45 protein-coding genes (1 of these 45 running past the window's edge) are annotated in these 57,671 nt (G+C 32.0%); 10 read left to right on the top strand and 35 right to left on the bottom strand.

Features of this window, described 5'->3' with window-relative positions; translation table 11 throughout:
* A partial coding sequence (locus PQF96_RS26315) for a glycoside hydrolase family 9 protein (protein ID WP_271769905.1) occupies positions 1-1,985 on the bottom strand: 1,985 nt, incomplete at its 3' end.
* A gap of 480 nt (positions 1,986-2,465) precedes the next feature.
* Entirely contained in the window at positions 2,466-5,858 is a 3,393-nt protein-coding gene (locus PQF96_RS26320) for a glycoside hydrolase family 9 protein (RefSeq protein ID WP_271769907.1), read from the bottom strand.
* Between the two features lie 1,773 nt (positions 5,859-7,631).
* On the opposite strand from PQF96_RS26320, the gene PQF96_RS26325 reads away from it, so the two are divergent.
* Positions 7,632-9,329, top strand: a complete 1,698-nt coding sequence (locus PQF96_RS26325) for a tetratricopeptide repeat protein (RefSeq protein WP_271769909.1) — start codon at positions 7,632-7,634, stop codon at positions 9,327-9,329.
* A 272-nt stretch (positions 9,330-9,601) separates the two neighbouring features.
* On the opposite strand, the gene PQF96_RS26330 is transcribed toward PQF96_RS26325, so the two are convergent.
* From PQF96_RS26330 to PQF96_RS26345, 4 genes are all read right to left on the bottom strand, one after another.
* Positions 9,602-10,162 (bottom strand): hypothetical protein, encoded by a 561-nt coding sequence (locus tag PQF96_RS26330; protein ID WP_271769910.1) that lies wholly within the window; start codon positions 10,160-10,162, stop codon positions 9,602-9,604.
* A gap of 272 nt (positions 10,163-10,434) precedes the next feature.
* Complete coding sequence (locus PQF96_RS26335) at positions 10,435-12,147, bottom strand: family 16 glycoside hydrolase (RefSeq protein WP_271769912.1); 1,713 nt, start codon at positions 12,145-12,147, stop codon at positions 10,435-10,437.
* 365 nt (positions 12,148-12,512) lie between these two features.
* Positions 12,513-12,986: a DUF6252 family protein gene (locus PQF96_RS26340; RefSeq protein ID WP_109436353.1), complete on the bottom strand. Its 474-nt coding sequence runs from the start codon at positions 12,984-12,986 to the stop codon at positions 12,513-12,515.
* Between the two features lie 438 nt (positions 12,987-13,424).
* Positions 13,425-14,588, bottom strand: a complete 1,164-nt coding sequence (locus tag PQF96_RS26345; RefSeq protein ID WP_271769914.1) for a hypothetical protein — start codon at positions 14,586-14,588, stop codon at positions 13,425-13,427.
* 488 nt (positions 14,589-15,076) lie between these two features.
* Here PQF96_RS26345 and PQF96_RS26350 point away from each other — a divergent pair, with 488 nt between their 5' ends.
* Positions 15,077-18,289, top strand: a complete 3,213-nt coding sequence (locus PQF96_RS26350; RefSeq protein WP_271769916.1) for a ligand-binding sensor domain-containing protein — start codon at positions 15,077-15,079, stop codon at positions 18,287-18,289.
* A gap of 197 nt (positions 18,290-18,486) precedes the next feature.
* Positions 18,487-19,215, top strand: a complete 729-nt coding sequence (locus tag PQF96_RS26355; RefSeq protein WP_271769918.1) for a LytR/AlgR family response regulator transcription factor — start codon at positions 18,487-18,489, stop codon at positions 19,213-19,215.
* A gap of 1,229 nt (positions 19,216-20,444) precedes the next feature.
* Here PQF96_RS26355 and PQF96_RS26360 read toward each other — a convergent pair.
* The 7 genes from PQF96_RS26360 to PQF96_RS26390 all read right to left on the bottom strand — a co-directional run bounded on the left by PQF96_RS26360 (position 20,445) and on the right by PQF96_RS26390 (position 32,466).
* Positions 20,445-21,044, bottom strand: coding sequence for a type 1 periplasmic binding fold superfamily protein (locus PQF96_RS26360; RefSeq protein ID WP_143916224.1), 600 nt, complete (start codon positions 21,042-21,044; stop codon positions 20,445-20,447).
* Between the two features lie 18 nt (positions 21,045-21,062).
* Positions 21,063-23,462, bottom strand: a complete 2,400-nt coding sequence (locus PQF96_RS26365; RefSeq protein ID WP_271769920.1) for a TonB-dependent receptor — start codon at positions 23,460-23,462, stop codon at positions 21,063-21,065.
* A 77-nt stretch (positions 23,463-23,539) separates the two neighbouring features.
* The gene (locus tag PQF96_RS26370; protein WP_143916222.1) at positions 23,540-23,824 is read right to left on the bottom strand and encodes a hypothetical protein; all 285 of its coding nucleotides are present in this window, start codon (positions 23,822-23,824) and stop codon (positions 23,540-23,542) included.
* A 58-nt stretch (positions 23,825-23,882) separates the two neighbouring features.
* Positions 23,883-24,731 (bottom strand): alpha/beta hydrolase family protein, encoded by an 849-nt coding sequence (locus PQF96_RS26375; RefSeq protein WP_271769922.1) that lies wholly within the window; start codon positions 24,729-24,731, stop codon positions 23,883-23,885.
* A 2-nt stretch (positions 24,732-24,733) separates the two neighbouring features.
* Positions 24,734-27,472 carry a PD-(D/E)XK nuclease family protein gene (locus tag PQF96_RS26380; protein ID WP_271769924.1) on the bottom strand — a complete coding sequence of 913 codons (2,739 nt, stop codon included), beginning with the start codon at positions 27,470-27,472 and terminating at the stop codon, positions 24,734-24,736.
* A gap of 161 nt (positions 27,473-27,633) precedes the next feature.
* Positions 27,634-29,028: an OmpA family protein gene (locus tag PQF96_RS26385; RefSeq protein ID WP_271769926.1), complete on the bottom strand. Its 1,395-nt coding sequence runs from the start codon at positions 29,026-29,028 to the stop codon at positions 27,634-27,636.
* Positions 29,029-29,313: 285 nt separating this feature from the next.
* Positions 29,314-32,466, bottom strand: coding sequence for a UvrD-helicase domain-containing protein (locus PQF96_RS26390; protein WP_271769928.1), 3,153 nt, complete (start codon positions 32,464-32,466; stop codon positions 29,314-29,316).
* Positions 32,467-32,659: 193 nt separating this feature from the next.
* Here PQF96_RS26390 and PQF96_RS26395 point away from each other — a divergent pair, with 193 nt between their 5' ends.
* Positions 32,660-33,268 (top strand): superoxide dismutase, encoded by a 609-nt coding sequence (locus PQF96_RS26395; protein WP_109436342.1) that lies wholly within the window; start codon positions 32,660-32,662, stop codon positions 33,266-33,268.
* Positions 33,269-33,532: 264 nt separating this feature from the next.
* On the opposite strand, the gene PQF96_RS26400 is transcribed toward PQF96_RS26395, so the two are convergent.
* The 3 genes from PQF96_RS26400 to PQF96_RS26410 form a co-directional block, all read right to left on the bottom strand.
* Complete coding sequence (locus PQF96_RS26400; protein WP_109436341.1) at positions 33,533-35,431, bottom strand: amidophosphoribosyltransferase; 1,899 nt, start codon at positions 35,429-35,431, stop codon at positions 33,533-33,535.
* 96 nt (positions 35,432-35,527) lie between these two features.
* Positions 35,528-36,457, bottom strand: coding sequence for a PfkB family carbohydrate kinase (locus PQF96_RS26405; RefSeq protein ID WP_271769930.1), 930 nt, complete (start codon positions 36,455-36,457; stop codon positions 35,528-35,530).
* An 82-nt stretch (positions 36,458-36,539) separates the two neighbouring features.
* The gene (locus PQF96_RS26410; protein WP_160114169.1) at positions 36,540-37,136 is read right to left on the bottom strand and encodes an START domain-containing protein; all 597 of its coding nucleotides are present in this window, start codon (positions 37,134-37,136) and stop codon (positions 36,540-36,542) included.
* Between the two features lie 459 nt (positions 37,137-37,595).
* Here PQF96_RS26410 and PQF96_RS26415 point away from each other — a divergent pair, with 459 nt between their 5' ends.
* Positions 37,596-38,720 carry a carbohydrate-binding protein gene (locus PQF96_RS26415; protein WP_143916217.1) on the top strand — a complete coding sequence of 375 codons (1,125 nt, stop codon included), beginning with the start codon at positions 37,596-37,598 and terminating at the stop codon, positions 38,718-38,720.
* A gap of 179 nt (positions 38,721-38,899) precedes the next feature.
* Here the strand turns inward: PQF96_RS26415 and gwsS are convergent, their stop codons facing one another.
* The 7 genes from gwsS to purN form a co-directional block, all read right to left on the bottom strand.
* On the bottom strand, positions 38,900-39,976 hold the full coding sequence (gene gwsS, locus PQF96_RS26420) for a grasp-with-spasm system SPASM domain peptide maturase (RefSeq protein ID WP_271769934.1): 1,077 nt from the start codon (positions 39,974-39,976) through the stop codon (positions 38,900-38,902).
* Positions 39,957-40,178, bottom strand: a complete 222-nt coding sequence (locus tag PQF96_RS26425; RefSeq protein WP_271769936.1) for a hypothetical protein — start codon at positions 40,176-40,178, stop codon at positions 39,957-39,959. The genes gwsS and PQF96_RS26425 overlap by 20 nt, the downstream gene beginning before the upstream one ends.
* Positions 40,168-41,148: a grasp-with-spasm system ATP-grasp peptide maturase gene (gene gwsG / locus PQF96_RS26430; protein ID WP_271769939.1), complete on the bottom strand. Its 981-nt coding sequence runs from the start codon at positions 41,146-41,148 to the stop codon at positions 40,168-40,170. Before gwsG ends, PQF96_RS26425 begins: the two co-directional genes overlap by 11 nt.
* Positions 41,149-41,196: 48 nt before the next feature.
* Positions 41,197-41,700: a hypothetical protein gene (locus PQF96_RS26435; protein ID WP_271769941.1), complete on the bottom strand. Its 504-nt coding sequence runs from the start codon at positions 41,698-41,700 to the stop codon at positions 41,197-41,199.
* Positions 41,701-41,846: 146 nt separating this feature from the next.
* Positions 41,847-42,005: a hypothetical protein gene (locus PQF96_RS26440; protein WP_160114168.1), complete on the bottom strand. Its 159-nt coding sequence runs from the start codon at positions 42,003-42,005 to the stop codon at positions 41,847-41,849.
* Positions 42,006-42,310: 305 nt separating this feature from the next.
* Positions 42,311-42,946 carry a ribonuclease H family protein gene (locus PQF96_RS26445; RefSeq protein WP_271769943.1) on the bottom strand — a complete coding sequence of 212 codons (636 nt, stop codon included), beginning with the start codon at positions 42,944-42,946 and terminating at the stop codon, positions 42,311-42,313.
* A gap of 206 nt (positions 42,947-43,152) precedes the next feature.
* The gene (gene purN, locus PQF96_RS26450) at positions 43,153-43,737 is read right to left on the bottom strand and encodes a phosphoribosylglycinamide formyltransferase (RefSeq protein ID WP_143916215.1); all 585 of its coding nucleotides are present in this window, start codon (positions 43,735-43,737) and stop codon (positions 43,153-43,155) included.
* Positions 43,738-43,918: 181 nt separating this feature from the next.
* On the opposite strand from purN, the gene PQF96_RS26455 reads away from it, so the two are divergent.
* From PQF96_RS26455 to pyk, 5 genes are all read left to right on the top strand, one after another.
* Positions 43,919-44,152, top strand: a complete 234-nt coding sequence (locus tag PQF96_RS26455; protein ID WP_024768509.1) for an acyl carrier protein — start codon at positions 43,919-43,921, stop codon at positions 44,150-44,152.
* Positions 44,153-44,169: 17 nt separating this feature from the next.
* Complete coding sequence (gene fabF, locus PQF96_RS26460) at positions 44,170-45,423, top strand: beta-ketoacyl-ACP synthase II (RefSeq protein ID WP_143916214.1); 1,254 nt, start codon at positions 44,170-44,172, stop codon at positions 45,421-45,423.
* The gene (gene rnc, locus PQF96_RS26465) at positions 45,423-46,157 is read left to right on the top strand and encodes a ribonuclease III (protein ID WP_109436330.1); all 735 of its coding nucleotides are present in this window, start codon (positions 45,423-45,425) and stop codon (positions 46,155-46,157) included. Before fabF ends, rnc begins: the two co-directional genes overlap by 1 nt.
* A 248-nt stretch (positions 46,158-46,405) precedes the next feature.
* A complete protein-coding gene (locus PQF96_RS26470) occupies positions 46,406-46,897 on the top strand; it encodes an IPExxxVDY family protein (protein WP_160114167.1) in 492 nt (163 codons plus the stop codon).
* Positions 46,897-48,324 (top strand): pyruvate kinase, encoded by a 1,428-nt coding sequence (pyk, locus tag PQF96_RS26475; protein WP_109436328.1) that lies wholly within the window; start codon positions 46,897-46,899, stop codon positions 48,322-48,324. The genes PQF96_RS26470 and pyk overlap by 1 nt, the downstream gene beginning before the upstream one ends.
* A 56-nt stretch (positions 48,325-48,380) precedes the next feature.
* Here pyk and PQF96_RS26480 read toward each other — a convergent pair whose 3' ends face one another.
* The 12 genes from PQF96_RS26480 to PQF96_RS26535 all read right to left on the bottom strand — a co-directional run.
* Complete coding sequence (locus tag PQF96_RS26480) at positions 48,381-48,794, bottom strand: response regulator (protein WP_143916213.1); 414 nt, start codon at positions 48,792-48,794, stop codon at positions 48,381-48,383.
* A gap of 24 nt (positions 48,795-48,818) precedes the next feature.
* Positions 48,819-50,270, bottom strand: coding sequence for a sensor histidine kinase (locus PQF96_RS26485; RefSeq protein ID WP_109436326.1), 1,452 nt, complete (start codon positions 50,268-50,270; stop codon positions 48,819-48,821).
* A gap of 33 nt (positions 50,271-50,303) precedes the next feature.
* The gene (locus tag PQF96_RS26490) at positions 50,304-50,699 is read right to left on the bottom strand and encodes a DUF2721 domain-containing protein (protein WP_143916211.1); all 396 of its coding nucleotides are present in this window, start codon (positions 50,697-50,699) and stop codon (positions 50,304-50,306) included.
* A 188-nt stretch (positions 50,700-50,887) separates the two neighbouring features.
* The gene (locus PQF96_RS26495; protein ID WP_143916210.1) at positions 50,888-51,601 is read right to left on the bottom strand and encodes a hypothetical protein; all 714 of its coding nucleotides are present in this window, start codon (positions 51,599-51,601) and stop codon (positions 50,888-50,890) included.
* 81 nt (positions 51,602-51,682) lie between these two features.
* Positions 51,683-52,297: a collagen-like protein gene (locus PQF96_RS26500; protein WP_109436323.1), complete on the bottom strand. Its 615-nt coding sequence runs from the start codon at positions 52,295-52,297 to the stop codon at positions 51,683-51,685.
* A gap of 195 nt (positions 52,298-52,492) precedes the next feature.
* Complete coding sequence (locus tag PQF96_RS26505) at positions 52,493-53,086, bottom strand: hypothetical protein (RefSeq protein WP_271769945.1); 594 nt, start codon at positions 53,084-53,086, stop codon at positions 52,493-52,495.
* A 46-nt stretch (positions 53,087-53,132) separates the two neighbouring features.
* The gene (locus PQF96_RS26510) at positions 53,133-53,603 is read right to left on the bottom strand and encodes a hypothetical protein (RefSeq protein ID WP_271769947.1); all 471 of its coding nucleotides are present in this window, start codon (positions 53,601-53,603) and stop codon (positions 53,133-53,135) included.
* Between the two features lie 5 nt (positions 53,604-53,608).
* The gene (locus tag PQF96_RS26515) at positions 53,609-54,091 is read right to left on the bottom strand and encodes a hypothetical protein (RefSeq protein ID WP_271769949.1); all 483 of its coding nucleotides are present in this window, start codon (positions 54,089-54,091) and stop codon (positions 53,609-53,611) included.
* 175 nt (positions 54,092-54,266) lie between these two features.
* Positions 54,267-55,085, bottom strand: a complete 819-nt coding sequence (locus tag PQF96_RS26520; protein ID WP_271769951.1) for a hypothetical protein — start codon at positions 55,083-55,085, stop codon at positions 54,267-54,269.
* Between the two features lie 234 nt (positions 55,086-55,319).
* The gene (locus tag PQF96_RS26525; protein ID WP_271769953.1) at positions 55,320-55,928 is read right to left on the bottom strand and encodes an SIMPL domain-containing protein; all 609 of its coding nucleotides are present in this window, start codon (positions 55,926-55,928) and stop codon (positions 55,320-55,322) included.
* Positions 55,929-56,019: 91 nt separating this feature from the next.
* Complete coding sequence (locus PQF96_RS26530; RefSeq protein ID WP_271769955.1) at positions 56,020-57,027, bottom strand: Kelch repeat-containing protein; 1,008 nt, start codon at positions 57,025-57,027, stop codon at positions 56,020-56,022.
* A 115-nt stretch (positions 57,028-57,142) separates the two neighbouring features.
* Positions 57,143-57,671, bottom strand: partial view of a collagen-like triple helix repeat-containing protein gene (locus tag PQF96_RS26535; RefSeq protein ID WP_271769958.1) — the 3' portion only. 83 nt of this gene lie beyond the right edge of the window; the window shows 529 of its 612 coding nt (coding positions 84-612); the start codon falls outside the window, past its right edge; the stop codon is at positions 57,143-57,145.

Consider the following 57,671-nt stretch of genomic DNA (forward strand, 5'->3'; position numbering starts at 1 on the left):
TCTGAAGATGCACTAGCATCAAAACTAACCTCTAATGGTGAAACTCCTGTCTCTGGAGTAGCTGTAAATGATGCCGTGGGTGTTTCTCCACCGTTTGGTTCTTTACCTCCAGTAAGTACTCCATCCACATAGATAGGAATATTCTCAGAAATTTTAAGATTATTGTTTAATCCTGTATATGAAAAATCATTTGACGCATCCCACGCTGATACTGGCGCATCATTAGGCAAAGAAACTCTTAATTGAATTTCACTTCTATATTCTCCCTGACCTCCTGGGAAAGGCATTTTGTCTTTGTCAACTTCTATTTCAGCAAAATAGATATTACTACCAGCATCCCAAACTTGTAAACCTGTTGTTGTAGTTGAACCTGCTCCACGTGCCGTAAGCGTATAATCACTAGCTGTAAAACCAGCAGCTACTCCTTCAGAAATATCTACAAAATATCTTGCTGTTAATTTATTTGCAACTCTTGCTGGCCAGGCAGAACGGTTATTCAACCAAATTGCAACCTCAGTAAAACGAGCTTGATCATTATTAATTTTTGCCTCATTAATGAATTCTACACCTGCTTTTTCTGGTTGTGGAAAGTTTGGTAATGGTGTACCTCCAAATTCCATAACCATTCTTGCCAACACTCCTTGATAGCAAGCATTATAATCGGTAGCAACTTCATTCGCCTGGAAATCATCTCTATCTTCTACAAATACATCATTTGCAGCCATAGGTCCTCCCATTAAAGCTCCCCACATTGTATGTCTAGATTCTACTGGATTGGCAGAACTTCTTGACCAACTTGCATGTTGACCTCTATGATGTGGTTTTGTTGGTGGATTTACACCAAAACCTGTAACTAAACTTCTATTGTTAGGGTTATCACCTAATGCATATTTTACCTGAGCTACTGCAAAATCGTGATATTGTTTTTTCTTAGGTGTAGCTACATTGTCACTATATATTAATGCCGTTAAGGAAGCATTCATTGCATGACGTAAAGATCCCCATTGCGTCAAGTGTGCCTGACCACCTGGAGAATAACTAACTCCGCCACCTTTTTGCCACCAGTCTAAATGACGTTCTGCATCTGCTTTGTATTTTTCTTTTCCGGTGATAATTGATAATAAGACCATATTACCATAAGATTTATCTTCCCAAACAAGACTCCATAAAAAATCTGGCTGTGCATATTCTGCTTCTGCCTTATCTAAATATTTTTGTTCTCCTGTAGCTTTATAAAGCCAAAGTGCACCCCAAGCTAATTCATCTTTAAAATTACCTGAAGAATATGTTCCTGTAGCTGGAATTCCTCCATCTTCATTATATAATCCTCTATAGGTATCACCAAACTCATATAATTCTTTTGCATGTCTAAGCAATGTTGCACTATATGCAGGATCGCTATCTTTAAAAATGATACTAGCTGAAGCCAATGCTGCTGCTGTTTCACAAGCAACTTCTGTACCTGGTTTGGTAGTTGTTAACGCATAAGATTTACGTTGACCATACATTGGATGTACATCAACCATTTCTGCTGGCATCCAAAAGTTATGATCTTGTGATTTACTATCGGCTACCTGAGCATAAAAAACATTAGGTGATGGGTGGCATTTTATAAAGTAATCTGTTACCCATTTAACATTTCTTTTAAAATGTTCTGTCTGTTTTGCGGCATCATAACCATCTTTATATTCTAAAAACCCCCAATTAAGTGCGGTCACAGAAAATGCCATTGGAAATCCAAATTTAACATGATCTCCTGCATCATTCCATCCTCCAGTAAGGTCAAGACCTACATCTTTACCATCATTGATTCCAGAATCTGATCGCCAACTAATTCTGTTCCAATCAGGTAAAATACCCGATTGTTGTGTTTCGTAAAATAGGAGAGACTTTTGCAAGGCTTCCCCATAATTAAATTGTGCAGTCATTGTACTACATACTAAGCAGAACAATAACATTACACCCGATCTCATAAAGTTTTTCATAATGTTTAGGGTTTTAATTTTAGTGTTTTTTGTTGGTTTTTTTCTAACAGCTGATTTGTGTAACAAACGGCATTTCCAGAAGGAATAGTTATTGACTTGCTATTTGCTATAAGGTTTTTTTTACTCATAAGTATCAATTGGGTTTTAAGGTTTTTTTTATTTAGTTTTCTATAAATTCTAGTTGTTATTCTTATTTATATAAAGAATAGAATTAAGGATGTATGTGTAGAAGTGTTTATAGGAGTTATAGTTTGTGTCATATTTAAATAACAACTAAAGCGTACTTTTTACTTTTAAAAAAGTCAGTTTTTTTATTAAAGTCACTAATAATGCTAGAAAGAAGAAGAAGAATTGAGTGTATATTACTCTATTACAAACATCTACTATTTAAAAAAATTAGATTATTTATTAAATCCGCTCTAGTTCTTTAAAAAGAGAAAGGTTTAAAAAACCTCTCTCTTTCTTTAGATTAAAAATTATCTATTTAACGATCACTTTGCTCTGTGTTCTTTGATTTGATATGACGTCAAATGTTTCTAATATATATATTCCCGATTCTAATCCTTCAATAGGTATTTGAGCTTGTAATTGTTGCTCTTTGCTTTTGAATTGTTGGGTTTTAACAACATTGCCCGTTAAATTGAATAATCTTATCACAACATCGGTCATAGCATCACTTTTCTTAGCTTTATTACTATTAATAGATACATTGATAACATTTACCGCAGGATTAGGAGTTATCATAACATTAGACTCAGGACCCGATAACACTAGAGTATTAGAACCATTACCACAATCAGGAGCTGTAGCAGAAGAACTAAAATAAATAGTAAATCCTCCTGATTTTGAAACTAATACAAAATTTCCTGTATCTATAGTTGCCCAATACTCTCCATCTAATCCTGTAAATCCAGAATCTGTAATTGTAATTGATGGTTCGGCAGCATTAAAATTCTGAGTGATTTTTGGTAAAAAATTATTCCACCAGCTAGGTATACCATTACTTGTATTCATTGAAAACTGCCATAATCCATTATTAGCTAAATCCCAATTGATGGTAAAATTGGTAACATTACTCAAATCAGGACCACCGGTTCCTAAAACATAAATATTTGTATAAGAAACATTAGCAATTGTTGGTAATGGATTTGATAAAGGAGCTCCGAAATTACAACTTATACTACCATCTGTAACGGTAATTGTTTTTGTCTCTGTATCAATATCTCCTGCAGCATTTGTTACTGTAAGTGTTACTGTAAACTGTCCTACTGTAGTATAAGTAGTAGAAGCGGTTGCAGTAGTTGCAGTTTCTCCGTTTCCTAAATCCCAGCTATAACTAAGCGTACCTCCGGCAGGATCTAAAGACCCTGACCCATCAAAAGTTACAGCTAAAGGAGCAACTCCTGATTCGGCACTTGCTGTAAATGATGCAATCGGACTACCATCAGTAACATTTATGGTTTCTGTTGCTATATCTGTTTTACTTCCATCGCTTACTGTTAGTGTTACCGTGTAATTACCTACTAAAGCATAGATATGGGTTGCAGTGACTCCAACATTTGTGTTTCCGTCTCCAAAATCCCAAGTATAAGTAAGTGTATCACCATTTGCATCAGTAGATGACGATGCATCAAAACTAACCGTTACCGGAGCAATACCTGTTGTTGGTGTAGCCGTAAAATTGGCAATTGGTGCAATGTTACCATCAGACACTACAATATCCTTAGTAAATGGTGAAGAAACATTAGTGCCGTCACTTACTGTAAGACTTACTGTATATGTCTTAATCTCTGTAAATGTAACTGTTGGAGTTGCTAATGTTGAGGTTTGACCATTACCAAAATCCCAAGTGTAAGTAAGTGTATCCCCATTTGGATCTGAAGATGCAGAGGCATCAAAAGATACTTCTAAGGGTGCAGTCCCTGATTCTGGAGTAGCTGTAAAGGAAGCAGTAGGAGTATTCCCTCCATCTATTTCTGAACCAAATACCAATACCCCATTATCATATACAGGAATATTAACACTTTCTACTGCTCCGCTGCTTAGTCCTTGTGCAGACCAATCATTAGCAGTATCATAAGGAACTCCATTAGCAACTCTTATATTGATTTGAGTTTCAGTTCTAAATGCGGGGTCTCCTATAGGTGCAATTGACGGTAGATTTGTTATTTCTGCATAATAAACACTTCCTCCAGCGGGTTTAACCGTCATTGTAGCATTACCACCAATACCATTAAGCGTAATATCATAATCAGCAATAGTTTTTCCTGCCGCAATACCTTCGGCAATATCAAAATAATACCTGTAACTTAACTTGTCTGTTATTCTTGCAGGCCAAGCTGTTCTATTTTGTATAATTATACTAATCGTAGATCCAAATGCATTATTGCTATTAAATTTTGAAAACGAACGAATTTCGGCTCTAGTAGGCACTTCATCAACTGGAAAGTCAGGAAGTGGATTTCCTCCAAATTTTCCATACATCCTAGCCAAGACACCTGTGATACATGCATTATAATCACAAGCAACTTCGTTAGCCACAAATTCTCCTCTATCGTCTACAAAATTATCATTATCCGGCTCTTTGGGGCCTCCTACTACTGCTCCATATAGGATATGACTTGCTGCAGTTGGTGGACCACTATCACTATTTGTCCAATTTCCACTATTTCCTCTGTGATGAGGATCATTAGCAGGATTATTTCCGAAGCCATTCATAAAACTTCTATTAATAGGATTATCCCCTAACGCATAGTCTACCATTCTTTTAGCAAAACCTGTATATCTAGCTTGCTTAACTGGATCTGTAGTTACTTTATCTCCATAAATCAAGGCCAATAAAGATTGATTAGATGCATATCTAACGGTACCCCATTGTCTAAGGTGTGGAAGCCCTCCAGGTGTTGTAGGAACTGATTCTCCATTTACATTATGAGCAAAGTAATCCAAGTTACGTTCAATATCTTGGACATATCTATCTTTTCCTGTTATCTGTGCTAATAATAAATAGCATCCATAAGCTTTATCATCCCAAGAGAAGGCTTCTTTATATTTTGAGGTGGTACTTTGTCCCTCTTTCTGTAAATTGTCATATTCTGCTTCTGCCTTTGTTAAATATTTTGGATCATTTGTAGCTTTATACATCCAAATTGCTCCCCAGACTATTTCATCGTTGTAGCTACTAAACGATCTATAAAAACCTGCTGCATCTGTTATAGAGTTTGAATATTCATCTCTATACGTATCAGCAAAATCATATAGTTGTTTCGCATGTTCTACTAAAGTTGCGCTATACGCAGGATCGTCTGCTTTTATTAATATACTCATTGCTGCCATTGCAGCTGCAGTCTCTGCGGCAAGATCAGAACCTGGATTAGCAGCATCAATTTTATATGATGGGCGTTCTCTAGGATATACTTCTGGTGATCCCCACCATCCATGATCTATTCCACCATTACCAACCTGGCCATATAGCTCATTTGGAGCAGTATGACATTTTATAAAATAATCTGTAACAAAACGCAGGTTTCTTTTAAGAATATCTAATTGCCCACTGTTTTGATATGCATCATTAAATTCGATACCTCCCCAAGCCAAAGCTGTAACACTAAATGCCATTGGGAAATTAAATTTTACATGATCTCCTGCATCAAACCAGCCTCCATTAAGGTCTAATCCAACATCAGATCCATCCTCTGTGGTAGAATCTCCCCTCCAGCTTACTCGGTTCCAACTTGGTAACTTTCCCGATTGTTGAACTTCATAAAAGAAAAGCGATTTCTGCAAGGCTTCTCCATAATTAAATTGTGCACTCATTGTACTACATAAAAAGTAGAAAAATAGCAATACACCTGATCTCATAATGTTTTTCATAATGTTTGGTGTTTTAATTTTGATATGTTTTGTTGGTCTTTTCTAACAACTGATTTGTGTGATAAACAGAATCCAGAATCGGACTAGTTGTTTTCTTACTATTTGTTTTAACTTTTTTTACTATCATACTTACTATATAGGTTTTAAGGGTTATGATCAAATCTTTACAAAAATTTTAATTTGTTGGTCTTATCTTCTAAAAAATTAGAATTGATTATATATCTGTAGAAGTGTTATATTTAAAGAACAACTATAACGTCGTTTTTACTTTAAAAAAGTAAGCTCTATCTATTTTTGTCTTATGAAAGGAATAGTAATATTATTCCCGATAGACATTAAATAACAGAGATTTTTCAAGTATTTCTCTATGATTAAATTGTTCTGCTAGTTTTTCTTTCATATCACACAATAGAAGAATAATGCGTGATTTTATACTATTTTTCATAGCTATTAGGGTTTTAAGAGTTTAGCTTACGTATTTATGGTTATAAAACTTTTTGATATTAGTAATGAACTATCAATCAAATACGATATTGGTAGCGTATTTAATTTCTATAGTCCCTAATCACATTTCTAGTTTTTGAAATGTGGGATCATTTCCAATTTTTAAATAGTTTAATTGTGTGTTTCAGAAGTCACACATCAAGCATAGAATGTAGAACTATGCTCATATTTCAAGGAGTCTTTCATAAATTATTTTAGGGTTTTAAGATTATATTCTATAACAAACTTTATTTTAATTCCAACCTTGGTCTGAAGGAAATAAATTCTGCTTGGCAACACGTCTATATTTTAAAGAGTTACTAATCAATGATGTATAGACACTTTTTTAACACTAAAAATTAAATATTCTCATTTTTGCATTATTTTTTATGGTTATAAGGCAAAATATAGCCTTGCAGAATATAGAATATCTGAGTAATAAAATTGGTTTTCATAAGTATGGGGTTACATCTAAGTTTTGTTTTTCTACATGAGTTTACACTCTTAATCTTTTTAAGAAATTAAGTTTCAATTCAAATTAGACGAATGAAAAGAGTTCCTGTTAAATTTATTTGATGATATCTTAATTTTTGCCATTGAGAAGATATTTCTGTATTTGATTTTAGTATTCTTAAAATCATAAATGACCTTATGAATAAGTAAAATGTTTTTTGCATTTCTTGTTAAGTTTTAATTTGTGTGATTTAGGGAAATGAAAACAAAACGTTTTTTGTTTTCAACTTTTATCTACTGGCTTTGAACAATCTACATTTATAAAAATTTTGATTATAGCCCTAGACGAGTACATTAATATTTAATGTTCTTCCAGCTTTGTCCAGGGCCATACTCTGACAATGCGTCGGTTTTAAAGAGTACGTATCATGTTAAAATCATACAGTCTTTCTCTATAAAATATTGTAACATAATTATTAAAGTAAAGTATACTCTAAATGTATGTATTAAAGCAGATCTAAGTCTTGATATTAGATGATATGGTTTTCATATAGTGAGTTTGTGTAAAACGATTTGTTATAGGTTATAAGTATTATGTTATATTGTTTTGTTAGCATAGAATAGAATAATCTTTTATATTTAAATTGGAATTCAAAAATACTCCTATGCGATGTAAAATTTGATTTTACAATAGGGTACATTAAGGGTACATGGTTAAAAAAAAGAATACATAAAGCGTACTATTTTTATTTTGGTGCGTTGTAGTTAAAAGACGTATAACAAACCCCTAAAACCAAAGTGACCTACCTAACCAACAGAATAGTAATCATTTGTGTTATGTTTCTCTATAATACAATACATTCTCAGGATTCTATACCTTCTATTCACCAAATCAGATATATTGATAGCTTATCAGAAATTGCCAAAAAAGATCTTATAGGAAATGGAGATTTATTAAAGAAGTTGTTAACCCTATCAAGGGAGGTTAATTATCCCAAAGGAGAATTACAAAATCTGGTTAATCTCGGAATTTATTATACTAACAACTCTATGATTGATAGCGCTAATGTTGTTTATGAAAAAGGAGAGAATTTAATTAAAAAGCATCAGGATCTAGAATTCATACTCCCTCATATTTATAATAATAAAGCTAATATTTTAACACATCAGGCATTTCATTATCAAGCTTTAAAATATTATCACAAGACACTTGAAATTAATTTAAGACAAAAGGATAGGAAAACGGCAATAATTACTAAAATGAACATTCTTAATTGCCATCTAAAATTAGGAGAACCTGATAAAGTCTTGGCATATTCTAAAGAATTATTAGAAAATAGGGATGTAATTGAACAAGAAGGTCTGCGATATCGTTTATATTCGAGTTTAGCACTAGCTCATTTTGATAAAAAAGAATATGGAAAAGCAATCAATTGGTGGAATGCAAATCTTGAAAGTATTCAAAATTCTGATAAAAAAGGGGAAATTAGTTATATAATGACTTCTATTGCTGATGCATATAGAAGTCTGGGGAATCATGAAATTGCACTTGAAAAATCTATTGAAGCTAAAAAGATTATTCATAATAAGCCCGAATTAAGTTCTTATGCCGCTATAAATTCATTGGTCTTAGGAAAAATCTATAACTCATTAGACAATCCCAAAGAAGCCATTATTCATTTTAATAATGCAATTTTACAAAACCCAGATGATCCAATGGATATTGCATTTGCTTATGAAAGCCTAGGTGCTATTTATAAGAAAACAAATAACTGGAAAGCTTCATCTAACTATTATCAAAAATATGGATCCTTGATTGATAGCCTTTACAACAAAAGAAATGAAGATATTTCTAAAATATCCGAAGGAAAAATACAATTGATAGAAGAAGAATATAAAAATGAACTCTTAACCAGGGATAATGATATTCTAAGCTATAAAAATGAAAAACAAAGACTGTATATAATTTCTCTTTATATTGGTTTATTTAGCTTCTTGTTATTTTTATTATCCTTTGCGCTTTATAAAAAATATCACAGAAGCGAAAAACAAATCGAACTCCTTAAAGAAAATGAAAAAAACATTTTAGAAAAACACATACAGAGTAAAGAAGAGGAGTTTTTGGCTACGATGATATCGGTTAATGAAAAACTAAATAAACTCTCTACTATTAAAAAGTACTTATCTTCTGCCATAAAATATAACAACCATGATGAAATTCTTGAAGCAGAAAAAAGATTAAGTCAATTTATTTCATCTACCTCTGATCTTGGTATTCTAAAAAATCGAATCGAATCGCAATACCCAGGTATTACAGCTCAAATCAATGCTCATTACCCTGATCTGTCAACAAATGATATAAGGCATTGTTTATTGATAAAACTAAATCTATCCATAAAAGAATCTGCTCAACTATTAGGAGTATCTGTACACGCAGTAAAAATGGCTAGAAAAAGAGTGAAGAAAAAAATCAGTATTCCCGAAGATGTTTCATTAAAAGAACATCTCAGGGATATTGTAGAAGCAACAGTTTGATTATATAGTTACTTAAAAAACGATCCCCGGGTAACTACTCCCAGGGATCTAAATTGAAACTTAATTGTATTTAACACAAACTCAACCTATACTAATTATAATAGTTTCAATTGTAAAGTATGATATTGAAGAGTACCGTCTTTTGAATTTTAATCAAATAAATAAACGTTCTTAGTATTCTTTTGATTACTTTATATATATTAATTTAGTCGTCATACCTTCCTCTCAAATATCTTTTAGACGTTCTCTTTTAGCATTATAATTTGATCTCATTACTCTCCTCCGAAAGTAAATAACAATCCAATATTTATGGTAAAATTACTGATCGAAGCATCACCCACTTTACCCGCATTTAGATAAGCTGCGTTCATATTCAGAACACCATACTTGAAACCAAGTGCCGGACGAATTGCAAAGTTAGATGTGCTTCCTGCAACTACCTGATCTCCTATAGTATTGGATTCTATTTCTATCGATCCTATAGAAGAAATACCTAATCCTAGACTACCATAAGGCCTAAATCCTTCTTTTCTAAAGAAGTATCGACCATTTACAAGGTAACTGCCTATAGCTAATGCTCCAAAGGATACATTTTGCCCATTTATAGTTTGATCACCTCCTACCAAAAAATCTCCTTGATATAAGATAGAGACATCAATATCTTGGGTGACACCATATCCTAATTCAAAGTGTGCAGAAACGCCACCATCTAAGAAATCAGAAGCATCTCCCAAAGGAAGAGCATAACCAAGACCAAAACCAAGTTTAACTTGTGCATTTGTAGCTGTTATACCTAATAAAATAACTGCAGCTAGTAATAAAAATTTTCTCATAATTAAAATATTAATTTATTGTTTGAACTCCTATATATAAACTATCAGACAAAAAAGGAGCTATAATGCCTGACAAAATTTAATTCGTTAAAAACAGATTTTATGTGATTTTTTTTCGGGTTTTAATATGATATACCACCATTTTTTTGATTACCAAACTTTTCTAAATCATTCAGAAATAATTATTTAAAAACCAATAATTGATTCATGTTCTGGCTTAGAATTGATAGAAATAGGGTTATCATCTTATTAACTCAAAAACAATTTATACACTAGTTAACCATAAACTTGGTACTTGTTGTATTACCATTCGTATCTATTGTCTTTACTGTATATATTCCTGATACAAATTTTTGATTTACTAATAAATGATTCGTAGATTTTCGCTCTCCAAAGGTTTTGTTGTATACATTTTGACCAGTCATATTGTAAATTAAGACCTCTGATATTTTTTGTCCATTAAAATGAATTGTAAATGATCCATTATTAGGGACTGGAGTGATAAGAATATTACTAGGATCTGTTTTACTAATAGTTGGTTTATTATCTATTTTTTTGCTGTTGGAAATAGGAACCAATTCCCATTCTGTGGCTCCTTCGTCTCCTCTCCAATTGCCTGTATTTATTACTTCTCCATTGTCAATCGCTGTCAAATATCCTCTTACTTCATCTTTGCTTAAAAATCGGTAAGTGTTATAACCAACCTTGATAGCTTTCCACTCTCTTCGAGGAGCTGGAATCTTAAGTAGTTCTTCTGCCTCGTAAGATATACTATTATGTAGTGAAGATGCTGCCACCAACGGCCCTCGGTCTTTCTTATCATTATCTATAAAAAAATACCCCGGGGTAGAAGGGATCAAGTTCCAGTGTGTATCATTATCATTTGCTTCATTATTTCCTTGTTTTACCACTGTATTTGGATCTGCATCCAGGTACTTTTTAGTTTTTACGTTAATAAAATGATAGGTGCCAGATACCTCTTTTTCAAGTCCTATTTCAAAGTCATGGGAGGCATTACATCCATTGATGCCAGCAAAAGTAGCTGTGTAGATTCCAAATTGATCTTTCTGAACATTTGGAATAGTAATACACCTTCCTACATCACTAAAATTATTAGGGCCTGTCCAGGTCCAAGTTCCTTCACTCTCGGTAAACGCACATAATAATACATAGCCTCCAATTTCAATTTCAGCGTAATCATCATTTCTAGCTGTATTATTAGTAATACCGTGTTTGTCATATACTGTAGGACTAATAGAACAACTCTCTATCTTCTCTATTTCTTCAATATAAATGTTTCTAAAAGCTAGATTCTTTAATTCAGATTGCAATGTTATAAATCCAGAAGTTATAGCTTTTCCATTTTTAAAAACGTTCCCTTGATTAATCAAAAATCCGTTTAGATATACAGAAATAAGATCTTCTTCACATCTTATGGTCATTGTATTCCATTCTTCGTGAAAATACTCTATAATACCTTTGGGATCACCACGTCTTGGTAATTGTTCCTCTCTTGTTCTTCCATTTCCATATTTACCTTTATTGGGGTATCCAGGCCTAGCATTTATATCCATTCCCTTTCTAAGAAGATCTCCTGCTTCACCCTTTTTAAGCTGTACTTCTATAGAGTTTGGAAATCCACCTCCATCTTGAGCAAAATTATTTTCTCCATAAATCCAGATACCACTGTTACCATCTTGATCACCACTCCCGGGTGTTAACCATTTATATTCTAAAGTTAATTCATAATTACTATAGGGTTTTGCCGTACGCATACCACTTTGGCGGTCATACCATGTGCCTCCAGTAGCATGTAATTCTCCGTTAGGTTGGATTTTCCAAAATTCGTCCCGGTTTCCTTTTCCGTCTTTAAAACCAAAATCCCAACCATCAAAGGTTCCTTTCCATAATTGTTCTTGGGCAGTAACACTAGTTAAACTTAATATTGCTATTACTAAATAATTTATAAAGTAATTTTTTTTCATTTTTATATTATTTTGATAATCTGTGAAACTATTATTATTCTCTTTTTTTTATTTCATAAATCACCGAGGTGGTTTATGAAATAAAATGTATTCTTTGAATTAAGGATTTTTTGCATATTCGTTTACAATACACAAACGACTATGATAAGGCTTTTAGAAAGTCACTTTCTAAAAGCCTTTAGTTGTCAAAACTCATTAAGATCTATAAAAAATAGGCCTAATTCGTTTTTGATCTGGAGGCAAAAAAAAGTCTTAGTCTATTTTCAATTTTATTGATTCTATACTTTAGAAAACTAGTAAGAGTTTGTCAGTAGGTCAGAACTAGAAATACATTTTATACAACTAAAAAAGATAAAGTGATCCATTTAATCTATAATCGAATCTAAATCAGGGATTTCATCAAAAACACCTTGCTGAACACGTATTTCTTCTCCATCATCACTAATAGCAATAAACTCAAATGTTCCTGAAATTTTAGAATTACTATATGCAGTAATTGTAATCGTTAAAGATCCCATTTTTCCAATTCCTAAATTTCCATTTGTAGCATTATATCGTTTCCCTCCTATAATATAATGACCTGTTATTATATCTTCGGTATCCATATCATACGTTATTGGAAAGGTTGTTGGTATTGGGAAAAATAAACCTGCTATTTCCTCTTCTGTGTTTCCTAAAGTAAGAACCCCATTATTAAAAGAGTTCGCTTGTGTAAATACTTTTTCAACAGAACCAATTTTTAAAGTTGCTCTTCCAAAAGATATAGCAGATGAATCGTCATCTTTACTGCATGAGGAAAGAACAGAAACGATAACAAAAAGTAAAAGAAATTTTTTCATAGTAGTTGTATTTTAAGAGTAGTTGCTAGAACTAGAGACCCTAGTTTTTTAATATATAATGTAGTTTCCTGAAATATCTGACAACCCAGGTGAATCACTTTTATCACAAGGAATTAATTGCGTTGAAGCAATAGTAGCTAGAAATAATAGGTAAAATTGTTTAATCATTTTTTGTCGTTTTTATAAAGTTTTAATTTATTATTCAGCAAAGATGATAGGTGTTTTAATATCATCAAAAAACAGGATTCGATTGGTTTTGTAATAGGAATAAGTGGTTTACGGGAGTGTTTTCGAGTGGTTAGACAACCAGGTCAAATTTCATAAAACAAGGAAAATCAAACAGATATCGTTTCAAAGACTCAATTTCTTTTTTTTGTTTTATCAGGTATTAGTGGTCGTTTTATTGGTATTAGCTTACGGTTGTTAAGTCCTATGTTTTTATTTTAGTTTTTCTTTCAACTTTTTAGTTTTCTGTAATATTTCAATCTCCTTTTTAGCGAAATTTGATTTAATAACTTTTTCTTTTTGTGAATCAAGCCACCTTATGAGCTTATCATTATAAAAATAATATCGGTTTTCGTTTATTTTAATCACCTTTGAATCTTCCATATACATTGGCATATTATAAGAATATGCCTGTGTAAAGACAAAAAATAGTTGATCGTTCCACAAGTAATACTCTTCTATTAGTTTACCCATTTCGCCGTAGTAACTTGTAATTATTTTTTTCAATTCAACGTTTTTAAAATATCCTTCAAGTTCGCCACCTTCTGTACTTTCTCCAGACAAGTCTTTTTTAACTTTTTTATAGGAATTTATATTATAATTGATGGCACCAAACTTTTCTCTGATATCAGAAATTATTTCTTGTTCTGTTTTGGGCTTTTCCTGATCTTGAGTGTTTGTAATGTGAGATGATTTGTTTTCTTTCAATTCGAGTTTTTTCTTATCTCTTACTTCAGATTTGTCCTTCTTTATTAGTTTAAGGTTGTTATTTTTTAGTATAAAGTAATCTGTTTCTGTCCATTCCCAGCTTTCTTGTTTTCTCATATTTACTCCACTTACTTTATAAAAAACAAGTATCGAATCTTTTTTGATAGTTAATTTAATTTCATCAAAACTATTTTGAATTGTTGCTGTATAAGGTGTTGTAGGGCAATTCGATTTTTCTAAATCAGATAATACTTGTTTGTCAGTCGAAAACCATTTTCTTAAAAATCCGAGGTGTTTATTAGAGCATTGGTATCCTAGTCCTAAAGCAGTAATTATTTTACAGTCTAAATTACTCCTATCATGATTTGCTTTATCATCCCACCAACACTCGTTCCCGATAAATGTCGCAACATAACCAATTGATGCTTTTTCAGGTTCAGTTATTGAATTCAAATAGTCTTTATTTATGAAAATCGAGTTGATGGAGCTATTTAATACAGAATCGTACTTCATATCTCTCCATAAGAAATTAATGGTTGTATCTTTTAATTGAAGCTTTGCAAGTTCAGTGTTTTTTGATTCTATTTTCATTTCTCGTGTCTTGGTATTTTCAAATTGCCTACAAGAGGTTAAAACGATTAACACCAATATCAAATATGAAATTTTCATTCTTCTAAGTTTAAGTTGTCTTTTTATAATTATTTCTAAAACTAGATCTCTGGTGAATCATTATGACTCAAGCATATAATTAAGTATTTTGAAACTATTTTGCTCAGAAATAATAAATAAAGTTGATTAATCATTTTTTGTCGTTTTTATAAATTTTTAGATTTATTATTCGGCAAAGATGATACGTGTTTTAATAGTATCAAAAAGTAGGTGTTCATTGGTTTTGTAATAGGAATAAGTGGTTTTCAAGAATGCTTTCAACTACAAAACCAGGCTTGTAAAATCTCATAAAGCAAAGGGAATCATACGAATACTATTTAATAAATTTGTTTTCCCTTTTTTTGGCTACATCTGGTATTAGTGGTCGTTTTATTGGTATTACTGAATCCAAGCAAATTTTTAAGATAATTTTTAGAGTTTATGCTTTTGATTATTTCAAAATTGAAATATTCTTGCACCCTCATGCAGAAATCACTTATTTATAGAGAATGCAAAAGAATAAACTTTATCATTTATTAGTTAGTGCACTTCTTAGCAGTATAATTAATTACGGATATGCACTACAAGAGCCCTCTCTTTTCCTACATTTAACTGCTAACGATGGGCTTTCTCAAGGCTATATATCCAGCATCATCCAAGATAAAAAAGGATTTATGTGGTTTGGAACCAAAGATGGGCTTAATCGATATGATGGATACGAATTTAAAATCTATAATTATTACTATGATGACCCCTGTAGTATACAAAATAATTTTATTACTGCTATTTCTGAAGATACTAGAGGTACACTATGGATAGGAACTTTAAATGGGTTATATAGTTTTGACCCATTTACAGAATGCTTTCAATTTTTTGAAAATAAAAATCTAAACGCACAACATACAATAAAAACTATCCATATCAATACAAAAGGAATTGTCTGGATGGGAACATCAAAAGGGGATATACTTAGGTTCAATCCTAATAAAAATAAAACCGAACGATATACGATTAGTCATGATAAAGTTATATCTCATATAAAAAGTAATAAATCTGAAAATCGTTTATACATCGAAGCTCTAAAAAATGAGGATACTAGTATTTATATTTTTGATATCCAAAAACAACAATTTGTAACCTCTTATGATACTGTTATTAACAATATTGGATATAGTCATCAAATGATTCAGGAAAATATTTATGGTGAACTATTATTATATAGAAGTAGACATGATAACAGATCCTTGGAGCAAATAAATCTTACGACTAAAGAAACTTGTGTTTTTTATAAACCAAATTGGTCAACACACAAAAAATATAAAAGGAACGATTACTTATATCATAGTGGGATTATGATACAGGATAATAATGGTGCCATATGGCAATCTACTAATTACGGATTAGAAGTTTTTGACCCCAAAAATGGCACGTTTAGCTTTTATCCGATAAAAGGAACTCAAAATTCAATTAAAGCCATTTGGATAGATCAATCAGGAATTATTTGGCTAGGAACAATGGGGTATGGAGTATTCATGCTAGCTCCGACTCTTAATAACATTGAAACCTATAAAAGAGATGAAAATAATCAAAATAGCTTAGATTTTTCTAGTATTCGTTCAATCTATGAGGATACGGATAAAAACATCTGGATAGGTGGGTACGGAGGACTTGATCTTATTGATGTCAAGAGTGGTAAATTACAACATTACGCTGATGATTTTACAACCTATTCTAAAATGGTTGGTATGGATGTCTATGAAATCTATAATGATCCAAACATATCAAAAGACATATTATGGATAAGTATACATGGTAAAGGCTTATTCTTATTAGACAAACATCAAAAAAAATTTACCAGATACCCTAAATACCTATATGGTAATAGCAATTTTATTTTTGATATCGTTCCGGAAAACAAAAACAAATTATGGATTGGGACGTCTAATGGTTTATACATTGTGGACATAACTCATAAATCTTCTAAAGTTTTTAGAACAGATGCACAAAATCCTTATAGTATTCCCTCTAACAAAATAAATACAATATACAAGGACCGAAAAGGTGTTTTTTGGGTAGGAACCGAGGGCCATGGGTTTGCTAAGTTCGACAAACGTACAGAAAAATTTATACGATATAAAGAACGATCTGATAAGAAAAATAGAATCAATTCATATTTTATCTATTCTTTTTATGAGGATAAAAAAGGAAACTTTTGGATCGCAACAAATGGGGGTGGTCTAAATCTTTTTGATCGAGATAAAGAATCATTTAAACATTATACTGTTAAGGATGGTTTACCTAATAATGTAGTATATGGAATATTAGAAGATAAACGAGGAAATTTATGGATAAGCACTAATAAAGGACTATCTATGTTCAATCCAACACAGGAAACCTTTGTTAATTATGATAAGAGTAATGGCTTACAAGGCAATGAATTTAATGCCAATGCTTATTTTAAAAACAAAGAAGGGAAAATGTTTTTTGGAGGTACAAATGGAGTAAATGCTTTTCAACCAGAGGAAATAAAAAAAAATACCTTTATACCTCAGGTAGCCTTAACCAGGTTCAAAAAATTTAATAAAGAAATCCCCTTACACCAAGTATTTTCATCCGATGGAATGTTAGAATTGTCATATGAAGATACCGTAATTTCCTTTGACTTTTCTGCCTTGAGCTATTACAACCATCACCTTAATCAGTATGCCTATAAGCTAGAGGGGCTACATGAAGATTGGATTAATCTAGGCACTAAAAACACAATCACGCTCACTAACCTATCTGCTAAAAATTACACCCTTCGTATCAAAGCCTCTAATAATCATGGGGTATGGAATGAAGAGGGAATGGCACTTGCTATTCTTGTAAAGCCTCCATTTTGGTCGACTCCATGGTTTCTAATAACACTACTCTTATTATTCGTCGCTTTCTTATATGTAATATATTCATTTCGTATAAGGTATGTTCAACAACAAAAAAGACAACTAGAGCTAGAAGTTGACAAAAGAACCGAAGAACTTAAGGTACTTAATAATACAAAAGATCGTTTTTTTGCTATTATAGCACATGATTTAAGAGGTCCGCTTATTTCCTTTCAAGAAGTACCTTATTTAATAGATCACTTTGTTAAAAATAATGAGTTAGATAAAATTGAAGAGCTATCGCATAAAATTAAAGGTTCTTCTGTTAAATTAAACAACTTATTAGACAACCTCTTGAAATGGGCAATGGTACAACAAAATATGATCACCATTTATCCAGAAAAAATCAACTTATATCATCTGGTAAACGAATGTCTCGATCAATATATAGAAAGTATACAAAGAAATGGTATTAACGTCCTTGTTTTAATAGATGAAAATATTGACATACACGCTGATTATAATACAATCACTTCTATGGTTAGAAATTTATTGAGTAATGCTATAAAGTATACAAAGGAAAAAGGGTTGATCCAACTAAAAGCTACATATAACAATGATAAAACAATTAGATTTACAGTTCAAGATAATGGAATTGGGATGAATCGGGAGACTATAGAAAAGCTTTTTGATATTGGATCTAAAAAAAGTTATTATGGAGTAAGGGGGGAAGAAGGTAATGGTTTGGGTTTAATACTTTGTAAAGAATTTGCAAAATTAAATGATTTAAAGTTAGAGGTAGAAAGCATTATGGATAAAGGATCGCAGTTTCATATAATTTTTCCTAATGCTAATAATTAATTTTCCAGAGATTTAGTAATTTCCTCTATTAAAAATCACTAATAAATTTTGTGTTTTTAGACAGATTATCAGGTTTTTCATTATTTAGGAATGATATTTGAATATAGTTTCATAAACGTCATATATCTTATAAATACAAAAAAACAGTATTACGTTTTGAAAGTAAATCTTAATTATTGAAATAATAAATTAGTGTTGTGAGAGTACTTATTGTTGAAGACGATGTCATTTATACAAATGCATTAGAAATTCTACTAACTGAAATGAAAATTACTTCATTCAACAGTACTGGAAATTCTGAAGAGGCTTTTCGCCTAATAAAGGCTGTTAAGCCAGATTTGATACTATTAGATATCAATTTAAAAGGAAAGTGGAGTGGAATAGAAATAGCGGAGTATATTCGTAAAGCTGATCTTCCTATTCTAGTAATTTATCTAACTTCATCAATTGATGAAACTACATTTAACAAGGCAAAAGAAACATTACCATATTCTTATATAACCAAACCTCTAGATAAAGAAAATTTCAAAAGAACCTTTTCTTTAGCTTGTCAACATAAAAAAGAACAAGTCAATTATAAAGTCTTGAGTCACTCAGACTCTCAAATACATCAAGACTACATTATTTTAAAAACCGATAAAACATTACAAAAAATTAATATTTCTGATATTTCTTTGATCAATGTAGAAGGAAAATACTGCTTCATAATGATTGCAAAAAAAGAAATACGGGTAAAACTTCCTTTAAAGAAACTGGTTGATAAAGTCAACTCTTCAGAATTTATCAAAGTCAATAGATCATGTCTAGTGAATATAAAAAAGATTGAAAGTTTTGATTTAAAAAAAGGGACAATACATGTTGGTCAATATACTATTCCTATCAGTAGAAGAAACAAAACAAAACTTATGCAAGCTTTGACTACATAGATCCCCATTTATCTATATAAAATCATATTTTTCGATCTTCTCTTTAAACCACTATTAGACTTAAAATTACCTTAGTTTATCTAGCTATTGTAAAATAGTGTATATAAAAAACGATCCCCGGGTAACTACTCCCAGGGATCTGAATTGAAACTTAATTGTATTTAACACAAACTCAACTTATACTAATTATGATAGTTTCAATTTTACTGTTTATTACATTTGGTTCTATGCCCCGAATATAAGCTGTATCTTTCAAATATCTTGATGTTTTTTTGATAGTAATTAACATTTAACGATGACATAATACCTTCATAAAATCATTGCTATTAACTCACTGAAAATCAATTTTCATAGTACTTCTACTATATTTTTGATTTTTTGGTTAGCATATTCTTAACGTCTTTTCTTCAACATTCTTTCTCATGCGCTTTGGAACCATTTTAATTCATCAAATTTTGTACCACTTTTTAATAAAGTGATGCTGAAATTAAAACGATTATGCCTATACATTACCCTATTAAAAAATCATTAAAGTTTTCACAAAAATCAATGGTAAAATGTAATTTCAAATTCTGATCCCTTTATAAAAAACCTATTTTATAAAAAGAATGTTCATGTATCCCATAGATAAGACACTTAATAGATAGAAAAGTTGCATAATTAAGACATATTTAACAGCTTGTATTAATTATCTAATTTATGATTACACTCTAAAAACATTGTAATATGTAGTTCAAAAACAACCATAAACAAAAACCCTTTGGTAACTACTCCAAAGGGTTTTAAATTGAAACATAACTAATTGCATGTAAAACTACAAACTCAACTTATACAAATTATGACAGTCTCAATTTTTATCTTAATGTTTTTATTTTAAATTATTGTACTCTCAAAGGAGCGAGGTCAATTTCAAACCAACCTGTATTATATCAAGTACTTACAGAATAATTGTTAGATGAACTTTTCTTAACACAATCATCTGCAAAATCGGCGATAATTGCTCCAAGTCTATCATTTTCTAGAGTGTACATTTGTGTTCTTGTTGCTTCTGTACAAGTTCCTGAAGATTCTTCAGAAATTTGGAATTTTTGGTAAGGTCATAAGAGTTCATTTTATAAATTAATAGATTTAAAAATCAATTTTGTAATCTTCAAAAAAAGCAAAGTTTATTACTCCAATGGTCTGTAGTCTAAAAATCTCCCGTGTTGGTTCCGGGAGGTTTTTAAAATTTATTCCACAGATATATCAAATGTCCAGTCAATATCTGGGTCTCCTCCTGCGTTAGTTATGTCTCCACCAGATACTCCTGCAGCATCTTTAGTAGGTTCATGTCTTAAAACAAACCTTAGCATACCATCACCTGTAGTAGCTGTTGTTGTTAATGAAAATGTTAATCCCACAGGATTTTCAGAAGTAAATTGTACTCCGCTTGCATTCTCATAATCAGATTCTTTATCGGTATAGGCCGTAGAGATGCCCAAATCATCGGTTACATAAAAAAACTGGTGTTCATCTGCTTCCTCTTCGATCTCTTCATTAACATTTTCAGCAGGGTCTTCGGTTTCGTTAAGAATACTAATGGATCCAGTATATGTGGTGCTAGCTTTTAATGGTCCACTTGCTGTTCCCGTAGGTTCAGTTGGACCATCTGCTCCATCAGCATCAAAAAAACGAAGGGTAACAGTATCTGTCCCGTCAGTAAGGGTTACTTCCATCGTAGTAATAACTTCTTCTTCACTTACTGGTGCAGGAGCATCATCATCACTCGAGCAAGATGTTAGTATCAATCCTGCTACAGAAAACACGGTTAAAAATTTACTTAAGTTCATCATTTTAAAATTTAATATTTAATAGTTAATTGATATTCGCAATAAAAAGTTTCTACCCAAATCATCTGCAAAATATCGTTGACGATTTAGATAATTTCTATATGTTGTATTTGCTAAATTGTTAATTGTAAATCCAAGGTTTAAAAAACTTTCATCACCCATCTTAAACTTCATCCCTGTATCAAAATTAAGGAGATGATATGCAGAAGGAGGCGTATTTATTTCAAGTAAAATATCTTGTCCTCTACTAGGAGAAAATACCGTTATATTTGGAGGAAATTCATTTTGTCTAAAATGGTATTGACTTTCTAAAGAAGCTGTAAAATCAAACCACTCTGCTTTAGCAAATGTGATTTTATTATTAAAATTAGGAGCAGGCATGTTTATTAAAGCTTGTTTATCCTCTGTTTCCTGTCCTTTTACTAAAGAAAACATATGATCAGTTTTCCAGTTTGTGTGCCAATTTGCATATACTTTGGCATCGACACCTAATAATCTAGCATCGGTTTGTCTATACTGCCATACAGGAAAAGCACCTCTAATAGTTAACTCTGTACCTACTGGCTCTAAAAGGATATAATCTTGAATAAAATTAGCATATGGAGCCAATTCCCATCCCCATTTTTGATTATTATTTTTAAGAGATAAAGATATTTTATGAGAAGTCTCCTGATCAATTCTAAGATCTCCTAATTCGATCCTTGCCGCAGAATGATGCAAGCCATCACTAAACAATTCTGACGGATTAGGAGCTCGTTGGGATAAGGCATAATTAAAACGAAACTCATAATCATCCTTAAATATGTATTGCATACCTGCTGTACCTGAAATACTATGATAATCAAAAACCGGATTTGTTAATAACTGCGATCCTATCACATTTCTATCTACAACAATATCCGAAAAATCTTCTTCGTACCCTCTTAGTTCCCATCGCGAGTTCAAATAAAATTTTTGTGCATCTATGTGATTAAAATCATATCGAATTCCAGCATCTAAAATTAAGTTTTCTTTTAGATCATATTCTACAGTAAAAAATGCTCCAACATCATATTTCTCATAATCAGGAATAAGACGCCTTACTCCCGTAAGTGGATCTGCAAAATTCTCCTGATATCTAAACAATGCCCCTGTAGTAAATTTATATTTTTCACTAGAATCAAATTCAAAATCTGAAGTTATAGAATGCGTGGTTAATTCTAAATCTATACTTGGGATTTTATCAAGTTCTTGCGTTCTCCTAATATCAAATTCTAATCTATTGTTGAGTTGGAAATCATACTGTGTAGTCCATTTACCTAATTGTTCAAATCTTTTAAAGTACTTTACACGTCCCAGATGATGTGTTACCTCTTGCCTTGGGTTCTCTATATCATAAGTAAAATCACGAATAATATCGGGTTCACCACTATTTATTGCATTAAAAAGATCATCTACGTTACCTATATGAGATGCTTCTAAAACACCTATCTCATTATCATAAAAAGAATAAAAAACATCCCATCCATAGGTGAATTTATTTACTCCAAATGATGCCGAAAATCCTTTTTCAAAAATCCCTGTGTTAGAAAGAACATAATCTGGAGCTTCAACGTCTCCATATCTTTTTAAGGTTCCATGCACTTTTAAAAACATTCCACTTTCATATGCTTTTGTCAATTTTGAAGTTAAAAAACCTCCTCTTCCATTTGTACTCCCTGAAAGCACTGTTTTTCCAAATAAAGTATCTTTAGCCGGAGCTCTATTAGTTTCCATAATGATTACTCCGCCGATTGCATCTCCTCCATATTTTAAGGCAGAAGCACCTTTGACGACAGTAATACTGTTGGCGACATTTATATCTACATTAGGAGCGTGTTCATCTCCCCACTCCATATCCTGCATTCTTACTCCATTATTCATGATGAGTATTCTGCTTCCACTAAGGCCTTGTATAATTGGTTTCACAATAGTAGACCCTGTGTTTAATGAAGATACACCTGTTATTTCTTTTAACGCATCACCCAGAGAAGCGTTGCTGTATTTTTCTATTATATTTTTATCAATTGTTTCTTCCTGAGAAGACAACGTTTTGGTATGATTTTCTCCAGATACCTTTACCTCTTGAAGCTCATTAAGATGATGTTCTAAATAAAAATCTTTTGTTGTAACCTTGGACATATCAATGGTAAATACTTGAGAATTACAATCCACATGTGATACAGTAAATGCATAAGATACCGCGCACAAATCATTGATCGTATATGTACCATTGTTATCTGTCACAATTGTTTTATTATTAAATGTTATCGTTGCTTCTTTTAGAGGTACTCCATCATGAAAATCAATTACCTTTCCGGTAAGTGTTTTATCGCATTCTTGTGCTGATAAAATGGTAACTCCTGAAAAAAACACAAGAATAAGTGTGAGTCTTTTCATTTATATGTGTAATAAGAATAAACTAGTAACTATTATAAATGAGTACTAGTAAAGAGGTCAATTAAAATAAATAGTTATTAGGCAGCAGGTGGTGCCTTATTAAGGAATGAATATTTAGATGAATAATCAAAATATTGTTGTACATATTTAATACGAACAACATTTGCAGGAATTGTAATTACAGAAGGGATTTCTATAACCTCTGTGCTAATATATCCATCATTTGGATTCTCTGAAACCATTTGACATACATTACAATCAATATCATTAGCATCATGACCTAAAACATGAAGGTCTGCTAATTGAATAAAACTGAATAATATCAGAAATATCGAAGCTACGATATGTCTATTTGACTTCATAAGTTGCAAATAAAAGAAAAAAAAAGAACAAATGTTATATTTTAATAATCTTGCTATGTTAAAAATTTGCAAAATCTATTGATTTTTTGGTAATTATCTCAAGGTTTTTTGGTAAATCATTCCTGTCCCATGGATGTTTTGCTCCAAAAACATGATCTGCACCTTCTATTAGAAACAACTCACTATTAGCATTGCAGCTATGAATATCTTTACCTTCCTGCACACTGACTGTTGGATCTGCCGTACCATGAATAATTAAATATGGAATCTGGATTTGCTGAGCAGCATTAGTAATAGTAAGTCGTTCTTTATGTGCTATAAAAGTTGTATAAAACTGGAAATAGTGCGGCATTTGTTGTTTAGTTCTTCCATTTTGAACATACATAACTCCATTACTTTGCCATTCTTCAAGAGCTTCACCTTTTGGAAAACGACTTTCGTAGTCTGAAACACTTGCCCAGGTAATTAATTTTGAAACTCTTGAGTCTTCAGCTGCTTTTATTGTTGCGATCCCACCACCACGGGAATGTCCAATCAAAATAATATCTTTTGATTTAACTTCTTTTTTAAAATTAAAACCTGGAGCAGTAATCCAGTTTATAACCGTTTCTAAATCATCTAGTTCTTTAATAAAGTTATTTTGCCCAAAAGCTTCTAAATCTGGAAAATCTATAGGCTGCTCTGCCGTTCCTCCATTATGCGAAAAATTAAATTTTATAAAGAAAAAACCTGCGTTAGCAAACATTCTTGCAACCAAATCCCAGGCACCCCAATCTTTAAAACCTTTATATCCATGACAAAAAACAATAACTGGTTTTGGTGTTCTCGTCTCATTATAAAACACGTCAATTAAAATTGGTTTTTGATGCCTCCCTACTATATTTATATTTTTATCTATAGAAATCATAACTACACTTCTTTTTCAGTGAATGGTATCTCAATATTAAAAATTTCCAAAATCAACTTTTTTAATTGTAATAAATACTCATCAAATACAGCATTAGAAATCTCATGATTTGCCTTACCTCTTACACCTTCTTTTGTTCCAAACTTGATAAATCCTTCTTGGAGGTTTTTAAATGAAATTATACCTGCTTGAAAAGCTTCAGTAACGGGGTTCTCATTATGCTGCATATATGCATATGCCAAAACCTGTATCACTTTACTATATTTATAGTCTTCGGTAATAGTATCCCAATCCATAATGACAACATCATTTCGGGTTACTTTACCTGTTTTATAATCAACTACTCTTAATTGCCCATCCAATTCATCAATACGATCTACTTTTCCTTTAATATAAATAGGAAAATCTAATTCCGGAATTCGTACTTGAGTTTTTAGATTGCTTTCTATGGATATGATTTTTACCTGAACACCATTACTCAATAACTTTTCTTCTGATTTTAAAAAATTATAGATGTATCGTTTTGCAACTTCAAAAATCAAAAGATTTTTACCTTGTGTTATATTTAGTTTTGCATATTCTTTCCTAAACTGACTCTGAAGCTCTTTATCAATCTGGCTTCTCATTTTTTCTATCTCCACTTTGGTAAGAAAAGTATTCTCCAAAGGTTTATAAAAATTCTCAAGGGTATTATGAATAACAGTACCTAGCGTATTAGCTGCAATAGTTTCTTCAACTTCTTCTGTCTCTTTAACCCCTAGAATATATTTATAATAAAAATCCATTGGATTTCGTATATACGTTGTTAATGCAGAAGGTGATAATCCATGTGCTCCAAGGTCTTTTAATTTTTGTAAAATAGCTTGATTCTTCCTTATTTCTAGTGGTTGCTTGATTAGCTTTGGCACTTCTGATGAAATGGTATACCGTATAAGATTATGTTTTGGTCTTTTATCGATATCCAGTTGAAGTAAAAATCTACTTTTTTCTCCACCACCTACTCCTTCATCTTCGGTATTATAAACTAGATATACTTTTTTAGCTCTTTGAATAAGTCTGTAAAAGTGATATGTATAAATCGCATCTTTTTCTTTATAGGTTGGAAGATTATATGCCCTTTTTAAATCATACGGGATAAAAGAGTTTGCACTCTTTCCTGCAGGTAAAACCCCCTCATTCACAGATGAAATAATCACGGTTTCAAAATCAAGACATCGTGATTCTAACATTCCCATGAGTTGTAATCCACTAAATGGTTCTCCTAGGAAATCTAATGTTTCTGTCATCAAAACATCTTTATATATTGTATATAAAGACCCTATAGAATCTAAATAATTGTAACTACTAAACAGGGAAGCAATCTTATTAAACACCAAATGAAAATGATACACATATTCTAATTCGAGTTCATCTTTTTCTTTATCCAGGCTATTTTTAAGAAGCTGTATTATCTTTTTACAGTATCCTAAGGCTACACCTACATCAGCCCATGGTTCAAATAATAACCTCAACACTTCTTTCTCATGATCAGAAACTTGCTCCTGTAGCTTAATTAGTGTTATATACACTATATTTTCCTGAGATATGACTTGAATCAAACGTGATGAAACATCCAATCCAAGTAAGCGGTGGGCCGGAAGACTATTTAAAATTGCTAATATCGATTTATAATATATTCCTTTGGTATTAGGATTCTTATGAAGGTGGAATAACAATTCGAAAAACACGGATAGTGGCACCTCCTTTAAAGGTAACCCCATTGTAATGTTAAGAGATTCAACAGTACTCGGCAAAGAGTTAAGTATGGGTTGTAGTAATCCTTCATCAGCAAGTACTAATGCAGTATTCTCCATATCAGATTTAGGAATAGAGGAGAGTATCTGACCAATAGATTTTGCCTGACCTATGTTTTTAGGCACTCCAATCGTGGTAATGTCTTTTTGTGCTGAAAAGTAATTTCTAACCCACTTAAATGGTTCTGTTTTATAATACTCCCATTTATTCTTATAACTCCTTAAGAATAAGGATGCCTCGTGATAAGTGTTCTCCATAAAAAACTGATCAGCATCCCAAAACACTTTTGCCACACCTGCTTCTAAAAGAGATTGAAAAATAACTTGTTCTGCGTTATTAAGCGCATTAAAGCCAACTAAAATATGTTTTCTTTTTTCTTTTTTGACATATTCATGGATATCTTCTGATGCTTTCCTATATAATAACCCTTGATATCCTACTTTCTTTTTTAGTAGTTTATTTTTAAAATTATTATAGTAATCTATTAGACTTTCCCAAAACCTAATATAGTTTTTGACAAGGTCTGTCTTTTCCTTTTGTAAGTACCAATGATTTAGATCCTGTATCCCAGATAAATATGAAAAAAAACTCTGGTGATCAATACAATATCTATCGATTTCATTAAAATCATAAACTAAAGTTTGTGCCCAGTTACTAAAGGTTTCAAAATTTTCTTTTTCTAAATGCGAATGTGTATTTAGATACGTTTCATAAAATTCAAATAATGTCTCAACATTATCTATTTGCTGAAGCCCGGATAGTTGAGTAATAAATTCTTCTATACTAAGTATTATAGGAGCAAAGAAGGTCTGATCCTTATACATTTCTAAAAGTTCTTTCTTTAGAAAAAGTCCAGCTCTTTTGCTAGGCACAAGAAAAATCAGGTTGCTTATATTTTCTTTTGCTTCTTGTAATTCTAGTAATACTTCTTTTAGGAAACTTTTCAAAGATTTAAAATTTTATACCAACGAATAAGTAAACGATTTTATAATTTACTCATTATTCTTAATTAAAGAAAAGAAATTTTGAATGGTTTGTTTACATGGTATAAAAATAAAAAACGTCCCGAAAATTTCGGGACGTTTCTATTATGTATTAAGAGGTTTTCTTATTTTACTAAGTTAATCTCTACACGTCTGTTTTGTGCTCTACCAGCTCTAGTTTTGTTAGAAGCGATTGGTCTAGACTCTCCATATCCAACAGCAGATAATCTAAACTGATCGATACCATTTTCAGTTAAGTATGTCTTAACTGCATTAGCTCTAGAGTCAGATAATCTTTGGTTATTAGCTTCTCTACCTTGACTATCTGTATGACCTTCTACCGTAAACTTAGCATTAGGATACTCTTTTAAGATCGCAATAATATCTGCAAGCGCTTTATTAGATTCTTCTTTGATACTAGATTTACCAGAATCAAATAAGATCGTCTTAGCGTATTCGTTAAGCGTTTTCTGTACTTCTTCAGTTACTTCTGGACAACCATTGTTTGCAACAGTACCAGCAACATCAGGACAGTTATCATCTTTATCTAATACTCCGTCACCATCTTTATCTTGGTAAGGACATCCGTTATTAGCAGCAGGTCCAGCTTCATTTGGACAACCATCTTTACCGTCAGCGATTCCATCACCGTCAGCATCAGGACATCCATTAAGTTCAGCTAATCCAGCTTCAGTAGGACACTCATCTTTAGGATCTGGTACACCATCACCGTCTGTATCAGGACATCCGTTAAATTCTGCAGTACCTGCAGTATCAGGACAGTCATCCTTTGCATCAGTGATTCCATCACCATCTGTATCAGGACATCCATTGAATTCCTCTAAACCAGGAACGTCTGGACACTCATCATCTTTGTCATATACTCCGTCACCGTCTGTATCTTTTCCTCCGAAAGCGAAAGTAAGACCAGCAGAATGTTGGAAGTGCGTAGGAGGGTAACTCCCTGTTTCGTAATCTTCGAATACGTGCTTGTAAGTTGATTGAACATTAAATGCTAAGTTCTCAGTTAACCAAAAGTTAACACCAAGAGAACCATTAAGTGTCCCAGCACCTAATTCATCAAGCCAAGTATATCCACCACCTACACCTAAGTAAGGGTCAAACCAACCTGTTTTTAGTACATTCTTAAGACTATAGCTAATTCTACCGTCAAGAGCATAGTAAGAAAGGTCATCTACGTCAACATTAGTTCCATCAGGAAGTTCTCCTGCATTACTTATTTTGTTAACTGACCCAGAAGCTGTGAACGTAAAACCGTCTCCAATATATCTACCAACAGATAATTTAGAAACAGATGGAAGGATATTCCAATGGTCACTAGCATTAAAAAATTCGTCGAAAATTTCACCTTGACTATTAAGATCTCCGCCAGTAGGAAATACATCAACGGCATTAATACCTATAGAAACCGCCCAAGGATTGTTTTCATCTTGTGCATTCGCAGTACTAACTCCAAGTACCAGTAACGAAGCCACTAATAATGTGCTAAGATGTTTCATATTCAATAATTTAATTTTTAAGTGTTAATTAGAGCAAATGTAATATGTTAAACATAACTGTCAAAGACAAATCTAATAAATTTTTCTTAACAGGCCAGTATATATCGAAGCTTTGGAGGGTCTTGTAGTTTTTATTTACAATTTTTTGGCCCAAAAAAAAACAACGATTTTAACCTTGTTAGAGAAAAATTATAGGTTTTATCTCAACAATTACGATACAATTATAAGATAAAAATACCTTTTATCCTTAAATTTTTTTTAGTAATTGTGAAAATAAAGGTTTATTTATATGTGTTTTAAAGTGATATTTTCATTAAAATAAATAAGAATTTTATCCTTAATTGTATGTCCTATCTCCTCAAGAACCGAAGTGTATTTCTCTAATTGTATTGCATGCGAACTATGATAAGCACCTGTTTTATAATCTAGTATTGTCGTCATATTATTCTTGTCAACTACTACTCGATCTGGTCTAAATAATCTTCCATTAGAAATAATATCTCTTTCGTTATATACAATATTATCAATCGAATAATATGTAGCAAGCTGTGGATGATTAATGATGTTTTTTATTTCGTTATACAGTATTTCTTTCTCATCAATAGCGATTTCTCCTTTTTTATAAGCCTCTTCAATAACTAGCTTAACATCTTGGTACGTTTCTATCGAAGCCATAAGGTCATGTATCAAATTACCTTTCTCTATTGCATTTTGTTGCGAAGTATCCCATAATTTACCAGAATTGGTAACGATATTAACCTTATGCTTTCTGGATGAATCTTCTAACCGAGATAGCTTTACCACTTTTGTCTTACTTTTTTTATCTGTGTTTTGAATATTTGGTCTTATAGGATTTCCAAAAGGATACTCTTTTTTTTCAGCGTCCCATCTGTTTATATTTTTTAAATATGCTATCAACTTTCCAGAAAAAGTGTTTGGATTACTTTCTCCTTTAGTATTTAACTCCAGTTTAGAAATAATATACATTTGCTCTTTTGCTCTTGTTAGTACAACATATAACAGATTTAAGGCATCTAATTCTAACTGAGCTTGTCGGTTTAAAACAATTTCTTTGGCTTCGTCACCATAGTCAGATATACTTTTATTATAATTTATAAAAACTTCTTCAAAATCGACATAATGCTCTTTATTCACTGGCAACCAGGTTTTTGGTTCCAACTCTCTATAAATATCTATATTGGCATATGGATAAATAACACAAGAAAACTCTAAACCTTTTGCTTTATGAATGGTCATAATCTGAATGGCTTTTTCTGCCTCTGGAGCCACTATGCTTAATTTATCTTTTTTAATGTTCCAATAAGAAAGGAACCCTATTATACCTTCTGTATGTTTTTGAGAAAAAGCAAATACAACATCAAGAAAGAATTGTAAATATGCTGTTGTAACATCTTTAAGAAAAAAACTGGTAATGATATATTCTGTTGCATCATAAAGTGGTTTTGCCGCTAGTATATCAAAATCAAAATCAACCCCTAAAGACTTTAATTCTAAAGAAAAAGAGTGTTTATCTCTTCCTATCATTTTTTGCAAAAACGAATGTTTTTCTTCTATTGAAAATTGTTCTGTCAAAAAGTGTAAAACATTAATTTTTGAAGGAAGGTGATCAGACTGTGTAAACCATGTAAGCATATCAATAATAAATCCTACCTGAGGAGAATTTGCTATCAATAGTGTTTCAGAAGAAATGATAGACAATCCTTTTTGAGTTAGAAAATCTGCAATTATTGCCCCTTCTTTTTGTTTTCGTACGATAACACAAATCTCGTTGAGTTGATATCCTTTTTCTCCAAGTTCAATAATAGTTTCGAATACTCGTTCTGGATATATCTCATTTTCTTCGGCTACATTTTTTGCATTAACAAAAGATATATTTACGTATCCATTTTTTTTATCGTTAACCTGTTGTTTATTACCTTGTATATAAAGCTCCTGGTGTTTTGTGTTACTAAAATCGGCAGATAAGAAAGTAAATAAGCTATTATTAAATTTGATTATCTCTTCATGGCTTCTATAATTTTTTGGCAAATCAAGGACTTCTTTTTCTTGAGTCGAAAAAGGGTTTTTATTCGATGACAGTTCTATAAATTGTTCTGCTTTTCCTCCTCTCCATCTATAAATAGCTTGCTTTGCATCTCCAACTATTGTAACCTGCCCTCTTTTTCCGGTTAAGGTTTCTGTTGAAACAGCATTATCAATAAGCGGAATCATATTATTCCATTGTAACTCTGATGTATCCTGAAACTCATCAATAAAATAATCCCTGTATCGTTCCCCCAGACGTTCATAAATAAATGGTGCGGGTTGATCCTGAATAGCCTTACTTATTATTGTATTAAATTCTGATATTAATAAAATCTTTCTTTCCTTTTTAATACTTAGTAACTCTTTATTAATAGCATTTAAAACAGAGAGAGGTGTTAAGTTGTTGATACTATTCTGAAAAAGATTTATCTTTATCAATATTTGCTTTGTGGCCAAAAAGGTTTCTTCTATCAAAGGTCGAATACTATCTATTTTATCCTTCTGATAACTGTCTAATTTTGCGCTATAGAATGAGGCTTCATGTATATTTTGTTTCCAAACCGCTTTAAAATCAACTTTTGTATCACCTTCTGCAAGCTTTATAAAATGATTAGGTATGGAGCTACGTGTAAAATCTGTATGTTCTATCTCTTTCTCTTTTATTAATTGCAATACAGCGTTTGATCCAGAAATAATATTTTTTTTACATTCTATAATTTTTTGGGCTAAGAGTTTTTTAAGTTTATCAAAATCATCAATTGTCTTCTCTGAAAGCTTATTGAGATGATCTCGGTCATTTTCGCTAAATAAAAGTCTGGCAATTTTATTTAGTTCAATTGTAATATCCCAGCTTTTGTCTTCCTCAAGTTTACTAATCGCGAAGTCAATGATTAATTTAGTAAGCTCTTCATTTATTCCTATTTGAGCCACTACAGCATCCACAGCTTCTTCAATTAAAGAATCTGTATCCATTTCTATTTCAAAATTCATTGGTATCCCCAGATCGTATGCAAATGTTCTTATGACCCTATGGGTAAACGTATCTATGGTTACGATATCAAATGCTGCATAATTATGCAGAATACTTCTTAAGATATTAAAGGCTTTCTTTTTTAATTGTTGCTCTTCAATCTTGGTTGCAGTAATTAATTCTTGTACCAGATCCTGATATTTTTCTGGCGTACTCGGTTGGCTAATCGCTACAAGGTTTTCTAAAACCCTGGTTTTCATCTCTGCAACAGCTTTATTCGTGAAGGTAATCGCCAAGATGTTCTTGTAACTCTCTTTAAACTCTCCTTTTAGTAATGTAATGAGATACTCCTTTACAAGAGTATATGTTTTACCTGCTCCGGCAGCAGCATTATAAACCGTAAAAGACGTTGTAGAACTCAATTCTTTTTTTTTACTAAAATACTAAAACCCTTCATTTTTATCTCACAGAACCTTATAAATATAGAAGGCACTAAAGCATCTGTTTCATCAAGATATTGGTTTTAATTAATTTATAACAACTATAAATTTTTATTCATCGCTCTAATTGTTAAATTTGATGTCATTTTTATTTTATTAATCAAAATAATAACATATGTCATTTGAATTACCAAAATTAAACTACGCATTTGATGCGTTAGAACCTCATATAGATGCTCGTACCATGGAAATCCACCATGATAAACATCATGCTGGTTACACTAGTAAATTAAACGCTGCAATTGAAGGGACAGATCTTGAAGGTAAAAATATCGACAACATTCTTATCAATCTTGATATGTCTAATGCTGCTGTTAGAAATAACGGTGGAGGATATTACAACCATAATTTATTTTGGGAGATAATGTCTCCTAATGGTGGAGGGAAACCTTCTGGTGAACTTGCTGATGCAATAAACGCAGCATATGGATCCTTTGATGCTTTTAAAGATGCTTTTTCTACTGCTGCTGGTACCAGATTTGGTTCTGGATGGGCATGGTTATGTGTACATCCTGGTGGAAAGGTAGAAATATGCTCTACTCCTAATCAAGATAACCCTTTAATGCCAGGAATTGGTTGTGGAGGAACTCCTATCTTAGCATTAGATGTATGGGAGCATGCATATTACCTAAACTATCAAAACCGCCGTCCTGATTATGTTTCTGCCTTTTTTAATGTAATTGATTGGAATGAGGTTTCAAGCAGATATGCACAAGGAAAATAAATAACTTATTCGACTCATAAAAAAGAGCTGCAAATTTGCAGCTCTTTTTTTATATCTGGAATATTAAGAAATGTCATAAAATAAAAAAAGGTGGAAAGTCCACCTTTTTTTGCCCCAAATCTACCATGAACTTAACCTACTTATGCTATGGCTCTGCTAATATAGAACGTTATTTCATTGTGAAAAAATGTTTTAGACGAAAGGTTAAAATAATTGTTGAAATACACAATTTAACCAATTTTAACACCAATCTTTTTTCTTTTTTTAGTAAGCTCTTTCGTTTTTACCTTCAAAGAAATTTATAAACGCCTTATTTACAACCCTATTCCCTCCAATCGTTGGATAATCTCCAGTAAAATACCAGTCCCCAAGGTTCTTAGGACAGGCTACATGTAAGTTGTCAACGGTTTGATAAATAATCTTTACTTTGGCGTTTACTGTTTTATCACTTAAAAGTTCTGATATTTTATCACTTATCTCTTGATCAGAGAATCCACTATAGATTTCTTTAACAAAATTTTGTACTTCTGCATCTTCTAAATTTTCCTGTGCTTTGCATTTCTCATAAACCTGCTCTACCAGATCGTAGTTTCCATTTTCTTTTAAAAGCTCTAACGCAGCCTGAAATGCAATTAAACCTTCTAATCTTGCCATATCAATCCCATAACAGTCAGGATAACGAATTTGTGGCGCAGAAGAAACAATAACAATCTTCTTAGGCTTTAATCTATCCATCATCTTGATAATACTCTTTTTGAGTGTTGTCCCTCTTACAATACTATCATCAATAATCACTAAATTATCATCTTGTTTTACCACACCATATGTTACATCATACACATGAGCTACCAGATCATCTCTACTACTATCTTCTGTAATAAAAGTACGTAGCTTGGCATCTTTTATTGCAATTTTTTCTGTTCTCAATCTAGAGGAAAGAATCTCTGATAATCGTTCATCTGTTAATGATTCTTTTTCAGAAAGTATAGTTTCGTTTTTCTGCTTATTTAACTCATCCTGTGCAGCTTCTACCATCCCATAAAAAGAGGTTTCTGCCGTATTTGGAATAAAAGAAAAAACCGTATTTATAGTATCATGATCGATTTCTTCTAAAACCTGAGGCATAATTAATTTCCCCAGATTTTTTCTTTCCTTGTAAATTTCTGCATCACTCCCTCTTGAGAAATAGATTCGTTCAAATGAACATGCTTTTCTTTCTAATGGATCAATAATTTTGCGAATAGAAGTGTCTCCATTCTTTTTGACGATAATTGCTCTTCCAGGATCTAACTCTTGCACATCGTCAAAAGATACATCAAAAACCGTCTGAATAACCGGTCTTTCTGATGCTACTACAACCACCTCATCATCTTTATAATAATACGCTGGTCGAATTCCGGCTGGGTCTCTTAACACAAAAGCATCTCCATGCCCCAGCATACCGGCCATAGCATATCCACCATCCCAATCTCTTGAAGATTTTTTAAGAATTTTAGCAACATTGAGCCGTTCTACAATTTGAGGAGAAGCATCAATTTTATTAAACCCTTCTTTTTTTAGTTGTTTATATAGTTTGGCCACTTCAGAATCCAAAAAGTGTCCAATCTTTTCCATTACAGTTACCGTATCCACCTTATCTTTAGGGTGTTGTCCTAACCTAACCAGGTTATCAAACAATACGTCATTATTAGTCATATTGAAATTACCGGCAACGATAAGATTACGATGCATCCAGTTATTCTGCCTTAGAAACGGGTGTACACTTTCTACACTGTTTTTACCAAATGTACCATAACGTACATGCCCAAGAAGAACTTCACCTATATAGGGTATATTTTTTTTCTGCAGCTCGACATCATCCGTATATTCTGGGTGATCGACTAATTCTTTATTAATCCTATCATTAATCTGCGAAAAAATATCCTGTATAGGCTGCGATTCACTCGATCGAACTCTACTTATATATCGTTCGCCAGGTGCTGTGTCTAATTTAATACTTGCAAACCCTGCTCCATCTTGACCACGATTATGCTGTTTTTCCATCATCAGATACATTTTATTTACTCCATAAAATGCACTCCCGTATTTTTCTCTATAATACTCTAACGGCTTTAATAGTCTTATAAATGCTATACCGCATTCGTGTTTTAACGCATCACTCATTGTATTCCAAAAATTCTAAACGTTGTTGTGTTTGTGTTATGTAAACCATAATTAAAAAAGCCCCAAAACAATTGCTTTGGGGCTAACCTTTATATATCAAGACAATTCTATTTCAAATTGCGTTAATTCCTTAAATTGTTGAAGTCGCCTTTGAACTTCTTCCCTATCTAAGTTTTCCATTCTTTCTGTCCCAAATTTTTCTACACAAAAAGATGCAAGATTTGAAGCATGAATAATTGCTTTTTTCATGTTTTCAAATGAAACATCATCTGTTTTGGCCAAATATCCCGAAAAACCTCCAGCAAAAGTATCTCCAGCTCCAGTAGGATCAAAAACCTCTTCTAATGGCAGAGCAGGAGCAAAGAAAATTTGTTCATTATGAAATAATAAAGCTCCGTGTTCTCCTTTTTTAATAACCACATATTTTGGTCCCATCTTTTCTATTGCTCTAGCAGCTTTTACGAGCGAATATTCTCCACTTAGTTGTCTTGCTTCTTCATCATTTATGGTGATAACATCTACTCTTGCTATTACTTTTAAAAGATCATCTAAAAAAGCATCTTCCATCCAAAAATTCATAGTATCCAATATCGCAAGCTTTGGTTTGGTCGTTAATTGTTCCAAAACACCAAGTTGTACTGATGGGTTTAAGTTACCCAACATTACAATTCCCGAATCTTTATGACTATCAGGAACAATAGGGTTAAAATCGGCAAGAACATTAAGCTGAGTCTCTATAGTATCTCTAGAATTGAGGTCATTATGATATTTACCACTCCAAAAGAATGTTTTTCCTCCTTTAACAATTTCTACTGCAGAAGTATCAATATTTTTTTTCTTAAGCAATTCGAGATAATCAACCGGAAAATCTTCACCAACCACAGAAACGATAGCAGAAGAAACATTAAAATTAGATGCAGAAAGCGCGATATAAGGGGCAGCTCCTCCTAAGATTTTATCAGTTTTCCCGAAAGGGGTTTCAATAGCGTCAAAGGCCATAGAGCCTACAATAAGTAATTTGCTCATAAAATAGCGTTATAATTTTTTTGCAAATATACGCTTTACTTTCAAGTAAATTGATCAAAAATAAAGTCTTCTAAGATCGTCCTCATGAATCAATATCTTCAAGTGTTCCTTTTAGTGTACTAAATGTTTTAAAAGGTCCTGTTACTAATAGAGAATTTGTAATAAAAGGAGGTAGTGATCCTTCGGGGTTTACATAGAGTTGCTGTGTAATTTTCACCTTACCTTCATGTTCTTCCAATAACCAATGACCAGATAATTCCCGAATTCTAAGCGTACTTTTTAACACAGGGACTTCTTCTGGAGCTGCATCTATATATAATTTGATTTTATCCTTCGAGATTTTTTGAATCCGAAGCTTAGAGACCACATCCCTATCTTTTACAGGCCAAGGAAACTCATTTCTTGCATAAAAAACATATTCTTTATCATTATTTATTTTTACCAAATGACTAACTCCTTCTTTACAATTCTCCATATACTCCGGAGCTTCAAGTAATTCGTCAACTACGCCTTTTAGAGAGGTTTTTACACTCGTTATTGCTTTATATTCTTTATATGGACTATCTTTAAAATCCCTTACCCATATTTGAATTCCTTCCTTATCTTTTGCAAGTTTCCATTGCGACTGACCAAAAGTTAACATGGGGACTAGAATACATAAATAATAGATCTTTTTCATAGTATTACACGTTCTAACATTAAACCTTTTTGAAATTGAATTTCTTATTTCAAACACTAGTTTAGTAGAAAAAGGTATCTCCTTACTTACTCCCACATATGTTAAAACATGTTAAATAACTGTTTTACAAAGCATTAAAATATCTATTATTATTCTCTTACAAAACCTGCGAGAATCTATATCTAAGTTTTTGTCTATAATATTTAACCACCCTGATTTAGCTTTTTATTGCAGTAGATCAAACTCTATTCTTCTCAAATATTCATTATAATAACGGTCAAAAAACAGTATTCCATACTACATATAACACACTTTAAAACAGTTTTTTATACTATCTCTCATTTTTAGCAAACAAGATATAAACCATACAATTATTATGTTAAAATCATAAAAATGTTAAAATAAACTTAAAAAAATAGCGTTCTTTACTCAATACAAACTCAAACTTTCAATTAAATTATGAAAAAATTAAATTTAACTAAACTCGTTTTAGTTACAATGCTTTCGGTTTTATTATTCAACTGTGAAAGAGATTCTGAAGACATTATCGAAACAAATCAATTTGCAGATGCAAAAAATGCTCATGTATGTATCGAAAAATGGGACACTAGCGAAAATAATTCAAAAGCTGCAAGTGTTAAAGCAAAGGAATGGGAAGCTGGTCAAACTATCCGAGTGAAATTTTTAAATGGAAACAATTTTGTACAATCCAAAGTAAGACAATATGCTGTAGCATGGGAAAGTTATGCGAATATTAAATTTGAATGGGTATCCTCAAACAGCAGTGCAAATATCAAAATTGGTTTCAAAGAAGGTCAATTTGCAAATGATGGCGGATCCTGGTCTTATTTAGGAACTGATTCTAATAGTCATGCACATAGTATGCATTTTGGATGGTTTAACGACAATACAACTGATACTGAATTTAGAAGAACTACAATTCACGAATTTGGACATGCTCTTGGCTTAATTCATGAGCATCAAAACCCTGTAGCAGGAATTAACTGGGATAGAGAAGCTGTTTATGCATATTATGCAGGACCACCTAATAACTGGAGTAGAGCACAGGTAGATAACAATCTATTCAGACGTTATGATGCAAATATCTCTAACCATAGTGTATATGATCCAAAATCAATAATGCACTACCCTATTCCTGCAGAACACACTACAGATGGTGTTGCTGTAGGAAGTAACACACAATTATCTGCAACAGACAAGTCCTTTATCGCCACTATATATCCAGAGACTAACACTGGAGGAGGCGATATCTGTGATGGTGTAGCGGCATATAATGGAAATACTTCTTATTCTGTTGGAGATAAAGTAACCTATCAAGGAACTTTATACCAGAGAACATCTAGCGGATGGAATAACCTTGGTGCATGTGGTACTCCTGCTCCTAGTGATATCTGTGATGGCGTAGCTGCATATAATCGTAATACATCTTATTCTGTTGGAGATAAAGTAACCTATCAAGGAACTTTATACCAGAGAACATCTAGTGGATGGAATAATCTTGGAGCATGTGGTACATCTGCCGCTGCAAAAAGTAATACAGTATTCCCTCCTGTGAATAACTAGATAAAGAATTTTAAATACAATGTTTGTATTCATCAATAAAAATGCCCGGACTTTACCGGGCATTTTTTATATATAATATCGTGAATACGTAATTTTAGACTATTTTACTTTCTCCCAAAGTCTGCAGGAATTTCTCCCCAAGCTTGTGTCTCCTCACTGAACTATTTTTATTAGAATATTTAGCTTTTCAAAAAAGCTTGAAAACCATAGTATTTAATTGCATTTTGTTTTAGAGAATTTGTACTCCATTCTTCCCAAGTATTCATATAAGGATTATATCCACATTTTAGAGGTTTCGAGTATTGGTCTTCCGGGTTATCGACATATGCTCTACAATCAGTACAAACTCTACGATATTCACAATCTTTACAAGTTTTTATTAAGTCTTTATTTATGCCCCATTTTTTTTGAAAATCTAATGATTTTACAACAGTTTCTATGTCGTCTTTTTTTATATTTCCATAACTTTGAAACATCGAAGGACAATTTTTTATATTTCCTTCTTTATCAATACTTAATTTTTTATTTAAGCAAGAATTGAACTTCAAAGATTCAGTAAATACAGGAATTTTGATTGAAAATAGTTTAGGATCAATAACTCCACAATGGTTTTGATCGTCTATAACACGAGAAATCACTTGGATTTTCGAATTGTCAGTCTTCGGCACAGTATTTTTTTCTTTCGCAGAGTGTACTACAAAAAGAACTATCCTCGGATACTTGATTGACAATCTTTCAACTTCCTTAATATCTAATTCGTAAGTGAGTGGTAAAAAAATAGTGATACTTCTGATAACGGATTTAGAACAATTCTCAGCAAAAAAAGCCAGTTTATCCAAATCTACTGTCTTATAAAACCTGATTTCTATAAATTTGCATAGTAAATTGGTTAGAGCAGTAGTTATTTTTTTCAAATCAACATAGTCCAATTGTTCCATTTCAATAATAGCATTATTGATATGTTCAGGCGATTTCCACTGTAAATTAAGATCTGGAAACTTTTCTGGTTCATCCGTCCAAAAACCAAGCTCGTTTTTTTTAAGATATTCTAAATATTCCTGAACAGTTTCTTGATCTTCTTGCGAAAATGAATCAATATCTTCTAGTGTATTATTGTTTTTTGTCTCTTCAAGAAATTCTGCAAGAGGTAATGGAATAGAATATACTTTACCTCTATGCAAATCACAAATAGTTGCTAAAGAAGCTCCTTTAACAATGATGCAGTTAGCAAATAACTTAAAACTTTTTTTGTTCATCGAATGTTAATAGTTTTGAAATTGGCTTTAAGGATAATTTGCATTCTACTGTTTCAGAATGATATACCGAGAATTTATCATTATATGAAACTTTTTCTTCAGGATTTTCAGAAACCTTTACCTCTTTTATTTTATGTTTCCTAAGAAAAAAAGGAAGGTTGTCTAATTGTTTTTTGAAAAATATCTCTCTTTTAGTTGTCATGTCGTATTAATTCTTCGGCGATTACATCTTCCAGATAATAATTACAGGGTTTTGAAACAAAGCCAAATTGTCCTGTAGGGTTTACTTCTAGAAACACATATTTTTTATCAGGAGTTTTTATTAAATCGATAGAACCTGTATTAAGGTTTAGCTCTTTCATAAGCCTTTTTATTTTAATCTCAATTTCTTCAGGAAGCAAATAAGGTACATTTCTATTAGGTTTTTCATCATTATAGTTTCTAAAATCAATTTTAGTTTGTGGATCTAACTGAGAAAAAATAGCCATCGTATAAAATTTTTCTTCTATATAAAAAGCCCGTAACTCTATATCTTTTTCTACATACCCTTGAAAAAGTGACGGAAAAAAAGTCTCAGGAAGCGATTCAATCACTTCTTCGGTAATTGTATTGGTCTTAAAAAAAGCTATATAGGATTTATCGTTAAAATAAACTGTTTCATATAATGGTTTTGTAATAATTTGTTGCTGTTTTTTAAAAAATTGTAGTAATTCTTTTTTAGAATTTGTTATCAGGGAATCGGGAATATCCAACCCTAGTTCTTTTGCCAATCGAAGCATTGAAAACTTATCACTCTTAACAGATAATGGACTAGGTAATTGATAGGCATTCTGAAAGTTATTAAAAATCTGGTTATTTATTCTTCCTATCTCCTGACCAATTCTCCATCTCAATTCTGCTATATTATCATTGGTGCTTTCCAAATCATTAAATGCTTCTTCTAGATGATTACGGTGTCTTAGAAACCCTCGAAACCAAACACTTTTATACTCACCAAAAGGAATACTTAATTCGTCTCTTGAATTATTAAGCGTTATGCACCAATCCTTACCATTTTCATAATAATCTTCTCCTGAAAGAAAGTCAAATCTAGCATTTTTATACAGCAACCAATCAATGACTTCTTCATAACTGTCATTATTTTCTTTGTAGTTTTTGCAAATCAAAATCATATTAAACCGTAGAACTATAAAATTTAAGACTATTAAAACTCCTTTGTTTTATTTGAGTTGCAATTTCTCCAGTAACTGCTCTATGTTTTCTTCATAGTTAACCGCATGTGGGTGACTTTCTCCGTATTTCATAATATGCATTTTATTAAGTAAAAAAGAAAAATGTTCCCTGTTTATAAAGCCATTATTATAGGCTTTATATATGTAGGGGAATAATACCGCCTGCTTATCAAAAGGCTGATGTAAACAAATTGTTTTAATTGCAGGAGCTACTTTATGATTATCTGATTTAAACGTGGGATACCCATATTCTTTTAAATACTTTGATGTCTTAAGATAATTTAGAGAATCCACTTCATTTATTTTTCTTCTATACTCCTTATATTCTGATGAATTTATATCATAATTGTTCTTTTTTAAAATTTCATTTTCTCTATCTGCATTTCTTACATTTTGATCTTGCTGAAATAAATCTGCAAGAAACTTTTCTTTCTTTTCTTGAGTATTTAAGGAGATGATCAAAGAATCGACATCGATAGAACGAGGCTGCATTTGATTATTATTTTGTTTGTTGCAGGATATTATTATCAAAAGAAAACCAATACTATATATATGTTTCAAAATAACTTTGTTTTATTTAAGCTTCATTAAAAAAGCTAAGAACTAATAAAAATTAGCCCTCAGCCTTTATTTTGGTATTAACAACAGAATTCATCATCCCAATCACCAAACCATATTGGGCCAGTACTACTGTTACCCCTATCAGTCAAAGATGCTGTACCACAACTTCCTCCTTCAATAGTTAAAGCATTTTTGTCTTCAATTACATTTACATTTAAATCTTTAAGTTTTTTCATCTTAAATTAATTTTAAAATTATTCACCTACTCTAATCAAGGCTTTTCGGTTTTCGCCTAATCGTCGCGCAACGTTTATCATCTATCTTTTTTGAAAAAGATAGTTTATAAAATGATATTGATTAAGATTATAAACATCATACTATACAATTATATGAGTACTGATATTTAATTTTCGGGTAGGATAATTTCTATGCTAATATAGAATAAATTTGATATTATATCTTATGAATAATCATATTACTTTTACGGTTATGTTTTCCCACTTTCAAAATATAACTCAAATGAGTCTAGTAAAAAACGATTTTACTTTCTTCCAAAATCTGCAGGTATTTCTCCCCAAGCCTTTGTCTCCCATTTTACAATTGTAGTGGTATATGAGTTTTCTTTTAGCCATTGTATTGCACGATCTACAAGATCAAATACCTCATTATTCTTAGAGTTCCTTTTTAATTTTGTTTTACATGTCTTTTGTTTTACCCATCCAATAGCAATTTTAGAATCAGAATAAATAATACGATCGCTCTTTTTCTTTTTAAGATATGCTAAACCGTGAACTAAGGCTAAAAACTCTCCTATATTATTAGTTCCTTCTCTAAAAGGACCTTGATGAAATAATTGTTTTTCGGTTTGTGTATCTACACCTCGATATTCCATCTTACCCGGATTCCCACTAGAAGCAGCATCTACGGCAATAGAATATAAATTTGGTTCTCCTATTTTTGATAACTGTGCGGCAGTAAGTGTTTTTTTGGGTTTACTTTTACCTTTATAATCGTCGTAATCGCCTTGATATGCTTTTTTGGCTATATCAAAAGAATCAAAAGACTTATATTTTGCATTGGCGTATCCTTTTACTGCTGCTTTACAATCATCCCATTTTGTGTAAATCCCTGGTTTGTGACCTTCCCAGACCACATAAAATTTTTCTTTCTTAGCCATAATTTAAATCTTTGATAGAAATTATCTTCCAAATCATTTTCTGCGTTAGGGATAGTAGTGAAAATCCCACAGTATTGTCATCCTGAGCTTGTCGAAGGGCTACAATACGAGGAATTGTAACGTATAGCCCGCTCGAACGCTACAATAAATAATTAAATTTAAGGTTACTATACAATTTTCTTCAGTTTCTTAATACTAAATACTCACTACTCATTACTTTTTTTATCAGAAAACAGAAGTTCTTCTATAACGACCGGAAAATGTTTATATTCTAAAGCATGAATTGCATTAGCTACATCTTCTGCAGAATTTTCTTCTGAAATTGCAACTTTGGCTTGAAAAATAACGCCTCCTTCATCATAATGCTCATTGACATAATGGATCGTAATACCACTTTCTTTTTCTTTATTTCTTACCACAGCTTCATGAACATGATGTCCATACATCCCTTTTCCTCCATATTTTGGTAATAAAGCAGGATGAATGTTGATGACCTTATTTGGAAAGAAATCGATAATTTTTTTTGGGAATATCCATAAAAACCCTGCCAATACAATTACATCAGGGTTTGCATCTTTTAGAATATTTAATACTTCATTTGTCTGATAAAATGACGTTTTGTCAAAGTGTAATGCCTTTACTTTCAGGTCATGAGCACGCTTCAACACTTTGGCACGCAGGTTGTTAGAGAACACATGAGTGACCTCGGCAATATTTCGTTCATGAAAGTATTTGATTATATTTTCGGCATTGGTACCAGAGCCGGAAGCAAAAATTACGATACGCTTCATAGTATGATAAAATTGTTAATTAGAGAACACAAAAAAAATAATTATTATCCATTTTTAGGTAGCAAAAAGCTAATACTTCGTTATATTTGATAAAATACAAATACATTTTTATGGGATTGTGGGGTTTTAAAATAAAGTTTTTTATTTTTGCCACCTAATTAAAAAATTAAAATTAAACATTATGTCAGACATTGCATCAAGAGTAAAAGCGATAATCGTTGACAAATTAGGAGTAGACGAAAACGAAGTTGTAAATGAAGCTAGTTTCACAAACGATTTAGGCGCTGATTCGTTAGACACTGTAGAATTGATTATGGAATTCGAAAAAGAATTCGATATTCAGATTCCAGATGATCAAGCTGAAAACATTGCAACAGTAGGTCAAGCAATATCTTATATTGAAGACGCAAAGTAATAACTTCACAACAAAATATGAATCTTAAGCGAGTTGTAGTCACAGGACTAGGTGCGTTAACACCTATCGGTAACAATATTGATGAATATTGGAATGGATTAGTAGATGGTAAGAGCGGTTGTGCTCCTATTACTTACTTTGATACCGAGCATTTCAAGACTAAATTTGCTTGCGAAATCAAAAATTACAATCCCACAGATTATTTTGATAGAAAAGAAGCACGTAAACTTGATAAATTTGCTCAGTATGCCATTGTATCTTCAGAAGAAGCTATAAAAGATGCTGCTATTGACCTTGAGAAGGTTGACAAATTTAGAGTTGGTGTAATCTGGGGTGCCGGAATCGGAGGAATAGAAACTTTTCAGGAAGAAGTAATTGGTTATGCCAATGGAAATGGAACACCACGTTTCAATCCTTTCTTTATCCCGAAAATGATTGCCGATATTGCCCCTGGACATATTTCTATTAGAAACGGTTTTATGGGACCTAACTACACAACGGTTTCTGCCTGTGCTTCTTCTGCTAATGCAATGATCGATGCACTAAACTATATACGTTTAGGACATTGTGATATTATTATTACAGGAGGAAGTGAAGCTGCAGTAACTATTGCTGGTATGGGAGGATTTAATGCTATGCACGCGTTATCTACAAGAAATGAAAGTCCAGAAACTGCCTCTAGACCATTTGACGCAACCAGAGATGGTTTTGTTCTTGGAGAAGGTAGTGGAGCTCTTATTCTTGAAGAATATGAACACGCAAAAGCACGAGGTGCTAAAATCTATGCTGAAGTTGTAGGAGGTGGAATGTCTAGTGATGCTTATCATATGACAGCACCACACCCAGACGGAATTGGTGTAGAGCGCGTGATGCTTAATTGTTTAAGAGATGCAGGGGTAACACCAGAACAAGTAGATGCTATAAACACTCACGGAACATCTACTCCTTTGGGAGATGTTGCAGAATTGAAAGCTATTACTAAAGTTTTTGGAGATCACACACCTAACATTAATATCAATTCAACAAAATCTATGACGGGACACTTACTTGGTGCTGCTGGAGCCATAGAAGCTATTGCTTCTATTCTGGCAATGCAAAAAGGTACTGTGCCTCCTACAATCAATCACACTACAGTGGATGAAAACATAGATTCATCGTTAAATTTGACCTTAAACAAAGCTCAAAAACGTGATATTACATACGCAATGAGTAATACTTTTGGTTTCGGAGGTCATAACGCATGTGTGTTATTTAAAAAATTGAAAGAATAATGAATGTTATTCGAAACATATTAAATTCCCGCTCTGAAAAGAACGGGAATTTTTTTTCCAAAATTCAAAAAATATTAGCATTTAAGCCAAAAAACATTGCTCCCTACGAAAAAGCATTTACCCATAGGTCATTAAACCTAAAAGATAAAAAAGGAAATGCTGTTAATTTTGAGCGATTGGAGTTTTTGGGAGATGCCATGTTAAGTAGTGTTATTGCTGCTCACTTATTTAAAGAAGTTCCAGAAGGTAATGAAGGGTACCTTACAAAAATGAGAGCCAAAGTAGTGAGTAGAAAACATCTTAACGAACTTGGTAAAGACCTTAAGCTAATCGAATTAGTAAGAACCAATATTCCTAAATCTCAATTTGGAATAAATATTCATGGAAACCTTTTTGAAGCACTAATCGGTGCCATTTACCTTGATCGAGGTTTTGTATACTGTGAACGCTTTATTAAAGAAGCGGTTATCGATCCTTATGTTGATATCGAAAGTCTCGAAGGCCAAATTATCAGTTACAAAAGTCTACTAATAGAATGGTGTCAAAAAGAAAAAAAGGTATTCAATTATGAGGTATATGAGGACACCGGTAAAGATGAAATGAAGCATTTTGCTGTAAAACTCTGGATTGATGAAAAAGTAGTTGCAAAAGCAAGAGCTACTTCAAAGAAAAAAGCAGAAGAAAAAGCTTCAAAAAGAGCTTATTTTGCATTTCAATCCAAGATTAATATCTAAAGTACTTTTTTAACATCATGCTTTTTGACATTAATCGTTTGAAGTTTGTATTCTTTATAAACATACTCTAATGTCACTGCTTTTTCTTACAATACTTATATAAAATATAGACTCATCAGAAAAACTACAGTTTTTATCGTTAAAAGATACTAACTCAATCGTTTTCGTGAAATAACTTTATGTTTTATTAAACCCGTTAGGTGATTTTATTTGTATATTTCGTGCTAATTCTGAAACAAAAATTCAGCGTGGCTATTCAGAAATTAGTATTAGATACCTTAGAAGATGATGATTATGAACTTATTGCTATTCATTGTTCATTAGCTTCATATAGATTAGCCTTTTTATTAAACAAAAACCTTAATTTAAAACTTTTTAGAAAAAAAGAAGATATTAATTTTGAATATCCTGACTTTACAGCAAATTTTCCGTTGTATCAATATGAGGACCATTTTCAATATAATACATATAGTCTTTTGGCCAATAAATTTCAGGCCTTAGGCGTTTCAAAAAATCATATTGCAGATGGCTTATTCAATACTATAGAAGAAACATATACTACAAAATATTTAATTCCAGAATTAAAGAATGTAGATTATTTTCTAAAAATAGAAACAGAAACATCAAAATTTTCAAATAGTTCCTTAGTAACCCAATTGCTAACGATCTCACAAGTTATTACTGCATATAGTGTAGAATACACTCAACTTAAATCAAAGAACAACTTAATATTCGAATAATGCCAAAAAGTAAAAGAACCAAAATAGTTGCTACCCTAGGACCAGCAACGAGTAGCAAAGAGACTTTAAAAAAGATGCTAGAAGCAGGTGTAAATGTTTTTAGGATAAATTTCTCTCATGCTGATTACAGTGATGTAAAGGAACGCATAAAAATTATACGAAAATTAAGCGAAGAACATGGTTTTAATGCTGCAATACTAGGAGATTTACAAGGTCCTAAATTAAGAGTAGGTGTTATGAAAGGTGATATCATTGTTCATGATGGTGATTTTATCAATTTTGTGACTGGTAAACCTTTTGAAGGCACTTCTGAACAAGTGTACATGAATTATGAAAGTTTTCCGAAAGATGTAAAAGCCGGCGAACGTATATTATTGGATGATGGTAAATTAATTTTTGAAGTTGTTTCTACAAATAAAAAAGACACGGTAAAAACCAAAGTAATACAAGGAGGGCCATTAAAATCCAAAAAGGGTGTTAATCTCCCTAATACCAATATTTCGTTACCTGCATTAACAGAAAAAGATGTAAAAGATGCCATTTTTGCTTGTGAACAAGGTGTAGATTGGATGGCATTATCTTTTGTAAGACATGCGCAGGATCTCATCGAATTACAAGATTTGATTAAGGAACATAGCGAAGATAAAATCCCAATTATAGCTAAAATTGAGAAGCCTGAAGGTGTAGAAAATATCGATAAAATTGTAGCATATTGTGACGGATTAATGGTTGCAAGAGGAGATTTGGGAGTAGAAATCCCTGCTCAGGAAGTACCTTTAATTCAGAAAAAATTGGTTCTTAAAGCAAAAACTGCTCGAATCCCTGTGATTATTGCTACTCAGATGATGGAAACTATGATCGATAGCCTTACTCCAACACGTGCAGAAGTGAATGATGTTGCAAACTCTGTAATGGATGGTGCAGATGCTGTTATGCTATCAGGGGAGACTTCAGTAGGAAAATATCCCGTGCAGGTAATAGAAACCATGACTAAAATTATTAACAGCGTAGAAAACTCAGAATTAATATCAGTTCCTCAAAACCCTCCGCATATACGAACAAATAGATTTATTACTAAATCAATTTGTTATCATGCCGCGCATATGGCTAATGATATTGATGCTAAGGCTATCTGTACATTAACCAACAGTGGATATACTGCATTTCAAATCTCTGCATGGAGACCAGATGCTCATATCTTAGTTTTTACCAGTAATCGTAGAATACTTTCTCAGCTTAGTCTTTTATGGGGTGTTAAGGCCTTATTTTATGACAAATTTGTTAGTACTGATGAAACAGTAGAGGATATTAATAAAATAGCCGCAGATCGTGGGTTTGTTGAGCAAGGAGATATGTTAATCAATCTTGCTGCAATGCCTATCACTGCAAAAGGAATGGTAAATACTCTTAGAGTATCACAAATTTAAGATGGGCGTATAATAAATATATATCTAAAAAAGACCTCACTTTATGAGGTCTTTTTTTATAGTGCTTGTTTTAAAAAAATAGCTTCTAAGTCTTCTATAGTAACTGGTTTTACAAGATAATCCTTAACAGAATTAATATTTTTTGCTCTCTCTATATCCACTGGGTTAATCGAAGAACTTACAATATAAAGTGTAATTATTTTTCCAAGTTTGTTTTTGATACTGGTAAAGTTTTCTAAAAACTCCCATCCATCCATTACTGGCATATTTAAATCTAAAAAAATAATCTCGGGAATGCTTTTTTTATCCAAATTGGTTAGAATAGCTTCAAAATAATTAAGAGCATCTTTTCCGTTTTTGAAAACCATTAGGTTTTCACAAAGATTTTTTGCTTCTACAATCCTTTTTACAAGATTTACATACATACTATCATCGTCAATAATACACGCTAATCCAATTTTATGACTCATAATTGTGAGGTTGGGTATTTGTTTTTAAAATTCTATTATAAATGTTGTGCCTTTATCTACTTCGCTCTCTACAGTAATTTTTCCATCCAAAGATTCTACCTGATTTTTTGTTAAAAATAAGCCTATTCCTACTGCATCCTTATTATAATGAAATGTCTTATACATCCCAAATATTTTATCTTTAAACAAGTTCATATCAATTCCTCTTCCATTATCGGTGACCTTTAGGTACTCTTTATCTTCTTCTTTATATGATTTAATCTCAATGATCGCATCTCTATCCGGGTGCTTATATTTAATTGCATTTGTGATGAGATTTAATAGAATACTTTCCAGATACGCAGGGATATAATTAATCTCATTTAGAGCTTTAAAATCTGATTTGATTTTTGTTTTACCAACAGCAATCATTTGCCCAATACCATTGGTTACCAAATTAAGCGCATCCTGAAATTTGGTTATCTTTTTTTCTTGATCTTTATTTGTATGAATGGCTACAATCTCATTAAGGTGCTCAATAGTTGTATTTAAACTATAGGATATTTGCTTGATCTCTTTAATAAGATCTATTTTTTCTTTTGGGTCTTCTATATCTTCAATAAGTTGAACCAACAAGGACAAATTGCTTGTATGCGACCGTAGGTTGTGAGATACAATATGTGCAAAATTAAAAAGCCGAGAATTCTGAGAAGCGATAATATCTATAGACTTTTGAAGACTTAACTCTTTCTTCTTTATATCATCAATATCCTGAAAAACACCTCTGATTCCTATAATCTCCTTACTCTCATTATATACTGGTTTTCCTATCGCTCTCACCCAAAAAACTCTCTTGTTAGCGGTCACCATCTTAATTTCAGTATTAAAAGGTGTACCGGCCATAGCGCAATTAAAAAAACAATCCGCAGCCTGTTGTTGCGAATCTTCTGCATAATAACTTGCAGAGTCTTTTAGAGAAGGCACATAATCATCTGGGTATTCTAATATTCGCTTAGTTTCAAAATCCCAATAGCTTTTTCTTTTGTGAAAATCTACATACCAACTGCCGGTTTCTGTCATTTGAGCAGTTTCTTTGTAATAGAAATTGTCTTTTGCTATATTCTGTTCTGGTTCAAGCTTTATTTCGAAAAAAAATATAAGATTAATTTCAGATTTTATATTTACCGGTAATTCATCATTAGTTGCACATCTAAACAGTTTATAATTTCCTGTTTTGGTTTGAATCTTTATATGTTGCTTAAAATTTACATTATTACGTCTATAATTAAGAAAATTATCTCTAAATACATCAACATCTTCTTTATGTATTAAATGCTCTAAAAAAAAATCGATTGTGGATTGTATTTCCTTCTGGGTATATCCGAGGCTTTCATAGAACTTCTTTGACCAGATTTCTTTATCAGGATTAGTATACAACTCCCAATATCCAGCATTGAAATCTCGTATTACATTATTAAAAAGTTCATTTTGAAGCATGAAAAAGAATTATACTAACAAGATAAGAATTTCTTATTTATTTTCTTCTATTCTATCAAGCCTGATAGCCAATGCTTTGGTAGAAATCTGAACTTCGACAAAAGATAAAAAAAGCGATAGCATAAGGCAAAACAAGCTAACTCCAAATACTATATTTGCCCAATTCATATGTTCTACATATAATAAAAACATAGTGATTACGCTGGTTAGAAAACTTATAATCGCAATCGCTTGCATATTTCTAATTAACCATAATCGTTTTCTTAAGTTTTTAATTTGTAACCCTATGTTTTTTGAAGGAGAAGAAAGGTATTCGCTATGTAATTGTCGTATTAAAGCTGCAATAGCCAAGTATCTTGCATTATACGCCAGCATTGTAAGAGATATTGCAGGGAATAATAATGCTGGAATATTCATGGTAAGTGTCATAATCAATATATATTTATGACACTAAGTTAGTTTAATTTGAAATAGTTTATTTTACAACTTTATAAGTTAATCTAATTTTTTCATTTTCAAGAGATAAAAAGTTAACCCCTTGTGAGAAATCACCTATATCTATCGGGAATTGACATCTTTCTTTAATAGTAAAAAACAAAAAAAGTTTTTATGTCATTTTATTCACTAATAAATTCACCGATAAACCTAAATGCCCCCTTAAGATTTTCAATATTATTGTTTTGATCCAATCCTTCTCCCCATTGTCCAATAAACGTAGCAGCAGGCTCATCATTTTCACCATTCATAATACCTTTTAATACTCGATTATTAGTATTAAAATTAATTGTTATAAGTGATTCATCTATAGTCCAAGTCCCATCTATAGAAATTATATCACCATCGCTACTTATTAATAATCCAGCAGTACCTTCTTTTGAAAGAGCCAAGGAACCGTCGCTAGTGGTCGTAGATGTATTTGGCTCATCTGATATATCATCATTAAACCCACCATAAAATAAACCTTCAACAAAAGTATTATTAATAGTAACCAATACTGTTGTGCTTTCTAATGCATTGGATGCTGTTATAAAAATATCGGTCTTACCCAAAGGGATCGATCTATCCCATGAAAGTACACCTGTTTCTTCATCAATAGACATATTTATATTAAATAAATCATCTGGTGCAGTATTTGGTAATGTTGTAGCAGAGAACGTTACCTTCTCTCCTGACCAATTTACCAATGGAGGAGCAGTTTCTCCCGCTTCTAAAAAACTTGTCTCAATGAAATTTTGTTCATACGCTATGTCTAATGTGTTTAAACCACTAGAATCATCATCGCTTTTACAACTCAGTATAAACAATAGGCCAAACATTACTAAATATTTCATAACATCTTCTTTTATACAATAGCGAATACTACGGGGGAATAGTACTCGCTATAAAATCTAATTAATAATTGGTTATCAATATTATTCTGGAATATTAAACAAGGTTTTGACTTCTTCATAGGACATAGATGAATAGTCTATTGAAGATTTTGTAGCAGAAGAGGTAGGATTTGTTGAAACTCCTCCAGGAATGATTACATATCTAAAATCATCAAAAAAACTAAACGCTTTTAAAAGTCCATCTGTTGTTTGACCTCTAACTCGCAAAGATTCAAAACCAGTTCCTTCACCCATTTCTATACCATAAAACTCTTCATTATCTACATTAAAATAAGGAAGTTCATAAACATTAAAAAATAGGGCATTCGCGGGATTACGCCCATATACCAAAATAGCATCAGTATCTTTATCAAATGCCGTTAGACTACTTAATAATAACATACTTTTATCAGAATCTATTCCTCCTGGAAAATCTGCAGGAATCCAATCTGAATAAATTACGTTTGCTGTCCCTGGAGGTCCATCAACACCATCAGCTCCATCATTGCCGTCTGTTCCATTTGTGCCATCAATCCCGTCTATCCCATTCTGACCTGCAGGTCCAATAGCTCCGTCTTCTCCATCAGAACAAGAAAAGATTAATAGTGATACCATCACTATCATCATACCCTTTACTAAATTTGTTATTGCTTTCATTTTTAATAATTTTTTAAAAGTTATGGCACAAACCTAATATGGGTAAGAACATGTAGTATCCGAAAAGTTTGAATTTCAAAGAATCCGGACATTTTTTGAGGTATTTGACTCTATTTTTAAGAGTTAAATACTGGTGTAATACATTTTTTGAATATCTATTTAAAATATAGGAAGTTATCGATTACTAAGAAGAGATCAATCCATTGCTTCTTTACACGCAATTATACGTTTTGCGTCAGCTTCTAAACTATAGTTTTGCCATAGAGCTATATCCTTTTTTAACTCTAATGCGTTCTGATCAGATATAATATATCTTTTAATAGATTGTACAACAGCATCATTACTATCCTTAATTTTTAGTATTGACTTTCCTCCGGGAATGCTATAATTATCTTCATATTCATAACAAAAAACCAGTACCAGATCTCCTTCTTTTACATCTTGTTTATAAAAACAATCAGAAACAAAAAAGTTCTGTTTGTCATATATTTTCTTCTTCAGACTTCTGGACGTTAATACCTCATCAATCTTAATACTTCCTTCTTGGGATGTATAGAGTACATCATTATCTTTAATCGGATTATCAATATGCTGAACAGTACCTAAAAAAACTAATGCATACTTATCCCCACAATGACCAATGAATGGACCTGACTGTGGCCACCAATATGTATATCCAACCCTAAGGGTATCAGGTGTTGCAGACGTTTTTGGGTTCGTTTTTGTATCTATTTCTTTCTTTTGTGTATAACTTGTGCTACAAAAAAGAAGACTAATAATTATTATCATTTTTGTCAATATATGATGCATTTCTATTCTTAAATTTAATTTGCTTTTACTCTCCTAGTATCTGTTTAAATACTATTCCCTCTTTTTGATATACTACGATAAACGTATTACTGTCTTCTCTTTTATAGACTTCTGGTACTGATTTTCTTTCCCAATTTTGGTTTCTATGGACAACTAGATCATTAGTCCAATCAAAAGTATATTCTTTAGCGTCAATTCTAGTAAAGTCTGCGATCCAGTTCTTAATTTCTGACGGTTTTACTTTTATGGCAAACCGATAATTCCAAGATGATGGCCCGGGAATGCCCGTTACTCTGGAGTTCGCAAACCCATTTACATTGAACAATAAGAATTCTGCATCATGAAACTCTGATTTGCTTACTATTTCTCTTTTGAGCGTTGCTATCCTATCTTCTGTGCTTTCTATTTCTACACTTGTAAGCGTATTGTTGTTATGCGAATTCACACAAGAGGTAAGAACAAAGCATAAAACTGTAATCTTATATATATGTCTCATCACTATTATTTTAATTTTTCTATAGAAGATATATATTCGAAACAAAATTCGGCATTACCTTCTCCAGATTCTATTAATTGTGAAGATGTGACTAGAAACATTTCATTTCTAAACTCAAAAAAACCTTTTAGATCATATATTTTACCTCCACTACTTCCCGGATTGCTTGCAACAAAAGTTTCATAAAATATACCTATCCCGTTTTTCAATTTCACATACTTTGGATATTGTTTTTTTTGAGTATCCGGATTTGTTTTTTTGATAGTAAAACTTTTATTATATCTTTTATTCGGATCCAAAATTACATTGATATAATTTGCTCTTTTAACCAGAGTATGTTTCTTCGGAATCCAAATCCCAATATTTAATTCTTGTAATTCTAACCTAATCAACTCCTTGGTATCGCCTTTGGAATCAAAATCTCTTTCTTTTGATTTACATCCCAATAGAACACTCATTATTGTTAATACTATGAATATTGATTTCATTCTGGTTTTCTTTCTAAATCATTATGTGAATGTTTATTACAAAACATACTCCGGGAATACCAAATAGCAGCGAAGTCGTAAAAACTCCAGCTGCTTTTTCTTGCTAGTACAAATCCCTTTTTTTACTTAATTTCTCACCTAAATTAATGATTTTCAATTTAGCGTTTTGATTCTTTTAATCTACCAATTCAAAAGTATCTCCAGTAAACTTAAAGGAATAGGCACATCTTTTGAGTGTTTGTGTTTTGTTATATAGTTTAATAATCTCTTCCTCTTCACAATAACAATCTATCGATGTAGCATATTTTTCATTTGGTGTATATACCACATCAATAACATGATTTATCTTGTCATATTTGATTGCATATTCATCTCCTTCATGGGCCAAAGAATAATTGAATTTGTGGACAAGTTTACCTTTCTCATAGGTGTAAAGACTAATATGATCCATGAAATTATTTCCTCGTACCTTATCATGTCCAAACAGTACATAGTTGACCCCTGTATTGGTATGAATAGTATCTATAGTGTTATAGCTATTTGGATAGAATTCATATAGTGTTTTCTTTTCTTTATGGCTATGAATACTTTTACCCTTATTCCATTTAGAATCATCGTAGTATAGTATAGAAACTTGCTCTCTAAATAACACTCCAAATACCTTTGCATCAAATGAAAAATGGAATAATTTGTTATCATCAGACTTTACCATTTTGATCAAATCATCATCTAGTAATGCTGTGATATCTTTTTTTGTAAAGGTCTTATGGTTTGTTATTTTTTGAAGATTATTAATAATCCTATCTTTATAATACCCAATTATAGAATATGCTATAATAGAATCTTTATTGGTTGACAAATTCTCTTTATGATATGAATTCTTAATCTTATGAATCTCTTTGTTTGTTAGTCCGACATCATTAAGTGCATAATACTCTTTATATTCTTGTAATTTATGATATTGTGATAAGTCATAATTTGTTTGTCTTACCAATTTTTTAAAATCGCTTTGGGGAAATATCATTATTATACATAATCCAATCATAGTAAGAAGCAAAGAAGCAAAACATCTTTTTATCCACTTCTTTGTATTGCTATGATTTTTTATCTTTTTATGCATCTATTTTTTACAGAATATTTCCTGTCAAATTAAATTTATTCTCTCTTATACATTCAAAGGTGATATGCTTTTCTTTGATTAGATTTTTTATATCCAATGTTTAAACAATTACTCCAAAACAAATGTTACTTGTACATAATGTTTATGTAGTTCGTTAGGTTTAGAAGTATTAAAGTATGAATATGCTTTATTACTAGAAGTTTCTATTTTTTGGATGGCTCCAATCTTTTTATTGATACCAGTAGCTGTTATCTTGGCTCTATTCATCGCATCTTGTATTGCCATTTTATCCAATGCTGCAAGATCTGTATTGGTATTTTCCTTGGCAAATATTTCTACCCAAGTAATTGTTACACCTTTCATTTGTTGTCCAAACATCTTTTCTACTTCTTCAAAAGATGTTGTTGCATAGGTGTAATACGAAGTTGTACGATACGTTAAAGCGGTGATTCCATACAATTTATTTTGCTTAAACTCTTTAAAATCTATACCTATACTTTTCATTTTATTTTTATATTCTTTGATAATTTCAGATCTATTTTTGGATTCTATATTTTGATACCCATCAGCTACGAGATCTTTGATCTCTAGATTAACAATATACTCCTTGATCTCAACTTTTTTAGAAGCCTCGCCTCTTACTGTTATTGTATTATTTTGTTGCTGTCCAAAAATTGGAGCTGCACATAATAATAATCCTATAATTATTTTTTTCATGTTCTTATTTTTATAAAATTGACGCATGCATTTGTCTAAATCAAAACACAAGATCTTTGTATGTTTTATTGTTTGTATTTCCTCTTCTTTTTTATTCAAAAGACCAGATATCAGTATAAAAATCATAATAGTTTCCTAGATCCAAACCGTATCCATTAATGACCCATAATTTTTTATCATAGTGTACAGATGTATGTTCTGTTCTTTCAGGAAAGGTTTTAGATACTTTAACTTCTGTCCAGGTTACACCATCGTTACTAAACCACACATCATTAAAATATTTAAAATCATTATTTCTGGTTCCTGCAGTTAACCACATTCCTTTTTTATTAGCCGTTAAAGCGTGACTTCTTCTAGGAAGAAAATCTGCATTTGCTGTAGCAAGAAACCATTGAAAACCATTTGGAGAGTACCACACATCATTTAAAAAATTATTATTTATGTCATATCCTCCAATCACCCAGATTTTATTGTCAAACACTACAGCGGCATGATCTCTTCGTTCACCAAAAGGTGCCAGATTAGTGGCCAAATTCCAGGTTATCCCATCACTACTTACCCAAACATCTCCTTTTTCAACACCATTTTCCTCTCCTCCAATTACAAACATTCTCCCATTTAGATCTACCATAGCATGACTTGATCTTGGCGTAAAAGCAGCATTATTGGTGGTCATCATCCAGTTGACTCCATCATCAGAATACCAAACATCATTCATTTCATCAACTAGTTCTCCTCCTGTTAACCACATTTTACCATTAGAAACTGTTGTCGCGTGATTTGTTCTTTTTGAAAAAGCGGCCTTTTTTGTAGCTGCAATCCAGTTGGTCCCATCATTACTATACCACGCATCGTTATAGTAAATACCTGGTCCATTGCCTGATACTACCCACATCTTCTTATTAAAGACTAATGAAGTATGTCCTGCTCGCCCTCCAAAAGAGGTTTCTTTGGCAACCAAAGTAGACTTCAATTTTTTCTTTGTTGGAAATACCATCTTTATAGATGTAGCTTCAACTTCGACGACTTGATTGTCATCGGTGCTACATGATAGCATTATTAAAGACACAAATGCCAGTATTATATATATGTTTTTCATTTCAACTATATTTTTTTAATGAAAACCCTTCAATCATTAACTATCTAAAAATAATTGAAGGGCAAAATCACAAACTTAAACACAAGTAGCGTATGTGTTGTTTTACATTTGGCTGTTATTCTGGAATATTAAATAGAGTCGCAATCTCTTTATAAGACATGGTAGTATAATCTGGTGTAGATTTTGTTGCAGAAGAAGTTGAACTAACGACTACTCCTCCTGGTATAATAACGTACCTATAATCATCGAAACGATCAAAATCATTATCTGAGACAGCAGCAGCAAATCCTACAGCTCGTATTGACCCTTCATTAATCGTATATGTATATCGTTCTTCTGTAGACCTATTTTCATAAGGTAATGGAAATACTTCATCTCCTATCACCAATAAAATATTACCTCTTCCGTATACTAATACGGTACTGGTGTCCAAATTAACTCCTAAATCTGTAATCTGTTGAGCGTTTGCTAATGTGAAAACTTTTTGCAGTAACCCTCCACCTGGCGTAAAACCATTTGGAATCCAATCTGAATATATCACATTTGCGGTTCCAGGGTTTCCTGGATCTCCCGGATCACCTTGGGTTCCTTGAGTTCCTTGTGCTCCAGCTGGACCTTCTGGTCCTGTAGGTCCTATAGCACCA

It is taken from the genome of Aquimarina algiphila, from assembly GCF_947494415.1.
GTDB classification, from domain to species: Bacteria; Bacteroidota; Bacteroidia; order Flavobacteriales; family Flavobacteriaceae; genus Aquimarina; species Aquimarina algiphila.

What these genes read in the sequence shown, in the direction of transcription:
- PQF96_RS26435 (WP_271769941.1), bottom strand. Translation starts at nt 41,700, where the DNA reads ATGCAGCCTCGTTCTATCGATGTCGATTCTTTGATCATCTCCTTAAAT.
- PQF96_RS26440 (WP_160114168.1), bottom strand. Translation starts at nt 42,005, where the DNA reads ATGAAAAAACTTAAAGATTTAAATGTAAATGTAATTGAAGACAAAAAT.
- PQF96_RS26530 (WP_271769955.1), bottom strand. Translation starts at nt 57,027, where the DNA reads ATGAAAAACATATATATAATACTGGCATTTGTGTCTTTAATAATGCTA.
- PQF96_RS26350 (WP_271769916.1), top strand. Translation starts at nt 15,077, where the DNA reads ATGCAAAAGAATAAACTTTATCATTTATTAGTTAGTGCACTTCTTAGC.
- PQF96_RS26360 (WP_143916224.1), bottom strand. Translation starts at nt 21,044, where the DNA reads ATGAACTTAAGTAAATTTTTAACCGTGTTTTCTGTAGCAGGATTGATA.
- PQF96_RS26405 (WP_271769930.1), bottom strand. Translation starts at nt 36,457, where the DNA reads ATGAGCAAATTACTTATTGTAGGCTCTATGGCCTTTGACGCTATTGAA.
- PQF96_RS26400 (WP_109436341.1), bottom strand. Translation starts at nt 35,431, where the DNA reads ATGAGTGATGCGTTAAAACACGAATGCGGTATAGCATTTATAAGACTA.
- PQF96_RS26345 (WP_271769914.1), bottom strand. Translation starts at nt 14,588, where the DNA reads ATGAAAATTTCATATTTGATATTGGTGTTAATCGTTTTAACCTCTTGT.
- pyk (WP_109436328.1), top strand. Translation starts at nt 46,897, where the DNA reads ATGCCAAAAAGTAAAAGAACCAAAATAGTTGCTACCCTAGGACCAGCA.
- PQF96_RS26515 (WP_271769949.1), bottom strand. Translation starts at nt 54,091, where the DNA reads ATGAAATCAATATTCATAGTATTAACAATAATGAGTGTTCTATTGGGA.
- PQF96_RS26395 (WP_109436342.1), top strand. Translation starts at nt 32,660, where the DNA reads ATGTCATTTGAATTACCAAAATTAAACTACGCATTTGATGCGTTAGAA.
- PQF96_RS26330 (WP_271769910.1), bottom strand. Translation starts at nt 10,162, where the DNA reads ATGAGAAAATTTTTATTACTAGCTGCAGTTATTTTATTAGGTATAACA.
- PQF96_RS26495 (WP_143916210.1), bottom strand. Translation starts at nt 51,601, where the DNA reads ATGAAATATTTAGTAATGTTTGGCCTATTGTTTATACTGAGTTGTAAA.
- fabF (WP_143916214.1), top strand. Translation starts at nt 44,170, where the DNA reads ATGAATCTTAAGCGAGTTGTAGTCACAGGACTAGGTGCGTTAACACCT.
- PQF96_RS26525 (WP_271769953.1), bottom strand. Translation starts at nt 55,928, where the DNA reads ATGAAAAAAATAATTATAGGATTATTATTATGTGCAGCTCCAATTTTT.
- rnc (WP_109436330.1), top strand. Translation starts at nt 45,423, where the DNA reads ATGAATGTTATTCGAAACATATTAAATTCCCGCTCTGAAAAGAACGGG.
- PQF96_RS26415 (WP_143916217.1), top strand. Translation starts at nt 37,596, where the DNA reads ATGAAAAAATTAAATTTAACTAAACTCGTTTTAGTTACAATGCTTTCG.
- PQF96_RS26425 (WP_271769936.1), bottom strand. Translation starts at nt 40,178, where the DNA reads ATGACAACTAAAAGAGAGATATTTTTCAAAAAACAATTAGACAACCTT.
- PQF96_RS26445 (WP_271769943.1), bottom strand. Translation starts at nt 42,946, where the DNA reads ATGGCTAAGAAAGAAAAATTTTATGTGGTCTGGGAAGGTCACAAACCA.
- PQF96_RS26480 (WP_143916213.1), bottom strand. Translation starts at nt 48,794, where the DNA reads ATGAGTCATAAAATTGGATTAGCGTGTATTATTGACGATGATAGTATG.
- PQF96_RS26320 (WP_271769907.1), bottom strand. Translation starts at nt 5,858, where the DNA reads ATGAAAAACATTATGAGATCAGGTGTATTGCTATTTTTCTACTTTTTA.
- PQF96_RS26490 (WP_143916211.1), bottom strand. Translation starts at nt 50,699, where the DNA reads ATGACACTTACCATGAATATTCCAGCATTATTATTCCCTGCAATATCT.
- PQF96_RS26385 (WP_271769926.1), bottom strand. Translation starts at nt 29,028, where the DNA reads ATGAAACATCTTAGCACATTATTAGTGGCTTCGTTACTGGTACTTGGA.
- purN (WP_143916215.1), bottom strand. Translation starts at nt 43,737, where the DNA reads ATGAAGCGTATCGTAATTTTTGCTTCCGGCTCTGGTACCAATGCCGAA.
- PQF96_RS26340 (WP_109436353.1), bottom strand. Translation starts at nt 12,986, where the DNA reads ATGAAAAAATTTCTTTTACTTTTTGTTATCGTTTCTGTTCTTTCCTCA.
- PQF96_RS26510 (WP_271769947.1), bottom strand. Translation starts at nt 53,603, where the DNA reads ATGAGACATATATATAAGATTACAGTTTTATGCTTTGTTCTTACCTCT.
- PQF96_RS26410 (WP_160114169.1), bottom strand. Translation starts at nt 37,136, where the DNA reads ATGAAAAAGATCTATTATTTATGTATTCTAGTCCCCATGTTAACTTTT.
- PQF96_RS26485 (WP_109436326.1), bottom strand. Translation starts at nt 50,270, where the DNA reads ATGCTTCAAAATGAACTTTTTAATAATGTAATACGAGATTTCAATGCT.
- PQF96_RS26325 (WP_271769909.1), top strand. Translation starts at nt 7,632, where the DNA reads ATGTTTCTCTATAATACAATACATTCTCAGGATTCTATACCTTCTATT.
- PQF96_RS26335 (WP_271769912.1), bottom strand. Translation starts at nt 12,147, where the DNA reads ATGAAAAAAAATTACTTTATAAATTATTTAGTAATAGCAATATTAAGT.
- PQF96_RS26505 (WP_271769945.1), bottom strand. Translation starts at nt 53,086, where the DNA reads ATGATAATAATTATTAGTCTTCTTTTTTGTAGCACAAGTTATACACAA.
- gwsS (WP_271769934.1), bottom strand. Translation starts at nt 39,976, where the DNA reads ATGAACAAAAAAAGTTTTAAGTTATTTGCTAACTGCATCATTGTTAAA.
- PQF96_RS26375 (WP_271769922.1), bottom strand. Translation starts at nt 24,731, where the DNA reads ATGATTTCTATAGATAAAAATATAAATATAGTAGGGAGGCATCAAAAA.
- PQF96_RS26365 (WP_271769920.1), bottom strand. Translation starts at nt 23,462, where the DNA reads ATGAAAAGACTCACACTTATTCTTGTGTTTTTTTCAGGAGTTACCATT.
- PQF96_RS26500 (WP_109436323.1), bottom strand. Translation starts at nt 52,297, where the DNA reads ATGAAAGCAATAACAAATTTAGTAAAGGGTATGATGATAGTGATGGTA.
- PQF96_RS26455 (WP_024768509.1), top strand. Translation starts at nt 43,919, where the DNA reads ATGTCAGACATTGCATCAAGAGTAAAAGCGATAATCGTTGACAAATTA.
- gwsG (WP_271769939.1), bottom strand. Translation starts at nt 41,148, where the DNA reads ATGATTTTGATTTGCAAAAACTACAAAGAAAATAATGACAGTTATGAA.
- PQF96_RS26370 (WP_143916222.1), bottom strand. Translation starts at nt 23,824, where the DNA reads ATGAAGTCAAATAGACATATCGTAGCTTCGATATTTCTGATATTATTC.